60 protein-coding genes (2 of these 60 running past the window's edge) are annotated in these 55,095 nt (G+C 63.0%); 45 read left to right on the plus strand and 15 right to left on the minus strand.

The window, feature by feature from the left end; translation table 11 throughout:
• Nucleotides 1-303, minus strand: partial view of an SOS response-associated peptidase gene (locus J3P77_RS10815; RefSeq protein WP_434681657.1) — the start only. It extends 420 nt beyond the left edge of the window; the window shows 303 of its 723 coding nt (coding positions 1-303); it begins with the start codon at nt 301-303; its stop codon lies off the left edge, out of view.
• Nucleotides 304-416: 113 nt separating this feature from the next.
• Between J3P77_RS10815 and J3P77_RS10820 the strand changes: the two genes are divergently transcribed.
• Nucleotides 417-848 carry a LexA family protein gene (locus J3P77_RS10820; protein WP_434681658.1) on the plus strand — a complete coding sequence of 144 codons (432 nt, stop codon included), beginning with the start codon at nt 417-419 and terminating at the stop codon, nt 846-848.
• Nucleotides 849-962: 114 nt separating this feature from the next.
• On the opposite strand, the gene J3P77_RS10825 is transcribed toward J3P77_RS10820, so the two are convergent.
• Complete coding sequence (locus J3P77_RS10825; protein ID WP_434681659.1) at nt 963-1,526, minus strand: TetR/AcrR family transcriptional regulator; 564 nt, start codon at nt 1,524-1,526, stop codon at nt 963-965.
• A 144-nt stretch (nt 1,527-1,670) separates the two neighbouring features.
• Between J3P77_RS10825 and J3P77_RS10830 the strand changes: the two genes are divergently transcribed.
• On the plus strand, nt 1,671-2,372 hold the full coding sequence (locus J3P77_RS10830) for a glutathione S-transferase (RefSeq protein ID WP_434681660.1): 702 nt from the start codon (nt 1,671-1,673) through the stop codon (nt 2,370-2,372).
• Nucleotides 2,373-2,513: 141 nt separating this feature from the next.
• A complete protein-coding gene (locus J3P77_RS10835; RefSeq protein WP_434681661.1) occupies nt 2,514-4,157 on the plus strand; it encodes an acetolactate synthase large subunit in 1,644 nt (547 codons plus the stop codon).
• Between the two features lie 173 nt (nt 4,158-4,330).
• Here J3P77_RS10835 and J3P77_RS10840 read toward each other — a convergent pair whose 3' ends face one another.
• The 3 genes from J3P77_RS10840 to J3P77_RS10850 form a co-directional block, all read right to left on the minus strand.
• Nucleotides 4,331-4,540, minus strand: a complete 210-nt coding sequence (locus tag J3P77_RS10840; RefSeq protein ID WP_434681662.1) for a DUF2945 domain-containing protein — start codon at nt 4,538-4,540, stop codon at nt 4,331-4,333.
• Nucleotides 4,541-4,628: 88 nt separating this feature from the next.
• A complete protein-coding gene (locus J3P77_RS10845) occupies nt 4,629-5,120 on the minus strand; it encodes a GNAT family N-acetyltransferase (protein ID WP_434681663.1) in 492 nt (163 codons plus the stop codon).
• A 56-nt stretch (nt 5,121-5,176) separates the two neighbouring features.
• A complete protein-coding gene (locus J3P77_RS10850; protein ID WP_434681664.1) occupies nt 5,177-5,611 on the minus strand; it encodes a potassium channel family protein in 435 nt (144 codons plus the stop codon).
• A gap of 238 nt (nt 5,612-5,849) precedes the next feature.
• Here J3P77_RS10850 and J3P77_RS10855 point away from each other — a divergent pair, with 238 nt between their 5' ends.
• Nucleotides 5,850-7,205, plus strand: a complete 1,356-nt coding sequence (locus J3P77_RS10855; RefSeq protein WP_434681665.1) for an MATE family efflux transporter — start codon at nt 5,850-5,852, stop codon at nt 7,203-7,205.
• A gap of 28 nt (nt 7,206-7,233) precedes the next feature.
• A complete protein-coding gene (locus J3P77_RS10860) occupies nt 7,234-7,887 on the plus strand; it encodes a TetR/AcrR family transcriptional regulator (protein ID WP_434681666.1) in 654 nt (217 codons plus the stop codon).
• A gap of 19 nt (nt 7,888-7,906) precedes the next feature.
• Here J3P77_RS10860 and J3P77_RS10865 read toward each other — a convergent pair whose 3' ends face one another.
• The gene (locus J3P77_RS10865; RefSeq protein ID WP_434681668.1) at nt 7,907-10,597 is read right to left on the minus strand and encodes a glycoside hydrolase family 3 protein; all 2,691 of its coding nucleotides are present in this window, start codon (nt 10,595-10,597) and stop codon (nt 7,907-7,909) included.
• Nucleotides 10,594-10,854 (minus strand): hypothetical protein, encoded by a 261-nt coding sequence (locus J3P77_RS10870; RefSeq protein WP_434681670.1) that lies wholly within the window; start codon nt 10,852-10,854, stop codon nt 10,594-10,596. Before J3P77_RS10870 ends, J3P77_RS10865 begins: the two co-directional genes overlap by 4 nt.
• A gap of 530 nt (nt 10,855-11,384) precedes the next feature.
• On the opposite strand from J3P77_RS10870, the gene J3P77_RS10875 reads away from it, so the two are divergent.
• Genes J3P77_RS10875 through gspD form a run of 11 tightly spaced genes read left to right on the plus strand, consistent with a single transcriptional unit; the run spans nt 11,385 to nt 21,394 of the window.
• A complete protein-coding gene (locus tag J3P77_RS10875; protein WP_434681672.1) occupies nt 11,385-13,088 on the plus strand; it encodes a GspE/PulE family protein in 1,704 nt (567 codons plus the stop codon).
• A gap of 1 nt (nt 13,089) precedes the next feature.
• Complete coding sequence (gspF, locus tag J3P77_RS10880) at nt 13,090-14,289, plus strand: type II secretion system inner membrane protein GspF (RefSeq protein WP_434681673.1); 1,200 nt, start codon at nt 13,090-13,092, stop codon at nt 14,287-14,289.
• Nucleotides 14,290-14,300: 11 nt separating this feature from the next.
• Nucleotides 14,301-14,723: a type II secretion system major pseudopilin GspG gene (gene gspG / locus J3P77_RS10885; protein ID WP_434681674.1), complete on the plus strand. Its 423-nt coding sequence runs from the start codon at nt 14,301-14,303 to the stop codon at nt 14,721-14,723.
• Nucleotides 14,689-15,168 (plus strand): pilus assembly FimT family protein, encoded by a 480-nt coding sequence (locus J3P77_RS10890; protein WP_434681956.1) that lies wholly within the window; start codon nt 14,689-14,691, stop codon nt 15,166-15,168. The genes gspG and J3P77_RS10890 overlap by 35 nt, the downstream gene beginning before the upstream one ends.
• The gene (locus J3P77_RS10895) at nt 15,165-15,542 is read left to right on the plus strand and encodes a type IV pilus modification PilV family protein (protein WP_434681675.1); all 378 of its coding nucleotides are present in this window, start codon (nt 15,165-15,167) and stop codon (nt 15,540-15,542) included. Before J3P77_RS10890 ends, J3P77_RS10895 begins: the two co-directional genes overlap by 4 nt.
• Entirely contained in the window at nt 15,539-16,135 is a 597-nt protein-coding gene (locus tag J3P77_RS10900; protein ID WP_434681677.1) for a prepilin-type N-terminal cleavage/methylation domain-containing protein, read from the plus strand. The genes J3P77_RS10895 and J3P77_RS10900 overlap by 4 nt, the downstream gene beginning before the upstream one ends.
• 8 nt (nt 16,136-16,143) lie before the next feature.
• Nucleotides 16,144-16,863, plus strand: a complete 720-nt coding sequence (locus J3P77_RS10905; protein WP_434681679.1) for a type II secretion system minor pseudopilin GspK — start codon at nt 16,144-16,146, stop codon at nt 16,861-16,863.
• Nucleotides 16,860-17,933: a type II secretion system protein GspL gene (locus J3P77_RS10910; RefSeq protein WP_434681680.1), complete on the plus strand. Its 1,074-nt coding sequence runs from the start codon at nt 16,860-16,862 to the stop codon at nt 17,931-17,933. The genes J3P77_RS10905 and J3P77_RS10910 overlap by 4 nt, the downstream gene beginning before the upstream one ends.
• Nucleotides 17,908-18,534 (plus strand): type II secretion system protein GspM, encoded by a 627-nt coding sequence (gene gspM, locus J3P77_RS10915; protein ID WP_434681681.1) that lies wholly within the window; start codon nt 17,908-17,910, stop codon nt 18,532-18,534. Before J3P77_RS10910 ends, gspM begins: the two co-directional genes overlap by 26 nt.
• Nucleotides 18,531-19,094: a hypothetical protein gene (locus tag J3P77_RS10920; protein ID WP_434681682.1), complete on the plus strand. Its 564-nt coding sequence runs from the start codon at nt 18,531-18,533 to the stop codon at nt 19,092-19,094. Before gspM ends, J3P77_RS10920 begins: the two co-directional genes overlap by 4 nt.
• Nucleotides 19,091-21,394: a type II secretion system secretin GspD gene (gspD, locus tag J3P77_RS10925; protein ID WP_434681683.1), complete on the plus strand. Its 2,304-nt coding sequence runs from the start codon at nt 19,091-19,093 to the stop codon at nt 21,392-21,394. The genes J3P77_RS10920 and gspD overlap by 4 nt, the downstream gene beginning before the upstream one ends.
• Nucleotides 21,395-21,937: 543 nt before the next feature.
• Here the strand turns inward: gspD and J3P77_RS10930 are convergent.
• Nucleotides 21,938-22,936, minus strand: a complete 999-nt coding sequence (locus J3P77_RS10930) for an NAD(P)H-quinone oxidoreductase (RefSeq protein WP_434681684.1) — start codon at nt 22,934-22,936, stop codon at nt 21,938-21,940.
• A 57-nt stretch (nt 22,937-22,993) separates the two neighbouring features.
• Nucleotides 22,994-24,211: a YbfB/YjiJ family MFS transporter gene (locus J3P77_RS10935; protein WP_434681686.1), complete on the minus strand. Its 1,218-nt coding sequence runs from the start codon at nt 24,209-24,211 to the stop codon at nt 22,994-22,996.
• A gap of 128 nt (nt 24,212-24,339) precedes the next feature.
• Here J3P77_RS10935 and J3P77_RS10940 point away from each other — a divergent pair, with 128 nt between their 5' ends.
• Nucleotides 24,340-25,215 carry a LysR family transcriptional regulator gene (locus tag J3P77_RS10940; protein ID WP_434681688.1) on the plus strand — a complete coding sequence of 292 codons (876 nt, stop codon included), beginning with the start codon at nt 24,340-24,342 and terminating at the stop codon, nt 25,213-25,215.
• A gap of 6 nt (nt 25,216-25,221) precedes the next feature.
• Here the strand turns inward: J3P77_RS10940 and J3P77_RS10945 are convergent, their stop codons facing one another.
• Both J3P77_RS10945 and ligD read right to left on the minus strand, forming a co-directional pair.
• Complete coding sequence (locus tag J3P77_RS10945) at nt 25,222-25,446, minus strand: DUF2188 domain-containing protein (RefSeq protein WP_434681690.1); 225 nt, start codon at nt 25,444-25,446, stop codon at nt 25,222-25,224.
• A 22-nt stretch (nt 25,447-25,468) separates the two neighbouring features.
• Nucleotides 25,469-28,060, minus strand: coding sequence for a DNA ligase D (ligD, locus tag J3P77_RS10950; protein ID WP_434681692.1), 2,592 nt, complete (start codon nt 28,058-28,060; stop codon nt 25,469-25,471).
• Nucleotides 28,061-28,251: 191 nt separating this feature from the next.
• On the opposite strand from ligD, the gene J3P77_RS10955 reads away from it, so the two are divergent.
• The 11 genes from J3P77_RS10955 (at nt 28,252) to J3P77_RS11005 (ending at nt 38,426) form a co-directional block, all read left to right on the plus strand.
• Nucleotides 28,252-28,821 (plus strand): hypothetical protein, encoded by a 570-nt coding sequence (locus tag J3P77_RS10955; RefSeq protein ID WP_434681695.1) that lies wholly within the window; start codon nt 28,252-28,254, stop codon nt 28,819-28,821.
• A 62-nt stretch (nt 28,822-28,883) separates the two neighbouring features.
• On the plus strand, nt 28,884-29,126 hold the full coding sequence (locus J3P77_RS10960) for a hypothetical protein (protein ID WP_434681957.1): 243 nt from the start codon (nt 28,884-28,886) through the stop codon (nt 29,124-29,126).
• A gap of 73 nt (nt 29,127-29,199) precedes the next feature.
• Entirely contained in the window at nt 29,200-30,786 is a 1,587-nt protein-coding gene (locus tag J3P77_RS10965; protein WP_434681697.1) for a sensor domain-containing diguanylate cyclase, read from the plus strand.
• A gap of 31 nt (nt 30,787-30,817) precedes the next feature.
• Nucleotides 30,818-31,177, plus strand: a complete 360-nt coding sequence (locus J3P77_RS10970) for a DUF6482 family protein (RefSeq protein WP_434681959.1) — start codon at nt 30,818-30,820, stop codon at nt 31,175-31,177.
• Between the two features lie 1,400 nt (nt 31,178-32,577).
• Nucleotides 32,578-32,739, plus strand: coding sequence for a hypothetical protein (locus J3P77_RS10975; protein ID WP_434681699.1), 162 nt, complete (start codon nt 32,578-32,580; stop codon nt 32,737-32,739).
• A gap of 121 nt (nt 32,740-32,860) precedes the next feature.
• Nucleotides 32,861-33,808 (plus strand): SctD/MshK family protein, encoded by a 948-nt coding sequence (locus J3P77_RS10980; protein WP_434681702.1) that lies wholly within the window; start codon nt 32,861-32,863, stop codon nt 33,806-33,808.
• Complete coding sequence (locus J3P77_RS10985; RefSeq protein WP_434681704.1) at nt 33,805-34,164, plus strand: hypothetical protein; 360 nt, start codon at nt 33,805-33,807, stop codon at nt 34,162-34,164. The genes J3P77_RS10980 and J3P77_RS10985 overlap by 4 nt, the downstream gene beginning before the upstream one ends.
• Nucleotides 34,161-34,499 (plus strand): tetratricopeptide repeat protein, encoded by a 339-nt coding sequence (locus J3P77_RS10990; protein WP_434681707.1) that lies wholly within the window; start codon nt 34,161-34,163, stop codon nt 34,497-34,499. The genes J3P77_RS10985 and J3P77_RS10990 overlap by 4 nt, the downstream gene beginning before the upstream one ends.
• Nucleotides 34,496-36,637 (plus strand): type III secretion system export apparatus subunit SctV, encoded by a 2,142-nt coding sequence (sctV, locus tag J3P77_RS10995; RefSeq protein WP_434681709.1) that lies wholly within the window; start codon nt 34,496-34,498, stop codon nt 36,635-36,637. Before J3P77_RS10990 ends, sctV begins: the two co-directional genes overlap by 4 nt.
• The gene (locus J3P77_RS11000; RefSeq protein WP_434681711.1) at nt 36,634-37,953 is read left to right on the plus strand and encodes a type II and III secretion system protein family protein; all 1,320 of its coding nucleotides are present in this window, start codon (nt 36,634-36,636) and stop codon (nt 37,951-37,953) included. Before sctV ends, J3P77_RS11000 begins: the two co-directional genes overlap by 4 nt.
• 44 nt (nt 37,954-37,997) lie before the next feature.
• Nucleotides 37,998-38,426: a hypothetical protein gene (locus J3P77_RS11005; protein ID WP_434681713.1), complete on the plus strand. Its 429-nt coding sequence runs from the start codon at nt 37,998-38,000 to the stop codon at nt 38,424-38,426.
• 2 nt (nt 38,427-38,428) lie between these two features.
• Here J3P77_RS11005 and J3P77_RS11010 read toward each other — a convergent pair whose 3' ends face one another.
• A complete protein-coding gene (locus J3P77_RS11010; protein ID WP_434681715.1) occupies nt 38,429-39,250 on the minus strand; it encodes a tetratricopeptide repeat protein in 822 nt (273 codons plus the stop codon).
• Nucleotides 39,251-39,413: 163 nt separating this feature from the next.
• Between J3P77_RS11010 and J3P77_RS11015 the strand changes: the two genes are divergently transcribed.
• The 13 genes from J3P77_RS11015 to J3P77_RS11075 all read left to right on the plus strand — a co-directional run bounded on the left by J3P77_RS11015 (nt 39,414) and on the right by J3P77_RS11075 (nt 48,465).
• A complete protein-coding gene (locus J3P77_RS11015) occupies nt 39,414-40,043 on the plus strand; it encodes a type III secretion protein (RefSeq protein WP_434681717.1) in 630 nt (209 codons plus the stop codon).
• A gap of 40 nt (nt 40,044-40,083) precedes the next feature.
• On the plus strand, nt 40,084-40,302 hold the full coding sequence (locus tag J3P77_RS11020; RefSeq protein ID WP_434681719.1) for a hypothetical protein: 219 nt from the start codon (nt 40,084-40,086) through the stop codon (nt 40,300-40,302).
• Nucleotides 40,303-40,309: 7 nt separating this feature from the next.
• Nucleotides 40,310-40,741, plus strand: coding sequence for a hypothetical protein (locus J3P77_RS11025; RefSeq protein WP_434681721.1), 432 nt, complete (start codon nt 40,310-40,312; stop codon nt 40,739-40,741).
• A 3-nt stretch (nt 40,742-40,744) separates the two neighbouring features.
• A complete protein-coding gene (gene sctJ, locus J3P77_RS11030) occupies nt 40,745-41,524 on the plus strand; it encodes a type III secretion system inner membrane ring lipoprotein SctJ (protein WP_434681723.1) in 780 nt (259 codons plus the stop codon).
• A gap of 11 nt (nt 41,525-41,535) precedes the next feature.
• Nucleotides 41,536-42,177: a type III secretion protein gene (locus J3P77_RS11035; protein WP_434681961.1), complete on the plus strand. Its 642-nt coding sequence runs from the start codon at nt 41,536-41,538 to the stop codon at nt 42,175-42,177.
• Nucleotides 42,170-42,763 carry a FliH/SctL family protein gene (locus J3P77_RS11040; protein WP_434681725.1) on the plus strand — a complete coding sequence of 198 codons (594 nt, stop codon included), beginning with the start codon at nt 42,170-42,172 and terminating at the stop codon, nt 42,761-42,763. The genes J3P77_RS11035 and J3P77_RS11040 overlap by 8 nt, the downstream gene beginning before the upstream one ends.
• Nucleotides 42,764-42,828: 65 nt before the next feature.
• Nucleotides 42,829-44,085: a FliI/YscN family ATPase gene (locus J3P77_RS11045; protein WP_434681963.1), complete on the plus strand. Its 1,257-nt coding sequence runs from the start codon at nt 42,829-42,831 to the stop codon at nt 44,083-44,085.
• A gap of 36 nt (nt 44,086-44,121) precedes the next feature.
• A complete protein-coding gene (locus J3P77_RS11050) occupies nt 44,122-44,595 on the plus strand; it encodes a hypothetical protein (protein ID WP_434681727.1) in 474 nt (157 codons plus the stop codon).
• Nucleotides 44,592-45,677, plus strand: coding sequence for a type III secretion system cytoplasmic ring protein SctQ (gene sctQ / locus J3P77_RS11055; RefSeq protein WP_434681729.1), 1,086 nt, complete (start codon nt 44,592-44,594; stop codon nt 45,675-45,677). Before J3P77_RS11050 ends, sctQ begins: the two co-directional genes overlap by 4 nt.
• Nucleotides 45,674-46,330 carry a type III secretion system export apparatus subunit SctR gene (sctR, locus tag J3P77_RS11060; protein ID WP_333405214.1) on the plus strand — a complete coding sequence of 219 codons (657 nt, stop codon included), beginning with the start codon at nt 45,674-45,676 and terminating at the stop codon, nt 46,328-46,330. Before sctQ ends, sctR begins: the two co-directional genes overlap by 4 nt.
• A gap of 3 nt (nt 46,331-46,333) precedes the next feature.
• Nucleotides 46,334-46,603: an EscS/YscS/HrcS family type III secretion system export apparatus protein gene (locus tag J3P77_RS11065; RefSeq protein WP_434681732.1), complete on the plus strand. Its 270-nt coding sequence runs from the start codon at nt 46,334-46,336 to the stop codon at nt 46,601-46,603.
• A 6-nt stretch (nt 46,604-46,609) separates the two neighbouring features.
• On the plus strand, nt 46,610-47,422 hold the full coding sequence (sctT, locus tag J3P77_RS11070) for a type III secretion system export apparatus subunit SctT (protein WP_434681734.1): 813 nt from the start codon (nt 46,610-46,612) through the stop codon (nt 47,420-47,422).
• Nucleotides 47,419-48,465 (plus strand): EscU/YscU/HrcU family type III secretion system export apparatus switch protein, encoded by a 1,047-nt coding sequence (locus J3P77_RS11075; RefSeq protein WP_434681736.1) that lies wholly within the window; start codon nt 47,419-47,421, stop codon nt 48,463-48,465. The genes sctT and J3P77_RS11075 overlap by 4 nt, the downstream gene beginning before the upstream one ends.
• 13 nt (nt 48,466-48,478) lie before the next feature.
• Here the strand turns inward: J3P77_RS11075 and J3P77_RS11080 are convergent, their stop codons facing one another.
• A complete protein-coding gene (locus J3P77_RS11080) occupies nt 48,479-51,295 on the minus strand; it encodes an ATP-binding protein (RefSeq protein WP_434681738.1) in 2,817 nt (938 codons plus the stop codon).
• A 570-nt stretch (nt 51,296-51,865) separates the two neighbouring features.
• Between J3P77_RS11080 and J3P77_RS11085 the strand changes: the two genes are divergently transcribed.
• Genes J3P77_RS11085 through J3P77_RS11095 form a run of 3 tightly spaced genes read left to right on the plus strand, consistent with a single transcriptional unit; the run spans nt 51,866 to nt 53,208 of the window.
• Nucleotides 51,866-52,015 (plus strand): hypothetical protein, encoded by a 150-nt coding sequence (locus J3P77_RS11085; RefSeq protein WP_434681740.1) that lies wholly within the window; start codon nt 51,866-51,868, stop codon nt 52,013-52,015.
• Nucleotides 52,016-52,057: 42 nt separating this feature from the next.
• A complete protein-coding gene (locus J3P77_RS11090) occupies nt 52,058-52,489 on the plus strand; it encodes a DNA methylase (RefSeq protein WP_434681742.1) in 432 nt (143 codons plus the stop codon).
• A complete protein-coding gene (locus J3P77_RS11095; protein WP_434681744.1) occupies nt 52,486-53,208 on the plus strand; it encodes a DUF72 domain-containing protein in 723 nt (240 codons plus the stop codon). The genes J3P77_RS11090 and J3P77_RS11095 overlap by 4 nt, the downstream gene beginning before the upstream one ends.
• Nucleotides 53,209-53,428: 220 nt before the next feature.
• On the opposite strand, the gene J3P77_RS11100 is transcribed toward J3P77_RS11095, so the two are convergent.
• Both J3P77_RS11100 and J3P77_RS11105 read right to left on the minus strand, forming a co-directional pair.
• Nucleotides 53,429-53,662 (minus strand): hypothetical protein, encoded by a 234-nt coding sequence (locus tag J3P77_RS11100; RefSeq protein ID WP_434681746.1) that lies wholly within the window; start codon nt 53,660-53,662, stop codon nt 53,429-53,431.
• A gap of 76 nt (nt 53,663-53,738) precedes the next feature.
• Nucleotides 53,739-54,617, minus strand: a complete 879-nt coding sequence (locus tag J3P77_RS11105) for a LysR family transcriptional regulator (RefSeq protein ID WP_434681748.1) — start codon at nt 54,615-54,617, stop codon at nt 53,739-53,741.
• A gap of 140 nt (nt 54,618-54,757) precedes the next feature.
• On the opposite strand from J3P77_RS11105, the gene J3P77_RS11110 reads away from it, so the two are divergent.
• On the plus strand, nt 54,758-55,095 hold the 5' portion of the coding sequence (locus tag J3P77_RS11110) for a VOC family protein (RefSeq protein WP_434681749.1). 88 nt of this gene lie beyond the right edge of the window; only the first 338 of its 426 coding nucleotides appear in the window; its start codon is at nt 54,758-54,760; its stop codon lies beyond the right edge, outside the window.

The following is a 55,095-nucleotide window of genomic DNA, read 5'->3' on the forward strand; positions in this document are numbered from 1 at the left end:
CGGAGCCAGTGCGCGGCCATCGGGCCAAAGCTCCTTGAAAAATTTGCCGGTCATAACCGTCTCGACGCGCGCATTGATGGGCGCTGGACGCTTGCCCTTGGCCCAGAACGGCGCCCAGCCCCAGCGCACCTTGTCAACGCTCAGGCCTTCGCCGGCAGGCCGGATGATTTCGACGCGGGTGGTTGGGGCGACGTTGTAGCGCTCGATCGGCCATTGGTCGTAACCATTGATGATCAACTGCTCTGGCGCCAGCGTTCTGAGGTAATGATCCATGGGTTCGTAAACCGAATAGCGTCCGCACATGAGGGTCACCCGTGATGTGGTTGGTGGAAATTTCCTGCATGTGGCATTGACCTCAATCCAGCCACAGAGTTAACTGTATATACATACAGCTAACTCTAACAAGGTCTGCACCCATGAGCGTTACTCTTCTCGGCCCACTGTCAGCGGGCGGCACCCGGCTCCCGCTTCTGTCCTCACTGGTTTCGGCAGGCTTCCCGTCCCCTGCGGCCGATCATATCGAAAAGCACGTCTCGCTCGACGAGCTGTTCGATATTCGTGCACCGCACGTCTATCTGGTTAAGGTCGAGGGCGACAGCATGGAGGGCGCGGGAATCCACCACGGCGATCTGGTGCTGGTTGACCGCAGCCTGTACGCCGAGCACGGCGATATCGTGGTCGCGGCACTCTACTCGGAGCCGGTCTGCAAGCGCTTGTACATGCGTGGCGAAGCCGTGGTGCTGCAGTCCGAGAACCGCAGATACCCACCGCGGCAAGTCACGGAAACGGACGATCTGGTCATCATGGGCGTGGTGAAATACAGCTTGCGCAACCACGCAACTGCCTGAGAGTCATGCGGTTCGACCAGGGCTGGTGGGCCAAGCCATTGATCTCGGCATTCCTTGCGCGAGGCACAGACTTACAGGCCTTCATTGCAATGGGATGCCGTTGCCAGCCGCCTGTTACGCCGGAATAAGCCCTGCCTCCTGATAGCTGAGAATCAGGTCGTCGAATTCGCCGATATCAAGCCGGGTCCGGGCGATCAGTTGTGCGCCGGCGACCGCGGTGTAAATGGCGCGAGCGCGTCGTTTGCAGACTTCAGGGCTGCCGACACCGGCATCGGACAGCACCTCGGTCAGCCACGCCACGTTAGCGTCGGCAAACGCTTTGACCTCGTGCTTCACCGCATCCGGCAGGTCTTCGTACTCCGCTGCCATGAAGCTCGACAGGCACAGCCTGTTGCCGTCTTCAAGCGAGGTTCTGAAGATCGACGGATAGCGTTGCAGGCAACGACTGGGGTCTTCGCTGGAGGCACGCATCGCCTCCAGAACTTCCACCGTATCCTGCCAATAGCGTTGCGCAACGGCCGCGCCAAGCTCGGCCTTGCTCGGGAAATGGTAGTAGATACTGGCGTTCTTGATTCCGACCGCGTCGGCGATGCTTCGGAAATTGATGCCGCTGTAGCCATGCGTCTGCGCGGCCTTTCTGGCCGCGGTCAGTATGGCTTCCCGTGCGTTCTCGGTCATCTTCTGCTCCCTCATGTTTCAGCTCATCGGCGATGACGGATTCTACCTGCGGACAATGTTGCCTGCCAACTGACAGGTAGGGATTGACATCAGCAAAGCCGCTAGGACAATCTTTACCTACCAACTGACAGGCAGGTGAAAATCATGACCGCTTCGATCTATCAACGTGACGCAGGAAATGTATCCATGATGAAAATCCACGACTGGTTTGACGGCCCGTACCCGGCCCGTGTTCGTATAGCGCTGGCTGAGCTGGGACTGCTTTCCAGAGTCGAATTCGTATCGGTAAACCTCTGGACCGGTGAACACAAGCAATCCGAATTTCTGGCGATCAACTACTCGGGAACACTGCCAGTGCTGGAACTGGAAGACGGCACGCTCATCGCCGAGTGCACGGCTATCACTCAATATCTGGACGCACTGGGAGGTGAATTCGCCCTGACAGGACGAACGCCGCTTGAAAAAGGGCTCATTCACATGATGACCAAACGGGCCGAGATCGAGTTTCTCGACGCGGTCAGTGTGTATTTCCACCACGCCACCCCAGGCCTGGGACCGAAGGTCGAGCTTTATCAGAACGCCGAATGGGGCAACCGGATGCGCGACAAGGCAGCCCGTGGCATGCACTACTTCAACAGCGTTCTAGAGCGGCAGCCCTTTGTGGCGGGCGACCGTTTTTCCATGGCCGACATCGCCGTGCTTGGCGGCATGATTTTCGCCTCGCTGGTAAAACTCCCTGTGCCCCAGGAGTGCCGCGCGTTGCGTGAATGGCATTCCAGAATGCAGGCGCGGCCCAGCGTTCAACAATGGCGAGCGATGGTCGAGCAGGGCGCGCCGACGCAATAGAGGCCCCGGAACGTGCCTTCCCGTGGGAAAGTGTCGTCCGCATCTTTAAGCGAAGGATCAAGACAGCGCATGCATGCCGGGTTATCGTCCCGCTGCGTTGCGCTGTTTCCGAACACACCAAGCCCGATAGGAGAACCACAGATGGCCAAGGCCGCCGATGTCGTAGTGCAGTGTCTGGAGAACGAAGGGGTGGAATACGTTTTCGGTATTCCCGGCGAGGAAAACCTCGACCTGCTCGAATCCCTGCGCAAGTCTCAGATCAAACTGATACTGACTCGTCACGAACAGTCCGCCGGTTTCATGGCTGCTACCTATGGTCGCCTGACTGGTAAAACCGGGGTCAGCCTGTCGACTCTTGGCCCGGGCGCCACCAACCTGGTGACCGCAGGCGCCTACGCATACCTGGGCGGCATGCCGATGCTGATGATCACCGGGCAGAAGCCGATCAAGAAGTCCAAGCAGGGCCGTTTCCAAATTCTCGACGTGGTCGGCATGATGCAGCCGCTGACCAAATACACCCACCAGCTGGCATCGGCCGACAACATTCCATCTCGCGTACGTGAAGCGTTCCGTCTGGCCGAAGAGGAAAAACCGGGCGCGGTGCATCTGGAACTGCCGGAGGATATCGCCGCCGAACAGACCGAAAGCCTGCCGATCACACCGAGCCTGAGCCGCCGTCCGCTGGCCGAGCACAAGGCGATTCAGGCGGCGGTTGAAAAGCTGCAGAATGCGCGCAGCCCGATCCTGGTGATCGGTGCCGGTGCCAACCGCAAGATGACCGCCAAGGTACTCAAGCAGTTGATCGACAAGACCGGCATCCCTTTCGTCACCACGCAAATGGGTAAGGGCGTGGTCGACGAGCGTCATCCGCGCTTCCTGGGCAACGCCGCGCTGTCAGCCGGTGACTTTGTGCATCGCGCGGTCGAGGCCGCGGACCTGATCGTCAACATCGGCCACGACGTGATCGAAAAGCCGCCGTTCTTCATGGTTCGCGGCGGTACCGAGGTGATCCACATCAACTTCCGTTCCGCTGAAGTCGATCCGGTGTACTTCCCGCAGGTTGAAGTGATCGGCGACATCGCCAACGCCGTCTGGCAGATCGGCGAGGCGCTGACCGACAACACGCGGTGGGACTTCACACGCCTGCTGGCGATTCGCGAAGCCAACGAAGCGCAGATCATCGAAGGCGCCGACGACAATCGTTTCCCGGTCTACCCGCAGCGGCTGGTTGCCGACATCCGCCGCGCCTTGCCGTCCGAAGGCATCGTGGCGCTGGATAACGGCATCTACAAGATCTGGTTCGCCCGCAACTACAAGGCGCACAAGCCCAATACCGTGCTGCTGGACAACGCGCTGGCGACCATGGGTGCCGGTCTGCCGTCGGCTATGGCCGCGCATCTGGTGTATCCGGACCGTCCGGTCGTAGCCGTTTGCGGTGACGGCGGTTTCATGATGAACAGCCAGGAGCTGGAAACCGCGGTCCGCCTGAAGATGAACCTGACCGTGGTGATCCTGCGCGACGACGGCTACGGCATGATCCGCTGGAAGCAGGCGAACATGGGCTTCACCGACTATGGCCTGGATTACGGCAACCCGGACTTCGTCAAATACGCCCAAGCGTATGGCGCCCATGGCCATCGAGTCGAAAGCGCGGAAGAGTTCCTGCCATTGCTGGAGCGTTGCGTGAGCAGCCAGGGCGTGCACGTCATCGACTGCCCGGTCGACTACTCCGAGAATGACTTCATTCTCAATACCGACCTCAAGCGCAGAAGCTCGCAGGCCTGACCGGCGAGCAGACCGTATCGCGGCTGTCGCGGCTGTCGGGGTCGAGCGCGTTCCTGCCGGCTCGCCAGGAGCGCGCTCGCCCGCGCCCCTCACGACCCGCAATGCCAGACTGTTTGCATAACGACCGTCGCGGGTAAACGCGGCCCTACGGGACGGGGGGCGGGCGAACGGTATTACCCCTTATGCAGGGCGCTTTCCTTGTGCATCGCCAGGTGCCCGGTCTTGTCGCTCTTGACCTCGTACTGCGGTTCTTCCCTGGAAGCAGGGCGGTGCTTGCCCATGAATTCAACGTCCTTGGTATGCACCTTGGTGACCTTGCCGTGGATCTCGCCGGCTTCGGAGTTCCAGCGCACGGCATCGCCTGTCTTGAATCTGGTGGTCATGAAATCTCCCGGTGCGCAATGCGCTGTCTGATGATCAGGACATGCATTAATGAGCGTCGTGCACCGGGAAAATTCCGCGAATGCGCCCTTACAGATCCATCACCATCTCGTGCCAGGTCATTCCGCCATGGTCCGACGCCGAGGGCTGGACGTATCGATAACCCATCTTCCGGTAGAGCTCGACGTGCCGCTCCTTGCACATCAGGTGAATGGTCCGCTTGCCCATGCTCGCCATCCGCTTGACGAACGCGCGCATCAGCAGCGTGGAATAGCCTTTGCCCTGGTGAGCCGGATCGATCACGACCGACATGATCACCACATTCGGCGCGTCAGGGTCGTGGCCAATGAGCTCCTTGAAGGCTTCGTCGGACATCACGACCTCGTGAGCGCAGCCACTGTTGATGAAACCGATGGGCTGGCCGTCCAGCTCCATGACCAGGAAGCCTTGCGGGTATTGCCCGATGCGGGTGGCGATTTTCTGCTCGGTCGCGGCTTCGTCGCCTTCATAAGCACTGGTTTCGATCTGGTAGCAGCGAGAAGTGTCTGCCGGAACGGCGCTGCGCAGGGTGGGTTCGGTCATCTGTATTCCATGGTCGGTATTGAACAAAAACTGCCAGGCTGGCGGAGCCCTTGGTGTCAGTGCGGCGAACTCAGGTTCCAGTATTTTTGCATCTCGATAAAGAGGAAGGACGCGGTCCAGGTGATCAGCACCAGCCCGGTCAGCGCCTCCAGGCCGGTAAGGAACTTGAGGGGACCGACCGGGGAGATATCGCCGAAGCCGATGGTGGTATAGGTGGTGAACGAGAAGTAGACCGAGTCCATGAAACCGCCATCGTGGTTTCCGGTGAGAGAACCCAGGCCAGCGGTATTGTTCATGAAGTAATAGCCCAGCGCAAAAACCCACACCTCGACTGCGTGTGCCACCAGTGCGCCCAGCACGCCGAAGACTACGCGGAAACGGTGCCACAGGACCAGTCGGGGCAGCAGCCGATAGAGGCGCTGCAGGCATTCGTAGTGAATGACGACGACGGTGATGATAATCAGCGTATTGATGACCGTTACAAGGATCATGAGTCCACTTCCTCAGCAGGGCAGCAGCCAGCGGGTTTGATGCACGACCGTAGCGTGGCGGTCGGGCCTGACATGTCTCGACGCAAAAGACTCTGAGTAGAGCAGCCCGCTGGCCTTCGTCAAGCGGACCTGCGACGCAAAACGATGGCAGGCCGGCACCGGCGCGGGTAGACTCGCGCGCTTTCCTGACCGGGCAACAGCCCCGTCCGAGTCGGTTCTGAACTTGAGGTAATGGAAGTTGGCCGCAGCCTGCGCGAGGTTCACCGACGGGTCCGTGGCGCGTCACGTTCTGGTGATGATTGGCACCAGTGCCATCAGCCTGTTCGCCGTGTTTCTGGTCGACATCCTGACGCTGGTCTATGTGTCGATGCTCCACGAGCCGCTGCTCATTGCAGCCGTGGGCATTGCCAAAGTGCTGATCTTCGCCAACACCGCCCTGGTGTCCGGGTTGATCGTTGCGGCGACCTCGGTGTTGTCGAAACGGATTGGTCAGCGCGGCACCCAGGGCCTCGGCGGACAGGCGTTCAGCCTGGTGATGATGGTGGTCGCAACGTCCTGCGCCACGACCATCCTGCAGTTGGCGTTCGCAGAACCCCTAATGTATCTGGTCGGCGCCGACACCACCCTGTATCTGGCCGCTCGCGATTTCATCTGGCTGGCCTTGCCGGCGACAATCCTGCAGGCCGCGATGCAAATGTGCGCGCAGATCCTTCGCGCCGCCGGCCACAGCGCGCGTGCTCTGGGGGTTGTGCTATCGGGCGCGGTGACGCTGGCCATTGCCGACCCGCTGCTGATCTTTGTGCTGGACCTCAAGCTCTGGGGCGCGGGCATTGCGTATGCGACATCGGCGCTGGTGTCCACGGCGCTCGGGCTGTACTGGGTGCGACGCCTGATCGGCCTGGCCTGGCACCGGAACCTCAAGCTGTTTCGAAGGCATTGCGCGCAAACCCTGCGGGTCGGGCTGCCTGCCGTGGTAGGTAACGTGGCGACGCCAGTGGCGATTGCCTATCTGATCGCCAGCGTGACGTCTTTCGGTATCGAGGCGCTCGCCGGGATGACCGTGGCCGACCGCGTCACCCAGTTCGCCTATTGCGTGTTCTTCGCCATTCCCGGCGCGCTGGCCCCGATTCTTGGGCAGAATGTCGGCGCCGGCCTGCCGCAACGCGCGCTTGCAGCGGTCGCCTTCGCCCGGCGGCTGGTGACGGGTTACGGCCTGCTGGTGTGGGCGCTGCTGGCATTTTCCGGCGGGGCCATCGCCGACTTTTACCAGTTGTCGGGCCAGGGGCGTGCCTTGTTCCTCGCGTTCTGCCGGTACGGCGGGCTGCTCTGGGCCATCATGAGCCTGGACTTCATCGCCCAGTCGGTATTCCTGACCATGGGTCGGCCCTGGCTGGTCGCGGTATTCGCCTGGTTGCGGGTAACGCTCGGGACCTTGCCCTTCGTCTGGGCCGGTTCGCACTGGTTTGGCGCCGCCGGAGCATTGCCCGGCATGTTGACTGGCAATGCGCTGATTGCGATCTGCTCGACCATTGCCGCATCCTTGGCGGCGCGGCGCTTGTTTGCGCGCGGGGTCGGCCCGGCGAGGCTCGGCTAACTTGAACCAAAGCGTTTTCGGATGATTTATGTCAGTTGATGGACCAGTGAGTGACAAAGCCACACCGCCGTCGAAGCGGCGCAAGGCGCCCAAAGGCGAAATGCGCAGAGCGGCACTGCTGGATGCGGCGACGCAGGTGTTCGCGCGCGATGGCTACTCCAGTGCGTCGATGCGTGACGTGGCGGAGATTGCAGGTATCACGACCGTGGGCCTGCTGCACCATTTTCCCAACAAGGTCGCGCTGTTGACGGCGTTGCTGGAGCGCCGGGATCAGAGAGTGGTGTCGCGGTTTCGGACGCTTGAAATGGAGCCGACCCTCGACGGGTTTCTGCGCTTTGCAAGGCTGAGCATGGGTTTCAGTATCGAAGACGCTGCCGAGTGTCAGGCGTCGATGGTGATGAATACCGAAAGCCTGTCCGACGCACATCCAGCATTCGAATGGTACAAGGAGCGATTCGACCTGACGCACCAGCATGCGCACGCGCATCTGACAACGTTGGTCGAGCAGGGGCAGATCCGCGCCGATGTCGACGTGAAGGCGTTGGCGCAGGAGTTGTTTTCGGTGATGGACGGATTGCAGATCCAGTGGCTCAGAAGTCCGAAGACGGTCGATGTGATGCGCGTTTTCGACAACTACCTCGAACGTCTGGCCAGAGACCTGCGGGTCGAGCAGGCTCGCTGACGAGCCCGCTCGCGCAGATTTAGAACGCCTGCGAAGCGCTTACCTGAACGGCTTTGCGCACCGCCTCCGGCAGCGGGTTGCTGTCACGGGTGGTGAGCTTTTCCGGGTACAGGGTAACCAGCGTGCGGTCCAGCGGCAGTGTCTCGGAATCCGGGCCTACCAGAATCCGGAACTTGCCGGCATCCACATCCCAGCTCGCCGTGCTGTCGGTGTAGTAGGCCAGCGAGCGCGAGTCGACCGGAATGGTGACCGTCTTGCTTTCGCCCGGCTGCAGATAGACCTTGGTGAAGCCCTTGAGCTCTTTCTCCGGGCGGTCGACCGCAGGGGTGATCGGACGCACATACAGCTGCGCCACCTCGTAGCCTGCCTTGTCGCCAGTGTTGGTGACCTTGAACGAGGCCTTGACGGTAGTGCCCGGCGTCATGACATTGGTCGACAGCTTCAGATCGCTATAGGCGAACGTGGTGTACGACAGACCGTAGCCGAATGGATACAGCGGCTTGGCGTGCTTCTTGTCGTAACCGCGATAGCCCAGGTAGATACCTTCGCTGTAGGTCATTTCGGTCGCTGCGTTGTCGCCGATGTACTTGGCTGGGTCAGAGTACGACGCGTACGTCGGGTTCTGTTCGATCGTCTTGTCGAGGGTGATCGGCAGCTTGCCCGATGGGTTGACCTTGCCGAACAGGATCTCGGCGATTGCCTGACCACCTTGCTGGCCCGGGAACCAGGCGTGCAGGCTGGCGCCTACCTTGTTGGCCCACGGTTGCATATTCAGGCCGCCACCGCTGTGCATCACCACGATGGTGTTGGGGTTGGCCTTGGTCGCCCAGGTAACCTGTTCGGACTGGTATTCCGGCAGGTCGTTGCTGCGATCGCTCGCTTCGCCTTCATACTCGGCCGTCATGCCCGTGGCCATGACCACCGCGTCGTACTTGGACAGATCCTTTGGCGCCCGCAGCGAAGCCCAGCTCATCTGCACGCCGGTCAGGCCGCCCAGGGTCGGAATGAAGCTGCCTTCCAGACGACGATACTCCAGCTTGACGCTGTATTCCTTGCCCGCTTGCAGTCGAGCGGTCTTGGCGGAGTGGGCGACCGCCTTGACCAGGTCGGTGGAGGGCGACTTGCCGTCGCTCTCGAGCACCAGCTCGTCGTTGACCCACAGCTTGTAAGCGCCGTCCGCGCGAATCTTGAAGATCTGCTCGCCGCTGATGGTCGGCTTGATGGTAGAGGTGAAGCGCGCCGAGAAGGCACCAGCCGTGGGGCTGAAGCCCGAAACGGTGGTGGTGCCGCCATCGGTGATGTTGTTGTTGGTGCTCCAGCTGAGGTTCACGCCGGGCTCGACCCGGGTCAGGGTCGGAGAGCCGGCCAGTTCGGTGTTGGAGAAATATTCGGCCTTCACACCGCTGTTGCGAATGCCGTTCTGGCCGCTGGATGGCTGGTACCAGACCGAGGTCTTGGGGTTGAGCGACATCTCTTTGATGAACTCGACATTGCTGCTCGAAGACGCCAGTTGCTGCAGGCCGCTCAGCTCGGTGACATAGGTGGTAGGTTCCGAGCTTGCAGTGCCGAACGGCGACGCCGGCACGTCATAGGCCAGGTTGCCGATAACGGCGATTTTCGCGTCTCGCGCCAGAGGCAGCAGAGGCTTGCCGCTGGTGGTGTTTTCGTTACGCAGCAGCACGATGGATTCGCGTGCCATGTTCAGCGAGGCGCGTTGACCATACTCAGGGTGTTCCAGCGTCTGAGCCTTGTTGATGCTCTTGTCGAAACCGTAGCTGACCAGGCCGCGCAGGTTGCGCTTGACCTTGTCGTCAATCACGTTCTGGGTCAGCTGGCCGCTCCAGAGGTACGGCAGCAATTTGGCCTCGGTGAATTGCAGCCCCGACGGCATGTCGATGTCGGTGCCGGCCCAGGCGCCTTTAAAGGCGTCGGTGACCGAGTTGAAGTCGCTGATCACGAAGCCCTGGAAGCCCCATTCACCCTTGAGGATGTCAGTCAGGAGGTGGTGATTCTCACAGGCGTAATCGCCATTGATCTTGTTGTAGCCGCACATGATCGAGGCAATGTTGGCGTTCTTGACCAACGATTCGAAGCCCGGCAGGTACAGCTCGCGCAGGGCACGCTGATCCACGATGACATTCAGATAATGACGATTGGCTTCCTGTTCGTTGCCAGCGTAATGCTTGCTGCCGGCCTGAATGCCTTGTGCCTGAATACCGTTGACAATGGCCGGGCCAAGCACCGCGCCAAGAAACGGGTCTTCGCCGCTGACGTGCTCGGCGCTGCGGCCGTTGAGCGGCGTGCGGTACATATTCATGCCCGGAGACAGCATCTGCTGGCCACCGGAAATGCGCGTTTCATAACCGATGGCGAGACCGAATTCCTTGGCGCGGTTGATGCTCCAGGTGGCCGCCAGCGCCGATTGCGCCGGGTACTGGGCGCCGAAGGTCGTATTGTTGACGTGCACGCCCATCGACGAGTCGTATGCGACGGTGCCCTCCATGCCCCATTTGGCCAGGCGCGGAATCATGCGGCCATCGTCGACGCGGGTGAAGTTGATCTTCTCGGAGATGTTCATGTTGTCGAGCACCGCGCTGACGCGTGCCTCGACTTCATTACCGCTTACCGGACCTGCGGCCAGAACCAGGCTGGCCTGGGAAACGCTCAGGGCCAGCAGGCTCAGACCCAATGTGTGCTTGAGAGCGCTCATGGTTGCTGCTCCTGACTCTGGGCCTGGTCGGGCGCGTCGTCGGTTGCCACCGGAGCGTCGAGCAGGGCAGAGGACGTCTTCGCCGCTGGCAGTTCGACCTTGTCGGCGCCGGTGATCTGCTCGCGCTTCGCGTCGGTCTGGATGCGTACTTGCTGGCTGGTGGAAGCCTGTGCAGCAGTTGAATCCGCGGCCATCACTGTAAAAGTGCTGGCGCAAAGAACTATCGCGCTGAAAACGGACAGCATGGGTCTAGTCATCGATCAATTCTCGATAATGGGGATTGTTTGAAAAAGTGGCATGTGACGCGTGTCGACGTATCCCGCCGGTCCCTAAGTGTGACCAAGGCAATTAAAAGTTCAAAGCTATAAAAAATAATTTTTCGCACAGCGCGAATTTATATAGAGATTTGCCAAAAAATCGGGTGCGGATCGGGAGCCTCGAACGGGTGGATCGCCGCATATCGCCAAACCAGGAAATAAGACACCAAAAAAGTGCTTTTAGAAACAATAATCCACCTCAATATCGGGCAAAAAAGCAATGTCGTAGCTCCGTGTAAACCTAGTTGCAATTAGGTTTTAGGTTCTGTTAAGCTTGCCACCTGCCCGATTCCGCCCTGCGTAAGTTGCAGGTTAGTTGGGCATTTCTTTCCGTAAAGTTGCATTTGCAAGCATGGGCAGTGCTCTCGATATTTGATATCGAGGGCTTTTTGTTGTCGGGTGCGCTACGGCGTTATGCAGCTGTTTTTTCATCGGGCCTTCCGGCAATAACTTCACTGAAGTCACTATGTATGTCGTTATATGCGGGCGTGGATATACCGTCGAACACTTCGCTGTGTGAGCGACTGGTGGAAGTTGCGGGGCTGAAATCGTCGGATATCAGCCGTGCCCGCAAGCTGTGCCTGGCTGAAAGCGCCAACGATGACGACCTGGTGAGCATGTTGCTGCGTCTGGGCGCGGTCCGGGATGAAGAGGTCGCCGATGCATGGTGTTCGCTACTCGATGTGCCACGGCTGGATCCCGAACAGGTCAATGAGCCGGTCCCGGTCGGCAGCGAACGCTTTGTCCGTCACTACGGTGTGATTGGCGTGGCCTCGGACGATACGTCGATCACCATCGCGGTCAGCTCGCCGGTCACTCGCGCGGCACTCGATGCAGTGGCGTACTTCTGCCAGAAACCGCTGACGCTGGTGGTTGCGACCTCGGGCGAAGTCAATGCGTTGATCGAACGACGGTACGGTCAGGGCCGCAGCGAGATGGGCGCTCTGATCGAGTCGCTCGATGACGATGGCGGTTCGGAGGACGACATCGAGCACCTCAAGGACCTGGCCTCCGAAGCACCGGTCATACGCCTGGTCAACCTGATCCTGCAAAAGGCCGTGGAATATCGGGCCTCGGATATCCACGTCGAGCCTTTCGAAAACCAGCTCAATGTTCGCTATCGAATCGACGGCGTGCTCGAACACGGCGAAGCGCCGCCAGCCGGTTACGCTGCCGCAGTCATCTCGCGACTCAAGATCATGGCCCGGCTGGATATCGCCGAACGTCGACTGCCTCAGGACGGCCGGATCATGCTGCGCATTCAGGGACGGGAACTGGACTTGCGTGTCTCGACCGTGCCGACCAGTTTCGGTGAGTCGGTGGTGATGCGCCTGTTGGATCGCCAGACCGTCAGCTTCGATTTTCCGGCTTTGGGTATCGACGGCGCCCGGCTGCAGACCTTTCTCGACCTGCTGGAAACGCCTCACGGCATCCTGCTGGTGACCGGACCGACAGGCTCGGGCAAGACCACCACGCTGTACACGGCCCTGTCGCGGCTCAACACCGAGGCGCGCAAGATCATCACCGTCGAAGACCCGGTTGAATATCAACTGCAAGGCATCAACCAGATCCAGGTCAAACCCGCGATCGGTCTGGACTTTCCGACCGCGCTGCGCTCGATCGTGCGTCAGGACCCGGACGTGATCATGATCGGTGAAATGCGCGACCTGGAAACCTGCCGCATCGCCATTCAGTCGTCGCTCACCGGCCACTTGGTGCTGTCGACACTGCACACCAACAGCGCGGCGGCGAGCATCACCCGCTTGCTGGACATGGGTGTGGAAAGCTACCTGATCGCCTCGACGGTGAAGGGCATTCTGGCGCAACGCCTGGTGCGCCGGCTGGACCCCGCGACGCGCATCGCATTCGACGCGCCGGACGAACTGATACGGCTGCACGCCCTGGACCGCTTCACCGACCAACGCCCGATTCGCCTGTACCGCGCTGACCAGAGCAGCGACGGCGGCGGCTACCACGGCCGCAGTGCGATCACCGAACTGCTGGTGATGAACGAGGAACTGCGCAGCCTGCTGATGCGCCAGGCCGATGCTGCGACGCTTGAGCAGGCGGCTCGCCGCTGTGGCCTGGTGACCTTGTACGAAGACGGCCTGCGTCAGGCGCTGGCCGGCATTACTTCGCTCGAAGAGGTGCTGCGCGTGACGCGCGGCGACTGACATGGCCGAGTTCAGATACCGCGCCGTGGACGCCCAGGGCAGCTCCCATCAAGGTCAGGTCGAGGCCGCCCACGAACAGGCCGCAGCCCTCCAGTTGCAACGTCGCGGCCTGGTGGTGCTGCGCTTGAGCGCCAGCACACAAAGCGGCCTTCGAGGTCGGGGCAAGGCGTTGCTCGGCGGCGCGGATCTGGTCAGTTTTACCCAGCAATTGGCAACCCTGCTGGGCGCCGGCCAGCCGCTGGAACGGGCGCTCGGCATCCTGCTCAGGCAGTCGGGCGACAAGCCACGCCATGCGCTGATCGAACGCATCCGCGATCAGGTCAAGGCCGGCAAGCCGCTTTCGCAGGTGCTGGAAGAGCAGGGCGGGCAGTTCTCCACGCTGTACGTCAGCCTGGTGCGGGCCGGTGAAGCCGGTGGCGCGCTGGACGAAACCCTGCGCCAGCTTTCCGAATACCTGGAGCGCAGCCAGAAGTTGCGCGGCGAAGTCATCAACGCGCTGATCTACCCGGCATTTCTGATCGCAGGCGTGCTCGGTTCGCTGGGTCTGTTGCTGGCCTACGTGGTGCCGCAGTTCGTGCCGATATTTCGCGATCTCGGCGTGCCGGTGCCGTGGATCACCGAGGTCATCCTGGCGCTTGGCGAGTTCATGAGCGCCTACGGTCTGGCCCTGTTGGCCGGATTGATCGGCTTTGCCTGGTTGATCGCCATCGCCCGCCGCGACCCGCAACGGCGTCAGCGCCATGATCGGCGCTTGCTGGGCATGCGCGTCATCGGGCCATTGCTGCAGCGTCTGGAAGCCGCGCGTCTGGCGCGAACCCTAGGCACGCTGCTTGGCAACGGCGTTGCGCTGCTGCAGGCATTGCTGATCGTGCGGCATGTCAGCGGCAATCATGCGATTCGCCTGCAAGTCGAGCAGGCCACCGAACGCGTCAAGGGCGGCGGCACGCTGGCCGAGGCCTTTGGCGACGACCCACTGTTGCCGGACCTCGCGCTGCAGATGATCGAGGTCGGCGAACAGTCCGGTCAGCTCGGCCTGATGCTGCTCAAGGTCGCGGATGTATTCGACGTCGAGGTCAAGCGCGGCATCGACCGCATGCTTGCCGCGCTGGTCCCGATTCTCACCGTCGTGATGGCCGCCATGGTCGCGGTCATCATGCTCGCCATCATGCTTCCGCTGATGAGCCTAACCAGCAACATTTAAGGATGTCACCCATGCCTCGATTCAACACCGCGCGCCGCGCGCAGCACGGCTTCACGCTTCTGGAAATGCTCGCGGTGATCGTACTGCTGGGCATCGTGGCTACCATCGTGGTGCGTCAGGTCGGCGGCAACGTCGACAAGGGCAAATACGGCGCCGGCAAGGCACAATTGGCGAGTCTGGGCATGAAGATCGAAAGCTACGCGCTGGACGTGGGGTCGCCACCCAAAAGCCTGCAACAGCTGGCCGAAAAACCCGGCAACGTGTCCGGCTGGACCGGCCCCTACGCCAAACCCTCGGACCTGAAAGACCCGTTCGGCCATGCGTTCGGTTATCGCTTTCCTGGCCAGCACGGCACCTTCGATCTGATTTTCTATGGTCAGGATGGCCAGCCGGGCGGTGATGGTTACAGCGCCGACCTGGGCAACTGGGAGTAAGCGCGTGCGTCGCCGTTCAGCCCGCGATCGCGGCTTCACCCTGTTCGAATTGCTGGTGGTCATCGTCCTGATCGGCGTGGCTGCGGGCATTGTCGGGGTCGCCGTGAACCGTGGCATACAGGCGGCTGCGGAACGGCGCGCTCTGGGCCAGATCGTCGATTCACTGCGCGCGGCGCGAGTGCAGGCCATCGTCAGTGGCCAGCCGGCCAGAACGGTCTTTGACCTCGACCGGCGCAGCGTCCGGGCACCGGGAAAAAAGCCCGTGAACTGGCCGGCCAACCTGCGCCTTGAACTGCATACGGCCGAACGGCTGGGCGCTGCCTTTGAGTTCTACCCCGATGGCGGGGCGAGCGGCGGGCACATTCTGCTCGGTCGCGGGCAATCGCGCTGGCGCATCGACGTCGCCTGGCTGACCGGCGTCGTCCAGATGCATGCTCTGAAATGACGTCCGCCACCCTCGGCCGCCAGAGCGGTTTCAGCCTGCTGGAAATGCTTGCCGCGCTGACCGTGCTTGCGCTGTGCGTCACCGTGCTGCTCGGCGCGTTCGGGCAGAGCGCTCGCGCGTTGCAGCAGGCCCGGCACAGCGACCGGCTGAATCTCGCGGCCCGTTCATTGATGGAGGAACTGGGCGACGGCGCCTTGCAGCCTGGTTCGACGATCGGCAGCTGGGACGGGCTGCCTTGGACGCTCGATGTGCAGGATCAGCCGGTGCCGCCTGGCGCGGTCAGGCTGTTGCGCCTGACTCTCACGGTCCGTGAAGGCCCGCGTACAGTGCGGTTCAGCACCCTGCGCGCCCGTGGGCGTGGGGTGTCGCCATGAAGCGCCAGGCCGGTTTTACCCTGCTGGAAATCCTCATGGTGCTGACCCTGCTGGGCGTGCTGCTGAGTCTGGTCGCGGGCGCAATTCTCGGCGCGAACCGGGCCGTTGCCAAAGCCCAGCGCTTCAGCACCGGGCTGGATGAAGTCCGCGCTTCACAGAACTTTCTGCGCGCGGCGATCAGTCAGGCATTGCCGTTGCCGGGTCAGCACGATCAGTCGACGGTGTTCATCGGCCGCCCGGGCAGCATGATCTTTTTCGGCCCGCTGCCTGTATCGCTGGGCGGGGGCCTGCATCAACAGCGAATTGCGCTGGTCGACCATCACTTGCAAGTGGATTTCGCCCGCTTAAGTACCGAGGGCGAGCAGTCGTTCGGCGATCCCCAGGTGCTGCTGCACCAGGTCAAATCATTGCAGCTCGGTTATCGCGGCACTGACGCGCACGGCAAACCGACCGGCTGGCTGCCTGAATGGCCGTGGCCGTCGCGCTTGCCCCATGCAGTGCGCCTCAATGCGTCGCTCGACGGCGAAGCCGAGTGGGTCCTGCAACAGGTCGATATCCGCCTGGACCTGTCCAGCGATGCGGCGGCACCATGAGTCGTGTCATGAGTCGGCAAGACGGCGCGGCGCTGCTGGTGGTGCTTTGGGTCCTGGCGCTTTTGGGCACCTTGCTCGCTGGAGTCGCCAGCCTGGTGACTTTGCAGAATCGGCAGGCCTTGTGGCAGAGCCAGCAGACGCGCGGGCTGATGGTGGCCGAGGCGGGCGTTGCGCTGGCGGTCGAGGCCTTGAGCCGCCGGGATCCTCGCGCCCGCTGGCAGGCCGATGGGCGGGTGCAGCTTCAGCGTTTCGACGACGCCGAACTGCGCATCCGGGTGCGCAGCGAGCGCGGCAAACTCGATCTCAACAGTGCGCTGTCCGACGACTTTGTCCGGCTGTTGCAGGCTTGTGGGGCCGCGCCCGATCCGGCGCGCAGTCTGGCCCGCGAGCTGGACCGTCGCCGGGCCCGGACCACGCCGGTACGCATGCTCGAAGAACTGGGTGAGCTGCCCGGCATGAGCCAGCAGCTTTACCAGTGCGCGATGCCCCACATGACCGTCTGGTCCGGCGAAACCCGACCGATCCCCGAACTGGCCACGCCGCTGCTGACCCGCGCGTTGAACCTGCCCAGGGCGCGCGGCCTGGCCACGCAAGGCGACCAGACATTCTCCATAACCAGCCGCGCCCTATTGCCGAGCGGGCACCGCAGCACCGTACGCGTGACCCTGATGTTGAACCCACCCAAGGAGGGCGCCAGGCCGTATCGCGTCCTGCGCTGGCAAGAATGAACGACTATTTATCCGCGCATCTCGCATCGGTACGCGCGCTTGAGCTGCGGTTGTTGCGCCGCTGGCAAGGCAGTGTCATGCAGCGCTGGTGTCAGGCCTGGCTTGCCGAACTTCAAGAGATGCTGCCGCCCGGCATTCGCGCGCGGCTGGCCGCTCGGCAAGTGGCACCTCTGAGCTGGCCATTGCCGGAGGCGCTGCCCCAGCCGACTGACCTGCAGCTGCCACGGATACTGGTGCTCGATGCTCGCGAGGTTCTGGCCCAGCGCCTGAATCTGCCGCAGGCAGCAACCCGCGATCTGCGCGGCATGCTCGGCTATGAAATCGACCGATACACGCCGTTCGCGCGCGACGAGGTTTACTTTGCCGCGCGCATTGAACAGGTACTCGCCGGACGCGCGAAGGTGCTGCTGGTCAGCATCACCAGGACGCGCCTCGACGCGATACTCCAGACCTGCGCCGACCGCGGGCTGGCACTGGCCGGCGTCGACGCGCTCGACAATGACGGGCAACCGCTGGGTGTGAATCTGCTGCCCGAGGCGCTGCGTCCCGGCCGTGGGCGCAACTCGCGGCTCGACCGTTGCCTGATCTGGGCCTGCATGGCGCTGTTGGTGGCCACCATGCTGTCGTTCCTCCATGCGCGTGAGACTGCGGTGCAAGCCATGCGCAGCGAAGTCGCCGCGCAACGCGAGCAGCTGCAGCAGTTGCACGCGCTGCGCCACGAACTCACCAATACCCAGGGCGCTGCGGGTTATCTGACCCGACTCAAGGCTGCGCGCCCCACCATCAGCTTGCTGCTCACCGAACTGAGCACCTGTGTGGGTCAAGACAGCTGGATCGAGCAACTGGAAGTCGGTAGCAGCCAGGGCTCGGCGGGCGGCGACCTGTCGTTCTCGGGTCAGAGCAAGCAGGCCAGCGCGCTGATCGGCCAGATGAAGGGCTGCCTGTCGCTGGACAGCCCGCAGTTTCAAGGTGTCATTCAACCCGATGCGCAAACCGGCAAAGACCGTTTCTCGCTACGTGCCCGACTCAAGGAGACTGCCGACCATGCGCCGACCACTGACCCGTCGTGAGCGACGCCTGTCCGCGCTGATCGTGCTGGCGCTGTTGCTCTGGGCGATCTGGTATGTGTTGATCGACAGCTGGTTTGTCGGCCCGCTGCTGGCGCTGAACGACGAAGCTCAGAGCCTGCGCGAGCAGCAGCAACATTATGCCGGCCTGCTGGCGCAGATCCCCGGCCTGCAAGCCGAGCTGCAACGCGCTCGACAGGACCCGGTCAGTCGCAGCAGCCTGTTCAAGGGCGACGACCCCAGCGCGGTGGCCGCCGACCTGATGCAACATGCGGTCGAGGTGGTCAAGGCCCAGTCACGCAGCGGCGCCGGCTGCGAGGTGACGCAGCGCATGCCGATCGTTCCCGAGCCGGTACCCGGCGAATCGTGGCGCCAAGTCAAGGTCAGCCTGACGCTGGAATGCGGCACCGAACCGCTCGCACGGGTGCTGCACGCTTTCGAATACGGCCAGCCTTATCTGTTTGTCGACAACATCAGCGTGCGCCGCGCCACCAATGCGCCCTTACACGGCCCAGCCGGGCGTCTTCAGGTCAGCCTGCTGCTGCGCGGCTATCTACAAGGCAGCACAACCCAGACAAGCACAACCCGGGAACCGCGCACATGAGCAATCGTCGTCTTTCGCTCAGGCCCTTGACCGTCGCGCTGCTGGCATTGGCCATGGTGCTCGTCGCCTGCCTCGCGTGGCTCGCGTCGGGCGGTGGCCAATCCCTGACCTGGCTTGCGGAGCCTGAAACCGGGCGTGATGCCGGGCACAGCGCTACGCATTCGACCGGCCCGGCAGCGCCCAGACCACCGTCGCTGACCGAGGCCCGATTGCAGGTCGCGTGGCAGCGCCCCTTGTTCAGCCCTGATCGAGCCCCGGATGCTGCGGCGCCCGGACCCGCTGCGACGCGGCTCGAAGGGCTGACGCTCAGCGGCGTGGTGCTCGATGGCACTGGCGCCGATGCGTCCCGATGGGCGCTGCTGCACCGACAAGACAAACGCGCCCTGAAACTCAGACTCGGCGACACCCTGGACAACGGCTGGACCTTGAGCCAGCTGACCCCGCGCGTCGCCACCTTTATCCGTCAGGGGCAATCTCAGACATTGAGCCTGCCAGTGCTGCGCTTGCCGCCGCCGTCCCCGTCGCCTTCTCCCACACTTCCATCTCTTTCGGCACCATGAAAAATCACCTTCGCATTACCCGGGTTTCTTCGCTGCGCCTGCCGCTGTTCGGATTGGCCGCGGCCATGGCGGTCAGCGGTTGCACCTTGCCCAGCCAGCACCTGGACAACGATCCCGCACTGCTCAACGAGGCACTCGACGGCACTGGCGCGCAACGCCGCCCGCTGCAATCGCCCGAGCCCGCCGTCGAGAATCTGCCTCCTGCAACGTCGGCTTCAGCATCGGTGCCAGCCTTGCCTGCCCAGCGTCAGATCATCACCGGCAGCCAGCGCTTCGTGCAGCCCCAGCGCGCGACGCCTATTCGGGCGGACGCCGAGGAGGGCGATATCGTTTTCAACTTTACCGACCAGCCCATTGAGGCGGTGATTAACAGTGTGATGGGCGACCTGCTCAAGGAGAACTACAGCATCGCCCAGGGCGTGAAAGGCAGCGTCAGCTTCTCGACCTCCAGACCGGTCAACAAGCAGCAGGCGTTATCGATTCTCGAAACCCTGTTGTCCTGGACCGACAACGCGATGATCCGTCAGGGCAATCGCTACGTCATCCTGCCGGCCAACCAGGCGGTGGCCGGCAAACTGGTCCCGGAAATGCCGGTGTCCCAGCCATCCAGCGGTCTGTCCGCGCGCCTGTACCCGCTGCGCTACATCTCGGCGACCGAGATGCAGAAACTGCTCAAGCCGTTCGTGCGCGAGAACGCTTTTCTGCTGGTCGACCCGGCGCGCAACGTGCTGAGCCTCGCCGGTACGCCGGACGAGCTGGCGAACTATCAGGACACCATCGACACCTTCGATGTGGACTGGCTCAAAGGCATGTCGATTGGTGTGTTCGGCCTGCAGCGCGCCTCGGTGGCGGAACTGATGCCGCAGTTGCAGAAACTTTTCGGTCCGGACAGCGGCCTGCCGCTTGCGGGCATCGTCAGGTTCATGCCCAACGAGCGAACCAATTCCGTCGTCGCGATCTCCGCCCAGCCCGAGTACCTGCGCGAGGTGGGCGACTGGATTCGCACCATCGATGAGGGCGGCGGCAATGAGCCGCAAATGTACGTCTACGACGTGCGCAACATGAAGGCAACCGATCTGGCGCGGTATCTGCGGCAGATCTACGGCAACGGCCAGGTCAAGGAAGAAGCCGCCGCCAAGGTAGCACCGGGGTTGCGCACCACCACGCTGTCGTCCGCCGGCAACGGCTCGACCGGTCTGGGTGGTAGTTCCAGCCAGGGGCTGGGCAGCGTTGGTTCACTGTCTGGCGGCAGCGGCGCCGGGAATGCCCAGGCTTCGCTCAGCGAGGACGAAGACAGCGAGCAGGAGAGTGATGCATCGGGCATGAGCGAGGAGAGCGCCGACGGCACTCAATCCTCTGCCAGCGGCCTGGACCAGAGCGTGCGCATCACTGCGCAGAAAAGCAGCAACCAATTGCTGGTGCGTACGCGCCCGGCGCAGTGGAAGGAAATCGAATCGGCGATCCGTCGTCTCGACAACCTGCCCCTGCAAGTGCAGATCGAAACCCGCATTCTGGAAGTCAAACTTACCGGCGAGCTGGACCTTGGCGTGCAGTGGTATCTCGGGCGTCTGGCCGGTAACTCGTCGAGCACCACGGTGGCCAACGCGGCCGGCAGCCAGGGTGCGTTGGGCGGTGGCGGAGCGGGGCTCGGCGCAACCGATTCGCTGTTCTACTCGTTTGTCAGCAGCAATCTGCAAGTTGCGCTGCACGCGCTGGAAACCAACGGCCGCACGCAGGTGCTGTCGGCTCCGTCGCTGGTGGTGATGAACAATCAGCAGGCGCAGATCCAGGTCGGCGACAACATCCCGATCAGCCAGACCACCGTCAACACCAGTCTTTCGGATACCACGCTGAGCAGTGTCGAGTATGTGCAGACCGGCGTGATCCTCGACGTCGTGCCGCGCATCAATCCGGGCGGCCTGGTGTACATGGACATCCAGCAGCAGGTCAGCGACGCCGACACCAGCGCCACCACCGACACCAACGGCAACCCGCGCATTTCCACGCGCTCGGTGTCGACACAGGTCGCGGTGCAGAGCGGCCAGACCGTGCTGCTCGGTGGCCTGATCAAGCAGGACAATAGCGAGTCGGTCAGCGCCGTTCCGTATCTGGGCCGGGTCCCGGGTTTGAAATGGCTATTCGGTAATACCAGCAAGTCGAAGAACCGTACCGAACTCATCGTGCTCATCACCCCACGGGTAGTGACCAGCGCCAGCCAGGCACGCCAGGTGACGGACGACTATCGCCAGCAAATGCAGCTGCTCAAACCGGAAGTCTCTCGGGTCGACCTTTGGAAATGAGGCGTTGCTGGCGACGAGACAGGTGCACCCAGGGCAGATGTATCGCCTCGGATGACGTCGTCGCGAGCAAGCTCCCTCCCACAGGGATCGGCGACGCGGATTGGTAGCATCCATTCATTGTTTTGAGACCTGTGTGGGAGCCAGCTTGTTGGCGAAGAGGGCGGTACTGCCCCGGTGCATTTGTTGTCCAGGCTATTCTCGCGACCAAGGTCGCTCCCACAAAAGCGTGAGTTGCGCCTGCCGAGTGGATAGCGCCAGAGGGCGTGGGAGCCAGCTTGCTGGCGAGGGCGGCGGAACGGGCGAACTACATGCGGCGTGCTTGCCGACGTCCTCGCGAGCAAGCTCGCTCCCACAAAAGCGTGAGTTGTGCCTGCCGAGCGGATAGCGCCAGAGGGCGTGGGAGGCAGCTTGCTGGCGAAGAGGGCGGTACTGCCCCGGCGCATTTGGTGCCCAGACCATTCTCGCGACCAAGGTCGCTCCCACAAAAGCGTGACTTGCTCCGCTTATGCATGTTCGGTGGTCTGCGGGAGTAGTCCAGCAGGTTTACACCACGCTCAACACGATCTTGCCGATATGATCGCCAGCCTGCATGCGGGCGTGGGCGTCGGCGGCTTGTTCCAGCGGGTAGACCTTGTCGATCAGTGGCAGGCAGCGTCCGGCATCCAGGGCAGGCCAGACGTGCTCACGCAGCTGGGCAGCAATGGCGGCCTTTTCCTCGACGGTGCGCGAGCGCATCAATGAACCGGTGATGCTGGCGCGCTTTGACATGATGGCAAGCAGGTTGACGTCCTTGGCATGATCGCCGCCCAGGAAGCCGAGCATTACCAGGCGCCCGTCCATCGCCAGGGCACTGATGTTATCGCTCAGGTACGAACCGCCCATGATGTCGAGAATCACATTGACGCCCTGATCCTGCGTCTTTTCCTTCACCGCGCTGACGAAATTCTGCGCCTTGTAATTGATCGCTTCGCCGCCCAGCTCGCGGATCGCTTTGCACTTGTCGTCGCTGCCGGCGGTGGCGAACGCCTGGACGCCGAACTCCTTGCAGAGCATCAGCGCGGTGGTGCCGATACCGCTGGTGCCGCCATGGATCAGCGCTCGCTCACCTTTGCGGGCGGCGCCGATGCCGAACAGGTTGGCCCAGACGGTGAAAAAGGTTTCCGGAATCGCTGCGGCACGCGTCCAGTCCAGATCCTTGGGGATCGGCAGCGTCTGCCCGGCCGGTGCCACGCAGTACTGCGCATAGCCGCCGCCATTGGTCAGCGCGCAGACCTTGTCACCGACGGCGAACTCCGTCACGCCGTCGCCGAGGGCAACGACTTCTCCGGCGACTTCAAGGCCAGGTATCGGGCTCATGCCCGGTTTCATCGGATATTTGCCGCTGCGCTGGATGACGTCCGGGCGATTGACGCCCGCGGCATGAACCTTGATCAGCACCTCACCGGCGCCTGCGGTCGGCATCGGCACCTGGCGCGGCTGCAGGACTTCCGGCCCGCCAGGTTCAGTGATTTCGATCAGCGTCATTTCGTGTGGCAAGGTCATGCGCAACTCCTGTGATGGTAATTCGATAAGGGTGTGACGCCGAGCGCCGCCCATGATTCAGTTCGATTCAGCACGCGGCAGCTCGCGTCTGCGCAGCAGGCGCATGGCCTGATCCAGCAGCAGGGCGAGGATGATCGAGGCGCAGGCGATCCCGAACAATACGCCATGATGCCCGCCGGTGGCATTGAACAGCGCGGAGTAGGCGAAGCCGGCGATGGCCTGAAAGCTGGCGAAGGAAACCGTGGCGCGGCTCCAGGTCAGCTGTTGCCGGTGATGCCCGTCGACCAGGTCGTGCACCCGCGCCAGTGCCAGCGGCACGATGCCTGGCGGAAACGAACCGAAGATCACCGCCAGCAGCATCAGCCCGGCTACCGAGTGCCAGACGGTGATCAGCCCCAGCGCCACGGCCTGAATCACCAGCACTACGCGTATGCCGGTGCGCGCGCCCAGCCTGTCGGCAAGAAAGCCGTAGGTGACCGGACCGCCAATCGCCCCCAGACCATACATGATCCAGACCACCGCACCCATGTGCGCACCGGCGCCCAAGCCACGCGCAACGTAGTCGACCAGAAACACCATCACCGGTACCAGCCCGGCCGCCATCAGCGCGTACTGCGCGAACAATAGATAAACGCCCGGATCAGTGCGCGTCGGCGCCTGCAGGTGTCCGGCAGCTGCCATATGCGGCAGATCGGCCGGCCAGCCGAACCAGCTTGCCGCGGTCAGCACCAGTGCCAGCGCGCCGAGTCCCAACCAGGTGTCCTGCAGGCCGAAGCTCAACAGCGGCGGAACCAGCGTGCCGGATGCCGCGATGCCCAGGCCGACACCGACGAAGATCGCGCCACTGGCCAGCCCTTTGCGCGCCGCCGGCACATGCGGCAGAACGGTCGCCGCTACCAGAACCATGATCGCGCCACCGGCCACTCCCGACAGCAGACGCCAGGCGAAGAACCAGGTCAGTGATACCGGGTAGGCACAGGCGAAAAACGATAGCGTCACCAGGGCCATCATCAAGCGCAGCGTCTGCTGGTTGCTCATTCGCTGGGCCAGCGGCCGGCCGATCAGCGCACCAACCAGATAACCGACCAGATTGGCGGCGCTCAGGTAAACGACATCACCGGCGCTGAACCAGTGTGCCTGGATCAGTGCCGGAATCAGCGGTGTATAGGCAAAACGTGCCAGGCCGATGCTGACCAGGCTGGCGCACAGGCCGGCGAAGATGGGCAGCCAGATGGCATTGCGCGGCGGTGCAAAAGCGGGATTGTTGGAGATCATGGGGCGGATGCTCTGTATGAATGCGAATGACCAGAGCATACCGGCTGCCCGCGATGCAATAATGCTGCGATTTCACGGCACACTGATGCGAATTTGCATCAGTCATCTATATGGGCGAGGCGAGCGGTATGAACTGGGATGATGCACGCGTGTTTCTGGCGGTCTGTCGCGAGTCGACCTTGCGCGGCGCCGCGCGGGTACTGGGTGTCGATCAGGCTACGGTCGGGCGGCGCATTGTCGCGCTGGAAAAATCCCTGAATGCGACCTTGTTCCTGCGCGCGTCCGAGGGCTATGCCTTGACGGCGCTGGGCGAAGCGGCACTCAAGGCCGTGGAAAAGATGGAGCACTCGGCGCTTGAACTGGAGCGCCAGATCCAGGGCCTGGATGATCGTCTCACCGGCGAGGTGCGGATCAGCACCACGGATTCACTCGCGGTCGACTTCCTGATTCCGGCCGTGGCCCGCGTGCATAGCAGGCATCCCGATGTGCGGGTCCACCTGGACGCCTCGACGCAGATGGCCAGCCTGTCCAAACGCGAAGCGGACATCGCGGTGCGCAATATCCGGCCGGACAATCCTGATCTGATCGCCAGACGCATCGCTCGCTGGCAGGTCGGGTTGTTCGCTTCTCAGGGATACATCGACACCCATGGCCTGCCGGAGCCGGGGACGGCCTTTGAGGGGCATGATCTGGTGATCTTTCAGGCGTATCTGCAACGCAAGGACGCCATGCTGGTGTCCGAGCCGTTGAGCCGCGGTCGGATTGTCTCGACACTTGGCTCGGGCCTGCTGGTGCGGCGCTCGATTGCCGCCGGCATCGGGCTGGGCGAGCTGCCGGTGTACCTGGGTGAGAAGGACGGTCTGGTCCGGGTCTGGCCGCAACGCACTCGGACTACTCCTTACGACGTGTGGCTGGTGACCCATGCAGACCTGCGACACACCGCCCGGGTCCGGGCGGTGATCGATGCAATCGTGGAAGTCTTCGCCGAGCAGGAAGTGCCTTGAGAAAGCTCAGCCCTTGGATTTGCTCGGATCGGCACTGCGCGGATAGGTGCGCTCTTCCTGAATGGTGCCGTCCTCCTTGTGGATTTTCAGGGAAGCCGTCTTGCCATCGAGGAATTCGGCTGCCGCTTTGGTGATTTCCGCTTTGGTAGTGGCGGTTTTGGATGCGCGGGCGGCGCCTTCCTTCTTCAGTTCCCAGCCGTTGTCGCTTTTGGTGATGTGGTAGTTGTCCATGAGTGTCTCCTGATGGTGGGTTTTATTTCATGTCGATCCGGCGACGCATGTCGGCCGTGATGGTCTGGCGAGTGGTCGGCAGATCTGCCCAGGGGTCTTCACCCAACTGGTCCAGCCGTTGACGCAGGTTGTGGATGTTCCATGCGTCGGCGCCTTTGATTTCGCGAATCTCCTCCTTGAAGATCGGTACCGACACCGGGAGCCCTGGCCGCGAACGCGCGGCGTAGGCATTGATGGTCGTCGCGCCGCGTCCGTTTCGTAGGTAGTCGATGAAAATCCGCCCGATCCGGTTTTTCGGCCCTGATACCGCGGAAAAGCGGTCCGGGATCAGGCGTGCCATGTAGTTGACGATGGCGTGGCTGAAGCCTTTGACCGTGTCCCAGTCATCCTTGGGCGTGAGCGGCACCACCACATGAATGCCTTTGCCGCCGCTGGTCTTGATGAAGGATTTCAGACCCAGCTCGTCCAGCACGGTCAAAGTCAGTTGGGTGGCCTCGATCATGCTTTTCCAGGGCAGAGCGGGATCTGGGTCCAGGTCGAGCACGAACCGGTCCGGCCGCTCCAGATCCGGCGCCTGTGCATTCCACGCGTGGAACTCGATCGTGCTCATCTGCACCGCGCCTACCAGCGCCTCGGCATTGTTGATCAGCATGACCGAGCCGTTCTCCAGTGTTTCGATGCCGGGGATCGCCAGGCGCTCGACGTTCTTCTGGAAAAACAACTCGCCGGCTACGCCCTCCGGCGCGCGCACCAGTGCCACGGGCCGATCCTGTAACGACGGCAGAATCCAGTCGGCGACGCTGACATAGAACTCCGCCAGCTGCATCTTGGTCGCGCCGCTGGCGGGGTCGATCACCCGGTCTGCGTGGGTGATGCGCACCTTGCCGCTACCGGCTTTTTCTGCGGCCTTCGGCGCTGCCGGCGCAGTTTTGCGGGCGGTTTTGGTCGGGGCGGCGGATGGCTGAAGGTCTTCAGCCGCCTTGGGTGTTTCCTGCGTGATGTGATCAGCCGGTTTGTCGGTGCGCAGGCCGTGAAATACCGCGTGCCGCACCGAACCTTCGTTGGTGATCTGCGCGAAAGCGATCTCAGCCAGCAGCTGCGGCTTGAGCCAGTGGACACCCTTGGCCTCGAAGCCGGTGGGCGGATTGCTCACCGCCGGCGCATCGGTTTCCAGCGGCTTGAGCTGGGCGTGGATGGTGCGCAAGGTCTCGCTGTTGAAGCCGGTGCCGACTTTACCCGCGTAGCGCAACTCACCGCTGTCGGCGTCGTGCAGACCCAGCAACAATGCGCCAAACGAGGTGCGCGCGCCCTTGGGCTCGGTATAGCCGACGATCACGAACTCCTGGCGCTGTTTGCATTTGAGCTTGATCCAGTCATCGCTGCGCCGCGACACGTAGAGGCTGCCCTGACGCTTGCCGATGAGGCCTTCCATCCTGATCTGGCAAGCGCTGGTCAGCAGGTCGCCGGCGTCCTCGCCGAAATCTTCCGAGAAGCGCAGGATCTCGTCTTCGCTGCGTTCCAGTACCTTGGCCAGCGCGGCACGGCGTTCTTCGATCACCACGTTGCGCAGGTCCATGCCGTTCAGATACGGCATATCGAACAGATAGAAGATGATGGAGCCGCTCTTGCCGGACTCGAATGCGTTCTGCAGCAGCTGGAAACTCGGTGCGCCGTCCTGGTCGGTTACGATCATCTCGCCATCCAGCCACGCCGACTCCAGCGCCAGACTCGCCAGGGCTTCGGCCTGACGTGGCAGCTTGGCCGTCCAGTCATGGCCGTTGCGGGTAAACAGTCGGACTTCGCCGTTGTCGATTCGGGCCATCATGCGGTAGCCGTCGAACTTCAGTTCGTAGCGCCAGTCGCCGGGCGGCGCGGTTTCCACCAGCGTCGCGAGTTCCGGCTTGAGCATCTCCGGCAGCGGTGCCGGTTCAGCGTTGCTGATCGTGCCTGAAGCCTTTCTCTTGCGAGGCGCCGCAACGTCGGCCGCGGGTTGTGGATCGGCTGCTTTGGCCCTGCGCTTTTTAGCCGGCAGGGTGCGGTCACTGAGCACACTGTCCGGCAGCTCGCGGGTTACCTCGTATTCTGCTTCGGGACGTGCGGTGGAATCCTGATGCTTGATGAGAAACCAGGGCTTTTGCTTGCCTTCCTGATGAGTTCTGACCAGATTCCACGTGCCGGACAGCTTTTCGCCCTCCAGCTCGAACTTGATCCGGCCCTTCTTGTAGGACTCCAGTGGGTCGCCGATCGGCCGCCAGATGCCTCGGTCCCAGACAATCACGTCGCCGGCGCCGTAATGGCCTTCGGGGATGTGGCCTTCGAACGAGGCGTAGTCCAGTGGATGGTCTTCGACGTGCATCGCCAGACGTTTGACCTTGGGGTCCAGACTCGGGCCCTTGGGTACCGCCCAGCTTTTCAGAGTGCCTTCGATTTCCAGGCGGAAATCGTAATGCAGGCGCGTGGCGTCGTGTTTCTGAATGCAGAACTGCAGTGCGTGCTCTGTACCCGAGCGCTTGCGCGCGCCTTTGCCACTCGTACTTTTTCCAACCACGCCGGACGGCTCGGGCGTGGCCTTGAAATCCCGCTTTTTGTTGTACTCGTCAAGTAGATCGGACATCACCTGAACCTCGTCTGCCTGAGGTTCAGAGCCGCGTGCAAGCGGCGAGTTCCTTGTTTTTGGGGAGGTTTGTGGGGAGTAGATTGCGGGACATCCCGCAGGCTTGGGCAGACATCGAAAAAAAATCGAGCGCATGATGGCGCTGTGTTGTCTCAAGCCTGACATTTCAACGGAGCTTGGGGGGTAGGGACGTGAATATTGCATGCCTGGGTTGGGGCTCGTTGATCTGGAAGCCGGACACATTGCCGTTGGCGGGCGAGTGGTATTCGGACGGGCCCGAGGTACCGATCGAGTTTTCAAGGGTGGGCGACGGCGGCGAGCTGGCGACCGCGATCTGCCTGAATGCGCCGAGCGTTCAGGTGTATTGGGCCTTGATGGCAGTCGACACGCTGGATCACGCCTGCGCCGCGCTTCACGAGCGGGAGCAGATTCCGTTTGAGCGTCAGGACGGCGTCGGCAGGCTGCTGACCGCCAGCGCTTCGCCCACGCCGCAGGGCGTTCTCACCCGCTGGGCACAGGCGCGCAAGATAGACGCGGTGATCTGGACGGCGCTGCCGCCGCGCTACATGGATATAGAAGGGCGCATACCCACAGAGCAGGACGCCTTGGCCTATCTGACCAGTCTGAGCGGCGAGACGCTGCAACACGCTCGTGCCTACATCGAGCGGGTCCCCGCGCAGATCGATACGCCTTATCGGCGCGCGATCGAACGTCAGATGGGTTGGGATTTGCGCGGCAAGGTGGCTGCCCGCGCTGTCTGATACCGGCATGCCGCCAACTGAATGGCAAGATTTGCGGAGGTGGCGAGATGAATCGTGGCGACATCAATCACAGCAGCAAGGAACAGTTCGATACGGTATGGGCTACGCTGGAAAAATTGCGCGGCGCAATCCACCAGCTGGAACGCAGCGAACTCGAACGGCTGGACCGCCTGCGTGGTCATCAGACCGTGGACGACCGGGAATCCATCGAGCAGTCGTTCGTCAAACTCGATCACGCCGTGCTTGAGATAGAGGAAACATTGGCAACCATCGGTGAGGCGACAGGGGAAATCGGTAAACTCTGAGCCCGACCCATCCGAGGCGACATCGCTATCGCCTGCCGTATGGAATGTATTTGGTCCTGAAACCGGGTTTCCTATGCTACGACGCAAGAAACAGGACACGGCGACCGAATCGCCGGATGACAGCTTCGGTCTGGGCGGGCAGCGGCCTCGCGCGCTGTTTCGCCTGACCGTCGCGTTCATGGTGCTGGTCGTCACCGCCTTCGTGCTGGTCGAAGGCTGGCGGATCTGGCGCGACTATCGCCATGCATTCGAAACCGCTCACGATTCGGTGGTCAACCTTGCGCGTGCGACTGCGCAACATGCCGAAGACGCCATCCGCCAGGTGGATGCGCTCACGGCCATGCTGGCCGAGCGTCTTGAAGGCGACGGCATGCAGAACATCAACGTGCCGCGGATCCACGCGCTGCTGCAACAGCAGGCCGCCATCCTGCCGCAGCTTCACGGCCTGTTCGTCTACGATGCCAACGGCAACTGGATCGTGACCGACAAGGACGTTACACCGGCCAATGCCAACAACCGCGACCGGGACTACTTCATCTATCACCGTACCCATCTGGACACCAACGTGCGCATCGGCGCGGTGGTCAAAAGCCGCTCCACCGACGACTACATCATTCCTGTCTCACGACGGCTCAATCGCCCTGACGGTTCGTTCGCCGGTGTAATGCTGGGCACGGTGAAGGTCAGCTATTTCGTGGATTACTACGGGGACTTCAAGATCGACCATATGGGCGCGCTGGTCCTCGCCCTGAGAGACGGCACCATCCTGACCCGCAGACCTTTCGACGCCACCGTTATCGGGCAGAGCCTGTCGGACAGTGTGATTTTCACCAAGTACCTGCCGACGGGCAGCGCCGGCGTCGCGGAGGTTCAGGCGGTTGTGGACGGTACTCGCCGGCTGTATGGCTATCGGGAGCTGGACACTTATCCGCTGGTGGTCGAGGCGGGGTTGTCGAGGGAATTCATCGTTCAGGCGTGGCGCAACGATGTGATCAAGACCGGCGTGATTCTGTTGATGATGCTGGCAGGGCTGGGCGGGCTGGGCGTCGTGGTGTTGCGTCAGTTGGGCGAACGCATGCTGATGGAGCAGGAAATTCGCCGCGCGCATCAGGCGGTGCGCGACATGGCGCTGACCGACAGCCTGACCGGCCTGGGTAATCGCCGACGTCTGGACATGGTGCTCAGCGTCGAAATCGCCCGTGCCAGACGCCAGGGCAGCCCGCTGGCGCTGGCCATGCTCGACATTGATTACTTCAAACGCTTCAACGACCGTTACGGACATCCGGCCGGCGACGACTGCCTGTGCCGGGTCGGCCGGGTCATCGCCCAGACCGTCAGGCGTCCCGCTGACCTCGCGGTGCGTTACGGCGGCGAGGAATTCACCATCCTGCTGCCCGACACCGACGCTGCTGCTGCCGGCCGGATCATCCAGTCAGTGCTGGATGCAATTCGCGAACTGGACATCGAGCATCTGGATCACCCTGGTGGAAAGGTGACCGCCAGCGCGGGCCTGATGGTGAGCATGCCCGCGCAGGAAGTAGTGACGCCTGCGTCGATGATCAAGACGGCGGATGCATTGCTTTACGTGGCCAAGCACAAGGGCCGGGACAGGTGGTATTCGGCCGAGACACTGGTTGCCGAGACTGAGCCCAGCCACTGAGGTGATGAGCGCGGAACGTTCGCCGCGCGTCATGATCCACTTCTACAAGGCCCAGAATTCCCACAATGCCTTTGGAGGTAAGACTTTGAATATCGATACTCTGGCCCGTCATGTCAAAGCGGGCGAAATTCATGAACTGAACCTGGTTTCTCTGGAAGGCGGCTCGTACGTGCTGCACGCGCTGCTGGATCAGAAGTCGTTGCCTGTCGAGGATTCCCACGGCCAACCGCTGCACCTGGCATCGGTGGAAGAGGCGCGTAAGGTGCTGTCAGGCGTACCCGATGCCCGACTGTTCCTGGTCCAGGCTGTCGCTCATGACGAGATGGTCGGGCAGGACAGCGTCCAGCCAGAAGCTTCGCGGCACGAAGTGCCGTTGCGGTCCAGTCTGTAAGAGACGGCCCGGTCCATACACCGAAACCAAAGTGACGCGCCGTAAAGGCGCAAAGCGATCTCAAGCCGGCCGCGAAAGCCAGTAATTACGCGGTTGAGGCCCGTGGGCAGATCCGGATGCTGCATCACGGCCGCCACCGGTTTCGCCTTTACGGCGACCCCCTTTTGTTTTGGCAAAAGGGGGGAAAACCATTTGCTCCTGGTTCCGGCCCCTTCGGGGTTCCCTCCCTCCGGCGTCGCTCCGGGGGCCGCGCCGATGGGCCGTCCCTGGCCCTACGGCGCTAACTCGCCATCCATGGCTCGTTTCCCCCTGCGCAACGCCTGCGCTCGGCCTGCACAAGTCGCGTTCCGCGCCGCCTGTGAGATCTGGGCGGTCTTGTGGGATCGGACCGGGGGCGATCCGTCGGGTGGCTCTCCGCCTGTCCGCAAAGGGCCAGTGCGGAGGCAGCAGATGTACCGCTCATGAGGATGCCTTCGCGGACAAGTCCGCTCCCACAAAGTCAGCCTTCACATCTGCAGGCCAGACACCGCCGATCGCGACGTTGGTGCAGGCCGAGTGGAGGTGTCGCGGAGCCGGGGAGCGAGGCAGGACGCCGAGCCAGCGCCGCCGGGCCAGGGACGGCCCATCGGCGCGGCCCGGTGGAGCGGCGCCGGAAGGAGGGAACCCCGCAGGGGCCCAACCCGGAGCAGTGGCTTTGGTTACTTTGGCCGAAACCAAAGTGACGCGCCGTAAAGACGCAAAGCAATTTCAAGCCGGGCGCGCGAATCAGTAATGACGCGCCTCAATCAGCATGCATATCCTGATGCTAAGTTGCTGCCACTACCGGTTTCGCCTTTACGGCGACCCCGGCGATCCGTCGAGCTGCGCTCGCACAATGGGTCCGGCCTGCAAGTTTTGCGTTCTGCCCGGTTCGTGAAACAGGATCCGGAAAATAACCTAACTTTGAACTGTGTCTGGAGCCGTACTGTATATACAGTCTCTGGTTCGCCAGACACTAACATCCATATATGTAAATTGAATTACCGCAGACGGCGTTTCACAACAATTCACACACCCAGCCGTTACTTGCAAATAGCGCAGTCAGCCTGGCGTAGGCGAAAGCCGCGCCGTTACTACAATGAAGGAAAAGTTCAACTACGCACCGGGTTTATTTTTCGATAATAAACATCAAAACGCCATCATCTATGCGAAGTTAGTTACCGCTCGCCACGTTTATGCCTTTTCACAACTTTTCACAGCATCAAACAATTCCCGCTGCGTACTATCTGTTCGGCAACGCGGCAAGCCTGTCGTTATCGGAATCTCAATAGTCCTCTAGCGAAGTTGACTGGCTGTATTGCAACTGGTTCCGACTTGCCACTGGCAGGCGCACTTTCCCCCTCGAAGCAAGGAGAAACAACATGAGCACCACTCCACCCGTAAGCTCCGGCAACGCTGACGCAGCAATCGATAAAATGTCGGCCACCTTCGATATGGCCATCGAGAAATCGGCCAAGATCACCGAGATCTCCACTGCCAAGAAAGCAGAGCTCGACGCGACCAAACAACGTCCGCAGAACTGACGTTGTCATGCGGGCAGCCGTCAGGCTGCTCGCATGCGCACTGCGCCCAAGTCACCCGAACGACATTTTTGCCCGGCCATGAGCAAACGCTCCCGGTGGATCAAAGGGTGGTGAATTGCTCATGACAGCGCTTATCTCTCTCAAGCCCGCGTCCCACGCCGCCACTGGCGAGTTGAACTGTGCGGCGCTGGAAATTCTTGACGGCCTGCATAAGGGTATTGCACTTGCCCTGGACAAGGCGGTCTATCGCGTCGGCACAGCGTCCGACACGGATCTGATTCTTGGTGACGCCGGCGTCGCCGCGCGGCATCTGGTGTTGCGCCTAGCCGGCGCGCAGCTGGCCATCGAAGCCACGGGTGGCGATGTCGGCATCATGGATGCGAATGGCAACGCCACGCTGCTTCAACAAGGACATGGCCAACGTGTACGGATGCCGGTTGAGCTGCGCATCGGCGAGGCGCGTCTGCGTCTGCGCGGCAGTCAGCCGCTGGCCGATCACGCGGCTGCCAGCAAGTCTTCGTTGACGCCTTCAGCACCTGGGCGCCGCGCGATCGTTCTCGCATCACTGCTGGTGCTGTTGATGCTGTCCGGCGCGCTGGCGTTCGGCATGCGCACCGAGCCGCAGGCACCGACGCAGCTCCATTCGGCATTGCACACATCGCCAATGCATACCCCGACTGTTGAACAGGCCCGTGCGTGGCTGGACCAGTCGCTGAAAGACGCCGAACTCTCGCAGGTGCAGACTCGCGCCTACGGCGGCCAACTGACGGTCGAAGGCAGTTATCCAGCGCAGCTCAAGGACCGCTGGCTGGAGATCCAACAGACTTTCGATGCCCGTTTCGGCCAGCATGTGGTGCTGACCCCGCGCGTCCAGGCCCTCGCTGCGGTGGCCAAGCCTCGCGTGCGTTTTCAGGCCGTCTGGTTCGGGCGCAATCCCTATGTGATCGACGAGCACGGCAAGCGCCTCTATCCCGGCGCTTCGCTGCAGGATAACTGGGTGCTCGAAGGCATCGAGGGCGGCCAGGTGCGCCTGGTCCGCGGCCATGAAAGGTTTGCCTTCACCCTATGAAAGTCGATCTGCGGCCGGCACTGCCCGGCACTCCTGACCAGCTCCCCGCCGTCGAGCGCATCGCGCCGGCCAGCCCGCGCCAGAGCGCTCAATTCGAGGCGCTGATCAACCAGCGCGAGCGGCGCATCAGGCGTTCGCTGCGTGGGGATATCGAGCAGACCGAGCAGTCGGCATCATTGAGCGCCGAGCTGTTCGGCACCACGCGTTCACTGCAGGTGCTGGGGTATCTGCTGGAAACAGTGCTGCCTGGTCTGGATGCCGAGCCCGAAATCCGCGAGCTCGCCGAAGATTTCATTCGCGAAGAAATCGACATCCGCCTGCAGCTTCAGCAGCAGCGAGCGGAGGCGGGGGAATGAGTGCGCATCAGGACCGCGAATGCGTCGAGCTGCTCAACGGGCTGGGCGATCTGTACCGCCGGACCGGCCAGCCGCAGCGCGGGCTGGTCATGCTGTTGATCGCCGTGCAACTGGCGCCCCGTGACCCCAACCTGCTGCACAGTCTGGTGCTGGCGTTCACCGACAGCGGAGACGCCGACCGCGCATTGGCGGCGCTGGAACGTCTGGTCGACCAGCAGGGCGAAAGCGCCGGTCTGTTGCTGCTGCGCAGCCGCGCGCTATGGAAGGGCGCGCGCAATGACGAGGCTCGCGAGTGCTTCAAACGCTATCTGACTGCCCGGAGGGCCGCGCAATGACCCTCGTCAACCGCCTCAATCGCCTCGCGCAGATGGCCTCGCAGCGCACTGACGTGATCATCGTCGCGTTCATGCTGATGGCCATCGCGATGATGATCATTCCGTTGCCCACTTATCTGGTCGACGCGCTGATTGCCCTGAACATCGCCCTGAGTCTGCTGATTCTGATCGTGGCGTTCTACATCAACCATTCGGTCGAGTTCTCGGCGCTGCCGCCGCTGATTCTGTTGAGCACGCTGTTCCGGCTGTCACTGTCCATCACCACCACGCGTTTGATTCTGCTGGACGGCAACGCCGGGCACATCGTCAAGGCATTCGGCGACTTCGTGATCGCAGGCCAGGTGGTGGTCGGCCTGGTGGTGTTCCTGATTATCACTGTCGCCCAGTTCGTGGTGATCACCAAGGGCGCGGAGCGGGTCGCGGAAGTAGCGGCGCGCTTTACCCTTGACGCCATGCCCGGCAAGCAGATGAGCATCGACAACGACCTGCGAAACGGCGACATCGATCAGGCCGAGGCACGCCGTCGCCGCTCGCGTCTGGAGCGTGAGAGCCAGATGTTCGGGGCCATGGACGGTGCGATGAAATTCGTCAAGGGTGACGCCATCGCCGGTCTGGTGATCCTGTTCGTCAACCTGTTGGGCGGGATGATGATCGGCATGGTCGAGCGCGACATGCCGTTTGCCGAGGCGGCGCATACCTATTCGTTGCTGACGGTCGGCGACGGTCTGATCGCGCAGATTCCCGCGCTGCTGATTGCGGTTGCGGCCGGGACCGTGGTGACGCGGGTCAACAGCGACGGCGAGGAGCGCGACCTGGGCACCGAAATCGTCCGCCAGCTCGGCGCCAGTTACCGGGCCCTGGCGCTGACCGCACTGATTCTGGTCGGCGTAGGCTTGCTGCCGGGCTTTCCGCTGGCGGTGTTCATTGGCCTGTCGGCGGTGCTGGGCGGCTGCGCGTTCATGTTGTGGCGCCGGGACCGCCAGCCGGTTGTTGTCACCGAACCCGATGCCGAACAGCCTCAAGTGGTCGTCGAGCCGCAGACGCTGGATCCGGCCGAGTCGTTCGAGCGTCCGCTGGACTGCCGGGTGCTGCTCAGCATCGGCACCGGTCTGGCTGAAGCCGCGCCCCTGCAGCCGCTGCGCCAGCGCATCGAAACCCTCTGTCATGATATTCGCGCCGACCTGGGCATTGACGTTCCGGTGCCCGAGATTTTTCTCGACCGGGCGCTGGCGGCGGACCGCTTTGTCATCGAACTGGAAAGCGTGCCGGTGTGCGAAGGCGGGTTTGCTGCGGATCGCGTGCTGCTGCGCGATGACCCGGTGCACGCGCATCTGCTGGATGTCGAAGTGCTGGAGGCGCCTTCGCCACTGGGCAGCCGCGACGGCCAGTGGGTCGCCCGCGAGCACGCCGATGCGTTGCAGGAAGCGGGTATCGGCTTTCTGATGCCCGACGAAGTGCTGCGTGAAGTGCTCGACCGGACACTGCGCCGCTACGCCTCGGATTTCCTCGGCATTCAGGAAACCCGCTCGATCCTCGAACGGCTGGAAGACAAGTACGGCGAGCTGACCAAGGAAGTGCTGCGCATCATGCCGTTGCAGCGAATCGCCGAATCCCTGCGCCTGCTGGTGGATGAAGGAGTGTCGATCCGCAATCGTCGCGGGCTGCTCGAAGCGATGGTCGAATGGGCCGGGCGCGAGAGCGACGCGGGCCGGTTGACCGAGCACCTGCGCGCCGCGCTGTCTCGACAGATCAGCCACCAGTACGCCGACCGCAACCGGGTGATCAGTGCGTTCGTGCTGGCTCCGTCCCTTGAAGAACAGCTGCGTTCGGCCATTCGCCGCCAGGACAAGGGTCGCGATTTACTGCCCGAGGACATGAGCCGCCCGCTGCTCATGCAACTGCGCAAACTCTGCGAAATGCTCCCGGAAAGCGACGCCACGGTGTTGCTGGTGCATCCGGAATTGCGCCGCGGCATGCGTCGCCTGATCGTGCGCGCCGAATTGCAGCTGCCGGTGCTGTCGTTCCGCGAGCTGGCCACCGAATACAACCTCCAGGCGGTCGGCAATCTGAGCCTGACCGATATCACCGCACGTCCGGCCAAGGCCGGTGCTGTCACTCCATTGGCGACCGCCTCATGATTTGTCTGACCCGTATCCGTCACTTGTTGTGCCTGAGCCTTGGCGCACTGTTCATCTGCGGCGGCGCTACCGCTCAGGACATCGCGCGCGGCAGTACCGGCACGCTGGATCTGGCCACGGGCGAGGGCCGCGTGCTGCGCTTTTCCGCGCCAGTGGAGTCGGTGATGGTCGCCGAGCCTAATATCGCCGACCTGCAAATAGTGTCGGCCGGCGTGATCTACGTGTTCGGCAAGACGCCCGGGCAGACCAGCCTGATCGCGCTCGACGGCGAGGGCCGCGAAACCGCGTCGCTGAATCTGGCGGTCAACAGCGCCACGTCGGCCATAAGCCGGCCGCTCAAGGATCTGCATCCCGGTAGTCAGGCCCGGATCAGCGCTTCGGGCAATCGGGTGATCGCCAAAGGCAGCGTGCAGGATGTCGGCGAAGCCACCGACCTCAATGCGCTGCTGAGCAGCCAGGGCCAGGGCCAGGGTTTCGATTCGGCCGTCAACAGCGCCACCTATGCAGGCTCGGCGCAGGTGAACATTCGCGTGCGCTTCGCCGAAGTCTCGCGTTCGGAACTGCTGCGCTATGGCGTCAACTGGAACGCCTTGTTCAACAACGGCACCTTTTCCTTCGGCCTGCTGACCGGCGGCAGCCTGGCTGGCGATGCCGCCGCGGGGGCTTCCAACGTCATCAGCGCCGGGCTCAACTCGGGCAACGTCAACATCGACGCGATGCTCGAAGCACTGCAAAGCAACGGTGTGCTGGAAGTGCTGGCCGAGCCCAACATCACGGCCATGACCGGCCAGACCGCCAGCTTTCTCGCCGGTGGCGAAGTGGCGGTGCCGGTTCCGGTCAATCGTGAAGTGGTCGGCATCGAATACAAGCCCTACGGCGTGTCGCTGCTGTTCAGCCCGACCCTGCTGCCCAACGGGCGCATCGCCTTGCAGGTAAGGCCGGAGGTCAGCAGCCTGATGAGCACGACCACGCTGGACGTCAACGGCTACCAGGTTCCGTCGTTCCGGGTGCGCCGTGCCGATACCCGGGTCGAGGTTGGCAGCGGTCAGACGTTCGCCATTGCCGGTCTGTTCCAGCGCGAGAGCAGCCAGGACGTGGAGAAGGTGCCGATGCTGGGCGACATGCCGATTCTGGGCAATCTGTTTCGCTCCAAACGCTTCCAGCGCAACGAGACCGAACTGGTGATTCTCATCACCCCGTATCTGGTCGCGCCGGTGCGTGAACGGGTGGTGGCGACGCCGCTGGACGCCCAGCGCGCCGCTGCCGCGCCGGCCGGGCCGCGCAGCGGCGGGGCGTTCGGCTTTTACATGAATTGACTGATGCATGAACCGACTGATGCACGGATAAACGGGGCGTGGACATGAACGGCATCTCAATGTTGCAACGACCGACAGCCGTCTTCGCGTTGTGCCTGACACTGGGCGTCGCGGCAGGCTGCAAGACGCATCTTGAGCCGGTCAGTTACTCGCCGGACTTCAGCGCCATCAACCGCGGCGATGGGCGTGTCGAGCTGGTGCCAATCGCCTGCATGCAGCCGTCCGCGGCTGACGAGATCGGTGTCGGCGAGGATTACCGCCCGCTGCTGGCGCCCGGCTGCGCAAACAATCTGGTGCTGCTGCAAATGGTCGAGCAGCGCTCGGACGTAGTCAAAGGCCGCGTCACCGGACCGACCATGGCGGCGCCGGTCGGTCGCGCCGCGCAGATTTATATCGACGGCTACGACCGCGAAGAACTGCGCAGGCGCCAGGCCGAGCAGCAGGCCGAAGCCGATACGCGGGAGGCGCGATGAGCCTAGCGTTCGTCCACCAGACCCAGCTCGCGCGCCTGAGCGGCAGGCTCGCCCAGCGCCTTGATGCGCCGCGCTTCGGTCACAAGCTGCTGCCGCTCGCTGGTCGGGATACTGTCGAAACTCGCGGTGGCGAGGTCCTGTTCATGCCCGGCCAGAACCTTGATCAACAGCTCGTTGCGCTGATGGCGCGCCTGCGACAGCGGCGACTGGCTGACCGGGCCGATGGTCTGCAAGGCCTTCTGGTTGTCGCCGCCCAAGGCGTAGGCCAGCGCCAGATTGCAGCGGGTGTCCAGATCGTTCGGCGCCAGCCCCAGGCTGCGGCTGAACGCGGCCTGGGCCGGTTCCGTCTGGCCACGCAGGATCTGCGCGATCCCCAGACGGTTCCAGGCCTTGGGTTGTTGAGCGCCGTTGGCCGCCTGGGTCAGGGCAGTGACCGCGCGCTCCAGCTTGCCCTGGCGCAGTTGCGCGGTACCCAGTCCCAACAGGGCGTCGGTGTCGTCGGGCTTGAGTTCGAGTGCCCGCTGGAAGGCGCGCTCCGCGCCACGGGTGTCGTTGCCATCGAGCAGGGCCTGGCCCAGTTTCAACCACGTTTGCGGACCGGCTTCCGGCTGCTGGGTGGCGCGCTGATAGAACGCCGCGGCGGTGGCCGGATCGCCGCGTTTCTCCAGATCGGCAGCCAACTGCATGGAGCGCTCGTAACTGGCATCGGACTTGGGCGAGGTCGCGCACGCCGTAAGGGCGAGGCAGCCGACCAGCACAATACCGGTAGCGAAGCATTGCGTGGCAGCGAAGCGGTGACGCCTGAAAGCGAAGCGGTGGGGCATGGACTGGGCTCTTGTTCAGTGGGACGAGTCGAGGCCGCGAAGACACTCTGGGCGTCTGAAGGCGAGCGCTATCTTAAAGCCTCGACGCGCAATAGCGACCGTTATCTGAGCCTGGGCCGCAACGGATTGTTCCGCGCCGGCCGGCATCATCGGGGAGGCAGCCATGGCATGGTTTTCGGCTGACTCCTGGCGCCGCCGCGCGCTGCAGGTGCTGTGTCTGTGGGGCCTGTGCACGATTGCCGTCGCCGCTGAGCCCGCAGCTCAAACCGTGGCGCGCAACCAGCCGCAGTGGTTCGCCGAACCCTACGCCTATGTCGTTGTGGATCAGGATGTCCGTGGCGCACTGGCCGAGATGGGCCGCAACCTGGACCTTATCGTGGTGTTCTCCGACAAGGTACGTGGCGCATCGCGGGGCAGCATTCGTGGTGAAACCGCCGGCGAGTTTCTCGATCGCCTGTGCGACGCCAACCAACTGAGCTGGTATTTCGACGGCAACGTTCTGCACATCGCCAGCGCCGACGAAGTCGCCACCCGCGAGTTCGATGTTCGCGGCCGTCAGCTCGATGATCTGGAGAGCTGGTTGCAGCAGCTGGACGTCGCCGGAGCGCCCATGTCCAGCCGCGCCAGCCCCGACCGCGCCGGTCTGTTCGTGTCCGGTCCGCCCGCGTACCTGGCGCAGGTCCAGCAGCACCTAGATCGTCAGCCCGATGTCGAGCCCGCGCCTGTGGTGCGTGAGCGAGGCGTGCGGGTATTTCGTGGCGGTGTCGTTACCCAGGTGACCCCTGACGCTTGATCCTTTACCCCGACCCCTGAACCTGAAAGGAGCACTACCCATGTCCGTCACTTCCGTAGACAGCAACATCGACGTCAGCAGCAATACCCAGGAGGCGAAGTTCAACGCCGCTCTGGACAACGCCGAGCAATCCGCCGCCGACGACGCCGAGTTCAACGATGCACTGATTTCCCAGGCCGTCGTGCTGGGCGGGCAGTTCATCATCATGCCGCGCGCCCAGGAAATCCTGAAGGAAGCGCAATCCGACGACGAAGAATAGGCTGACCATGTCCATTGAACTCGCAGCAGCACCGGCGACTGCAGCCATGCAGTCGCCGGGAGGAGGCGGGGTGCCGCAAGCTTCCCAGAACCTCTTCGAGCATATGGCCGAAACGGCCAAAGGCATGCCGCAGGGCGCGTCGCCCCATCAGATCGGCACCAATCTGATGGAGCGGCTCGACGGCTTCATCGACCGCTCGCGGCAGTTTTCCGAACGCGCTGACGCCATGACCCACGGCACCGCGCCACAACCGGCCAGCGAGGCGGCCGGTGCGGTCAAGGCCGCTGGCGATACGCCGGGCAAGGTCGGCGGGCCGCAGGTCGACCAGATCGTGCAGTCTCTGGGCCGCATGTTCGATTACTCCATCGAAACGCAGATGGTGGTGCGCGGCGCAACGCAGATTTCCGGCTCGGCCAACACTCTTCTCAAGGGCCAATGACCCATGCTTACACGCTGCCGCGCCTTGCGCCTGACACTTGTGGTGATGTTCGCCGGCCTGCTGCAGGCCTGTGACGTCGATCTGTACACCAACCTGGGCGAGCGCGAGGCCAATGCCATGCTTGCGGTGCTGTTGCGCGACGGCATTCCGGCTTCGCGCCAGGTTCAGGACAACGGCCAGCTCAAGGTGGTGGTGGACGAGAAACGCTTCGCCCAGGCGATGGCGGTGCTCGACGATGCCGGCCTGCCAGGCCAGACGTTTTCCAATATGGGCGAGGTGTTCAAAGGCAACGGCCTGGTGTCCTCGCCCGTGCAGGAGCGGGCACAGATGGTCTTCGCCCTGAGCGAAGAGCTTTCGCACACGGTGTCGCAGATCGACGGCATTCTCTCGGCGCGGGTGCATGTGGTACTGCCGGACAACGACCTGCTCAAGCGCGTGATTTCCCCGTCGTCCGCGTCGGTACTGGTGCGCTACGACCCCAGGACCGACATCAACATTCTGATTCCGCAGATCAAGACCCTGGTCGCCAACGGCATTTCCGGACTGGGTTACGACGGCGTGTCTGTGACGGCGATAAAGGCAGTCATACCCGCCGGCGCGGACAGTCAGCCGCGCATGGGCAGCTTCCTCGGCCTGTGGATGCTCGAAGACGACGTGCCACGCGCGCGCTGGCTGTTCGGCGTACTGGCGCTGGTCGCGCTGGCCGCGGGCGGCGTAGTCGCCCGGCAACTCTGGCAGCGCAAGCGTCCCCCTGAACGCTACGTACTGAGCGATGCGCCATGAACGACCGTCCGTTGAGCCCATCGTTGAACGCATGGCAGACCCTGAGCGAAAACCCGCTGTCTTTCGTGCGCCGGCAGGCGCTGATCGACAGCCTTGAACGGCCGGTCGATGAGCTGCAGCTCGACGCGTTGCTCGAAGCACCGCGTTTTCACGGCCGCCTCGAAGCGCGTCTGCTCGCTCACTTTCGGTTGCAACCCTTGAGCAGCCTTCCAGCGCCGGGGGATGCCGAACTGAATCTGTTGCTGTTGTCCGAAGCGCAGTTGGCGGGCCTGCCGCGTCTGTGCGGCGCGGTCTGGCACGCCGCAACGCTCTGCCGGGAAATTCGCGCTGAGGTGGTCAACGACTATCGCAAGACGCTGGGCGCGCAGGCCATGAATCTGGCGCGCTCGCTGCGGCATCTGGCGGGCGCTGCGGACTTGCTGCGCACACCGGCCGGGCTGGTCCAGGCCATCGATCGAGATGGGGCGGCGTGCGTAGGAGCATGGCTGAGCGCCCAGCCCGAGCCACTGCGCCAGTGGCTCGGGCTGCGTTTCAAAACGGCGATAAATCCCGAGTCCTGCGACGAGCAACAGGCGCGGGTCGCGCGCATCGTGGCTCAGGAGCTGCTCGTCAGCGCAGACGATGGCATTGAGGGAGTCCGGATCGATGGATGATTTGCCGACACGTCCGGCCAGCCGCATTCTGCGTGCCGCCGATGCGGAACGCTGGATCGACGGTTATGCCTTTATCGAGGCCGCCCGCGAGCAGGCGCGGCGCGTGCGCGAGGAGAGTGCCGAGTGGCTGCAGCAGGCGCGCGACGAGGGCTTTGAGCGTGCCCGCCAGGAAGGTGCCGAACAGGTTGCGCTGCTGCTGGCGCAGACCAGTGCGCGGGTGGATGAGTATCTGGGCGGGCTTGAAGCCTCGCTGGCCGAGCTGGCGCTGGGCATTGCCCGGCAGGTCATGGGTGAGCTGGACGAACGGGAGCGTCTGCTGCGCTGCACGGCGCAGGCGCTGTCGGCGTTTCGTCAAGACCAGGCGCTGAGCCTGTTTGTACCTCACGCCGAGGTCGAAGGTCTGCGTCGAAGGATTGCCGATGGGCCGCTGGCTTTGCGCAGCCTGAATGTCGAAGGCGATGAGCAGCTGGAGCGCGGCCAGGCGCGGCTGGTCAGCCCGGCCGGTTCCGTGGAGCTTGGCCTAGAGGCGCAGCTGGATAACCTGCGCCGCGCGTTGCTGCCACTGGCCGATGGTGAAAGCCAGTGAGCCTGATACTCCCAACCTTGATTCCCAACCTGGCCGAGCGCCTGCGCCGCGCGCAACCGCGACCGATGCGCGGCACCTTGCGCAGCATTCGCGGTGTACTACTGCGCGCCAGTGTGGCTGGCGTCCGAATTGGCGAACTGTGCGTTCTACGCGATCCGGGCAACGGTCGCGAACTATCGGCGGAGGTGATCGGCTTCGATGAGGACGACGCCATTCTGTCGCCGATCGGCTCGATGGAAGGTCTGTCGACGCGCACGCAGATCCTGGCCACGGGTCAGGCGCTGGGCGTTCAGGTCGGCGACGCGCTGCTGGGCCGGGTGCTGAGCCCGATGGGCGAGTTTCTCGACGGACCGGCGCCGCTGGCTGCCGGGCTGCGGGGTTACCCATTGCACGCCGAGCCGCCGGCACCGTTCACTCGCCAGTTGATCGCCCAGCCGATGTCGCTGGGCGTACGCGCCATCGACAGCCTGCTGACCCTGGGCCGCGGCCAGCGCATGGGGATCTTTGGCGAACCGGGCGTCGGCAAGTCGTCGTTGCTGGCCAGCGTCGTACGCAACAGCGATGCCGATGTGATCGTAATCGGCCTGATCGGCGAGCGCGGGCGCGAAGTGCGCGAGCTGTTGCAGGGCCAGCTGGACGCCGACGCCCGGGCCCGCACCGTCGCGGTGGTCGCCACCTCCGACCGCCCGGCCGCCGAACGGGTGCGCGCCGCCTACGTTGCCACGGCGCACGCCGAATATCATCGTGATCAGGGCCGCAACGTGCTGCTGCTGATGGACAGCCTGACGCGTTTTGCCCGTGCCCAGCGCGAAATCGGCCTGGCCGTGGGCGAGCCGCCGACCCGTCGCGGCTATCCACCGTCGTTCTTTTCCGCCTTGCCGCGTCTTCTGGAACGCGCGGGGCCCGGCGCCACCGGCAGCATCACTGCGCTGTATACCGTGCTGACGGAAGGCGAGGCGGCCATGGACCCGGTGGCCGAAGAGACACGCTCGATCCTCGACGGCCACATCGTGCTCAGCGCGGAACTGGCGCAGCGTGACCACTTTCCCGCCATCGACGTGCTACGCAGCCGCAGCCGTCTGATGGAGCAGGTTGCATCCGCCGAGCACAAGCGCATGGCAGCCCGCATGCGCGAGCTGATTGCCAGGCGGCAACAGATCGAATTGTTGATCCAGGTTGGCGAATACGCCGCCGGCAGCGATCCGCTGGCCGATGAAGCCATCGCCCGGCATGGCGCCATCGAGGGCTTTTTGCGCCAGCCGTCCCATGAGCACGACAGCCCCGAGCAGATGCTCGCGAGCATGCGCAAGGTGCTGGCATGACCCCGATCGAACAGGCCTCAAGGGCCGGAGAACACCATGAAGACCGCTGATCTGCAAAGCTTGCAAGCCTTGCGTGAATTGCGCGAACAGCGCGCATCGAGCCGTCTGGCCGCGCAGCAGGCACTCTGCCGGGAAACCCGCACTGAACTAGACCAGGCGCGCGAGGCGCTGCAGTTGCATCGTGAACGTCTGGCACGGGAAGCCGAGGATGTTTTCGGTCGCTTCAGCGAGGGCCTGTCGGTGAGCGCCTGGCGGGCGGCGCAGGACGAATTGCAGCGGCTGGAGGACGAAGGCCGGCAGTTGCAGGGCCGTACCGAGGACGCCGAGCACACGGTGCAAACCGAGGAACAGACGCGCCAGCAGCTGCGTCAGGAGCATCTGGCCCGCCAGCAGAAGACGGTCGCGTGGGGCAGCCTGCTGGAGCAGCGTGTGCGCCGCGATGCGCGAATCGGTGAACAGCGGGATGAAAGCGATGAGCTGCCCGGCTCGACACCCGAGGCTGCGCGATGAACTGCGAGTTGCGTGGCGCTCCGCTGATGCCGACGCAGTCCTTGCCCTGTGCTCCGTTGCGCGACTTGCCGCAATTCGCGGTTGCCGATGTGCCGCTGCACAACCGGCTGCACCGGCGAATGATGCCGTGGCGCGGACAGCTCGGCGGGCAGCCGTTCAGCATCAGCCTGGCGGCCGGCCTGAATGGCAGCCCGACAAAAAACGACGTCATCGGCCTGGCGCTGGGGGACATACCGCTGGAGCTGCATGCGCCCCGCGCATTGCTGGAACAGTCCGCTTGCGCCGGGCTCGTTGGTACCGGCAACCACGGATACAGACTGCGCACCGAGACCGACGCCATGCTGCTGGAACTGGCGTGGCTGAGCTGGATCGAGCCGCTTGAAGCCCTGCTCGGTGCCAGCCTGGCTGGTGAAGGCTTGCGCGTGGTGCCGGTAACGCCCTTGAGGACCGATGCACCGCCACGCATGGTCCCCCTCGCCATTGACATCAGGATTGGAGAAGCGGCACCGCTCGCCGCCAGCCTGCACATGAGTGAATCCGGCGCGGCGCGCATCGCAGCGCTTTTAGAACACCACGCCCGGTCGGCACCCGATCCGCTGGAGACATTGCGTCTGCCGCTCGCGGTGCAAGCCGCCGACGCGCCGCTCACGCTGGGTGAGCTGCGCAGCTTGCAGCCTGGCGACGTGGTAATGCTCGACTGCCTGCCCGAACACCAATTGCTGCTGCGCCTTGGTGACAGTCTCCAGACCCGCGCCCGCCGCGCGGGCGACAAGCTTGAATGCCTCACGCCTCTGATTGCCGTAAATCCTGACAGGAACGATGTGATGACCCAGACCGCTACTGCTTCCGACCTCGATGTATCGCTCGACGATCTGCCGATCAAGCTGGTCTGTCAGATCGGCAGCGTCGAGCTTTCACTGGCGCAGGTGCGGGAGATGGGCCCGGGCAGTCTGCTGCAGCTGGGCTCCACGGCTCACGACGGCGTGGACCTGATGGTCAACGGCCGCCGCGTGGGCCGCGGCGAACTGGTGACGATCGGCGACGGGCTGGGCGTGCGTCTGCTGGAGTTCTGCGCGCAATGAGCGGCTATCAGCCGAACCTGATCGAGATCATTCTGGTTGTCGCAACCATCGGCCTGATCCCGCTGGCCGTCGTGACCCTGACCGGCTTTCTGAAAATCTCGGTGGTACTGTTTCTGATCCGCAATGCGTTGGGCGTGCAGCAGACTCCGCCCAACCTGGTGTTGTACGGCATCGCCCTGATCCTGTCGGTGTATGTCACCACGCCGCTGATCGGTGATATGTACCGTCAGGTGCAGGGCCGGGAAATCAGTCTGCAGAATGTCGAGCAACTGGAGGAATTGGGCAGCGCGCTGCGTCCACCGCTGCAGGCCCATCTGGCGAAATTCGCCAACGAGAACGAACGCGGTTTTTTTGTCCAGGCCACGGAAACCATCTGGTCTCCCGAAGCACGGGCCGACCTGCGCGACGATGATCTGGTGGTACTGATTCCGGCGTTTGTCAGCTCCGAGCTGACCCGCGCGTTCGAAATCGGCTTTCTGCTGTACATCCCGTTTCTGGTGGTGGACCTGCTGGTGTCCAACGTGCTGATGGCGATGGGCATGTCGATGGTGTCGCCGACGCTGATCTCCATACCCCTGAAAATCTTTCTGTTCGTGGCACTGAGCGGTTGGTCGCGCCTGATGCACGGGCTGATTCTGAGCTATGGAGGCTGACATATGGGGCAGGACGTATTTCTCTCGCTGATGAACCAGGCATTGATGACGGTGCTGCTGCTCTCGGCACCGGCGCTGGGGGCGGCAATCATCGTCGGCCTGAGTGTCGGCTTGTTGCAGGCGCTGACCCAGATCCAGGACCAGACGCTGCCGCAGGTCGTCAAACTGGTCGCGGTGCTGCTGGTCATCGTCTTCGTCGGGCCGTTGCTGGCCGGGCAGGTCGCCGAGCTGGGCAGTCAGGTGCTGGACAACTTTCCGCTGTGGACGCGATGACGCCCCATGCAGGCTGAACTGACCAACGCCTTCATCGAAGTGGCGTATCCGGTGATCAGTTCCACGTCGCTGGCGGCGTCCCGGGCCATGGGCCTGGTGATCATCACGCCGGCATTCAACCGCCTTGGCCTGACGGGCATGGTGCGCGGCTGCGTGGCGGTGGCGATTTCGGTGCCGATGGTTCTGCCAGTGTTCAGCGCCTTCACTTCAATGCCCGAACACAATGGTTTCTTTCTGGCCGGCCTGATGATCAAGGAGTTTCTGATCGGACTGCTGATCGGGCTTCTGTTCGGCATCCCGTTCTGGGCGGCGGAGGTGGCGGGCGAACTGGTCGACCTGCAGCGCGGATCGACCATGGAGCAACTGCTGGACCCGTTGGGGCAGGGGGAAGCCAGCGTCATGGCGACATTGCTGACGGTGATGTTGATCACGCTGTTCTTCATGTCCGGCGGTTTTATCCTGATGGTCGACGGCTATTACCACAGCTACCAGCTGTGGCCGGTGACGGAGTTCACACCGCTGTTCAGCAGCGCCGCGCTGAGCTCGATCCTCGCCATTCTCGATCAGGTCATGCGTATCGGGGTGCTGATGATTGCGCCGCTGATCGTGTCGATGCTGATCACCGACCTGATGCTGGCGTATCTGTCGCGCATGGCGCCGAGTCTGCACATCTTCGACCTGTCGCTGCCGGTCAAGAACCTGTTCTTTTCGGTGCTGATGGTCATCTACATCAGCTTCCTGATCCCGGTCATGATCGATCAGCTCGCTGACTTTCGCGGCACGGTTGAAGTGCTCAAGAGCCTGGCGAGCGGCACATGAGCGGCAGCAGCGAGGAAAAAAGCCAGCCGGCCACGGACAAGAAGCTGCGCGATGCGCGCAAGAAAGGCCAGGTCGCCAAAAGCCAGGACCTGGTATCGGGCATGGTCATCCTGTTATGCACGCTGTGCATCGCCGTGCTCCTGCCGCGGGCCCAGGCGCAGATTACCGCGCTGATCGATCTTGCCGCGCTGATCTACATCGAACCGTTCGCCAGCGTCTGGCCGCGCCTGCTCGATCATGCCGAGCAGATCGTCATCACCATTACCCTGCCGGTTGTGGCGGTGACCGTGGCGGCGGTGGTGCTGACCAATATCGTGACCATGCGTGGCGTAGTGTTCTCGGTCGAGCCGATCAAGCCGGACATCAAGCGCATCAACCCCGGCGAAGGCTTCAAGCGAATATTCGCCATGCGCAATCTGGTGGAATTTCTCAAGGGGCTCGCCAAGGTGTTGATGCTGGGGCTGGCGTTTTACGTGGTGGGCCGCAATGCGTTGCAGGCCTTGATGGAATCGTCGCGCTGCGGCGCGGGCTGTATCGAGTCGACGTTTTATCTGGTGCTCAAGCCGCTGGTATTCACTGTGCTGGCCGCGTTTCTGCTGGTCGGCGCGGTCGACGTGCTGATGCAGCGCTGGCTGTTCGGGCGCGATATGAAGATGACCCGCAGCGAACAGAAGCGCGAGCGCAAGGACGCCGACGGCGACCCGATGATCAAGCGCGAGCGTCAGCGCCAGCGGCGTGAGATGCAGGCGCTGGCGACGCGGCTGGGCGTGGGTCGCGCTTCGCTGATGATCGGTAATGCCGGCGGCTGGGTAGTGGGTGTGCGTTATGTACGCGGCGAGACGCCCGTGCCGGTTGTGGTGTGTCGAGCCGCGCCCGAGGAGTCCACTGCCTTGCTCGCTGAAGCGGCGCCACTGGGCATTGCGCTGTGGCCAGTCGCCGAGCTGGCCACGCAAATCACCAAGCGTGCCGTGCCGGGCGATCCGGTGCCGGAAAATACCTTTCAAGCGGTGGCCGATGCGCTGGTGGCGCACCGGTTGATCTGACCGGCAAGCCCTGTCAGTGCATCGCCGACCGGTCGCGAGCCGGCTGAACGCCGGGCGCGGTCTTGAGATGATTCAGGTCGGTGTTGATCCGCCATGCCCAGAAATGCGTACCGTCTTCGCGAGCCGTGTCCAGCGCCAGCGTCAGCACCTTGCGTACGTCTTCCAGAGTATGGGCATGAGCCTGGCCGAGCATGAGCTGCGCCTTGACGCGTAGCAACTCCGGCAGGTACCAGCGATCGTGACGACTCACCGCGGTTTCCTGGAGTTCGTCGAGCGTTTCCAGCGCCAGCGGCTCCAGGCCCAGCGTTGCCAGACCTTGGGCGTATTCGACGTGCAGCAGGCAGTGCAGCGGCGTCGGTGCGCAATTGCGCAGCCGGTTGAGCGCTTCACCCAGCAGCGGAACGCCGGACGCCGCGTCGCCTTCGCGGATGGCCAGGACGCTTTCGTAGCACGAGGTCAGTTCGCGCCAGATCGGCAGCGGCTGGCGCGCGGCGCTTTGCTTGAGCTGATCCAGGAACCGCCTGGTCTTGTGCAGCGTGCCGGCCATGATGGTCGCCGGAATGGCGCTGATCGCCAGGGTGTACCAGAGCGTGGCGGGGTGACTCAGGGCCACGGCCTGCTGAAGATTGTTGTCCAGCGTCACCATTGCCTGACCGATGTTGCCTTCCAGCAACTGAATCTGAGCCTTCAGCGACTGCGCCGCGATACGCTGGTCGAAGTGCATGTCGACGATGTGCGACGCCAGTGACAGCGGCGCGCCCAATGCTTCGTTGATCGCTTGCCCGGCACCCTTGATGTCGCCCATGTAGAACGCGGAGGTGGCGCGCATGCGCTTGCCCAGCAGCAGACAGTCGGCCAGCCGCGGGTCCTTGCCCAGCGCCAGGAAACGCTCGGCGAGCTGCCGCGCTTCCACATGGCGGTTGCGGCAGCACAGGTCGTTCCACAAACCCCACAGCGAGCGCAGGCGGTGCTCGGAATCGTCGAGCGCCTCGGCATCTTCGCCGACCTGTTGCCAGACCTCGCGCATTTTCTGCCCGGCGCCATAGGTGAGCATCAGAATGCTCCCCGATACGGTCAGCAGACGCATACGCTGTCGGCGGTCCATCTGCTCGACCTCGACGTGCCTCGGCAAGCCACGGTTTACCCAGTCGTGGTACTCGCCCACCAATGACAGCCGCAGCCATAACGGCGAGCTGAGCAGGGTCAGCTCGATGCCCAATTGGCGATTGCCCTGCGCCGAGTAGGCCCATGCCAGCGCCGCGCGCACGGTGTCGATCTCCACACCGTAGCGCCGGGTCCAGGCGTCATGGCTGAGCAGTTCCAGATCCTTTCGCGCGTTGTCCAGCAAGCGCAGCGCCCAGTTGGCATGGGCACGCGCCAGCCGCGGCACGTCATCCTGGAGCTTGAGCTTTTCGCGCGCATAGAGGCGGGTGGTTTCCAGCAGCCGGAAGCGCTTGCCTTCGGCATGTTCGACGGTGCCCAGCAGGCATTTGTCGAGCAGGCTTTCGAGCATCGGCAGCGTCATCCGCACGTCCGGCAACCCGATGTCGACGATGGCCATGACGCCATCGAGGGCGAATGAACCATTGAAGATCGACAGCTGGCGCAGCAGCGCCTGTTCATCATCCGAGAGCATGCCGTACGTCCAGTCCAGCGCGGCGCTCAGGGAGCGCTGGCGCGGCAGCGCGGTGCGTCGGCCGGTCATCTGCAGACGGAAGCTGCCGTCGAGCAGGCCGACCAGCTCGCGGATGCCGAAGGTACGAACCCTGGCGGCCGCCAGCTCGATCGCCAGGGGGTTGCCATCGAGTTTGCGGCAGATCGCCGCGACGGCTTCGGTATCGTCGTCGCTGAGCACGAAGTCCGGGTCCTGCTCCTTGACCCTGGCGACGAACAGCGCGACGCCGGCGAACGTCATGGCCTGATCGACGTCGAGGCTGAGATGGTCGTGGGGGACCCGCAGCGGCGCCAGTTCATGGACCCATTCGCCTTCGGCACGCAGCGGCTCGCGGCTGGTCACCAGGATGGAACACAGCGGCGCGTTCAGCAGCAGCGTTTCAACCGCGGCGGCGGTTTCATCCAGTACGTGCTCACAGTTGTCCAGCACCAGCAGGTGAGGGCGGTTGACCAGGCTTGGCGGAAGATTGTGCAACGGTTGCTCGGTTTCGGCGCCCAGACCCAGCGCGCAGGCGATCATGCCTTGTACGGGCTGCGCGGAAGATACCGGCGTCAGGTCGACGAAACCGTAATTTTGCGGGTAGCGCGGCGCCAGATGTTCCGCCACTGCCAGCGCCACCGTGGTCTTGCCGACGCCACCGGGGCCGGTAAGGGTCAGCAGGCGCCGCGACAGGGTCAGCTCGGCCAGTTGCTGGACCAGCTTGTCGCGGCCCAGAATCTGACGCTTGTTCGCGACGTTCACCGGCGTGGCCACAGCCGTTTCAGACGGCGAAGTCACGGCGCGGGCGGCTTCCTGCAATCTGACCGGCGCGGTAAAGCGATAGCCTCGCCCCGGAACCGTCACCACGTAGTCGTCACCCAGCGCGCGGCGCAACGCAACGATCTGCGCTCGCAGGTTGCATTCCTCGACCACTGCCCTGGGCCAGGCCAGCGCGAGCAGCTCGGATTTTTCCAGCAGTTCGCCCGGACGTGTGGCCAGCGCTACCAACAGTGACATTGCCCGGCTACCGAGGGGAACGGGTTCTGTGTGCCTGAACAGCAAATGCTCACGCGCAAGCAGCACGAATGGACCGAAGCAGATGGCGTCTTCGCGCTGCACATGCTCCGGTTCTCTGAAATTGATCTGTAGGTGCGGACCGTTTGCTTCGTAATCCATGGTTAGCCCTGTATCAGACGTATCTGCAGTGCTTCTACGAGGTAGAAGCCTGACGGCCTTCAAGCCGACCCGTATCGATGGAGTGCTTGTTTGTATGCAACGTGGGAGACGACGCAGCTAAAGCGTAAAGCAATTAAGAGGCCAGATTTCGAGACATCGGAACATGCTCTTTCAAAGTGTGAAACGATCTGCAAAAAATTTCCTACCCTGAATAACGTGGCGTCGCCATCCACGCGCGAGTTGCCGGTGACCCACCTGCGCCGGAGCGTCCGGCAGCCTGGCGGCGGGCCAGCCCAGCAAGCGGGCATTATCGGTGCGCTACATGGCAATAATGCGTACGCCCGACAACTAGTCCCTGATCGGGCGGAAACCAGGCATGGACAGCGATATTAAATAGCACGGCGATATCACTCAGAGTGCCGTTTGTCGCGTATGTTGCAAATTGAGACAAACTCTTGGGTCTGCCGCAGTCTATTGGTCAGTAGCAGGCGCTCGGAGCCTGCCGTCTGAATGCCGGAAGCGTGCGATAAGGCCGCGTTCTGGTGCAATGCTGTAATGAGGAGAACATTCATGAACAAGCCCGGGATCTGTCTGGTATTCATTTCTTTGCTGGCTTTGCACGGCTGCTTTGATAATTCGGGCAATGAGACCAAGAACAATACCGACAACAGCAAATCCTCGGTGCAGATGCACGAGGGCGACACCAAGGAAAACAAGTAAGGCACTCGGCCATCAGTCATACGCCGGGGAGATGAGGCTGCGATGAACAAGACGATCAGTGCTTCCGATCTCGACATCGATGTCCGTGGAGGCGGTGAAAGCGCGCTGTTCAAGTGGTTCATCGCAAGCTTCCTGATGGGCAAGCGTATTCAGGCCGATATCGCCTGCAACGCCTACCGCGTCATCGTCGAAAAGCACCAACGCGACACACCCCGCAAGCTTGCCAACTGCACCCACCGGGAACTGGTGGCGATGCTGGGTGAAGCCCATTACGTGCGCTATGACGAGTCCACCGCCGAGCGTCTTTCGGCACTGAGCCACAAACTCAATGCAGACTATGGCGGCAAACTGGGCAACATCGTTCAGGCCAGCGAGGGCCGCGAGGATTTCGAAAAGCGCTTGCAGGCATTCGACGGCGTTGGGCCGAAAACTGTAGAGATCTTCATGCGCGAAGCGGCAGGCGTGCTTTATTGAACACGCCAGCTGACCTGCGCATCGGTTGCGCGGGATGGAGTCTGGCTCGGGAGCACTGGCCGGCCTTTGGCGAAGAGGGTAGCCATCTGCAGCGCTACGCGTCACGATTCAACGCGGTGGAAATCAACAGTTCGTTCTACCGTCCACACCGGCCGCAGACCTATGCGCGCTGGGCGCAGTCTGTGCCTGAGGGCTTCAGTTTCTGTGTCAAGGTTCCCAGGCTTATTACTCACGAACAGCGTCTGGACGGCTGCGAAGCCCTGCTCGACGAGTTTCTTGCGCAATGCACCGAACTCGGGGAAAAGCTGGGCTGCCTGCTGATCCAGTTGCCACCGTCACTGCAGTTCGATCCAGCTATTGCCGAACGGTTTTTCGCGATGGTGCGGATGCGGTTCGGCGGTGGGCTGGCGTTCGAGCCTCGTCACCAATCCTGGGATGCCGCCGAGTCACTGCTGGTCGAGCAGCGGATAGCGCGGGTGGCGGCTGATCCCTCGCCGATCAGCGGCGGAGATGTTCCGGCAGGGTGGCCAGGCCTGCGTTATTGGCGGCTGCATGGTTCGCCGCGGATTTATCACAGCGCCTATGGGCAGGAATGGCTGTCGGCGCTGGCGGCGCGAATCGCCGGCGATCCAGAGCCCGCATGGTGCATCTTTGACAACACTGCAAGCGGCGCGGCGGTTGGCGACGCATTGACACTGGGTTCACTGCTGCGCCGGTAACGTCGCCGTCAATCTACAGGAGCGGCGTTGCGCAAAGGCCGCCATTCTGAGGCTGTTTTTCTTGCGGTGCAGGATCGCGCTTGCCCGCGAACAGCCTTACGCGGTTTGCCTGACACAGCGCGTCGTATGTGTCGCGGGCAAGCGCGCTCCTGGTCAAAACCGATCTGCCGCTGCGCCTCATAATTGGTGTTCAGCGCTATAAAAGCTGAACAATGCATCATCAATCCTGGTCGGCGAGTTTGCGCTCGGTTTCGGCAGTCTTTTCGCGGATGGTCTGCGCATCCTGTTCCTTTTCCTTGATGGAAATGGGGGTGATGACTTTGTCTACGCCTTCGGTAGGCGAATGCTCGTGCTGCATGTCCTTGTGCACGACATTGACCGGCTTGCCGGACTGATCGACCGCGTCGGCCTTGGGCGAAATTTCGGCGTTGGGATTCGAGCGTTCATCGTTCATGGCAGGTCCTCGCGAGTGGTTGATACTGGTTTGAGACGCGGCGTGAACGCGGAGTTCGATTTTTCTGCGTGCCTGCTCAGGCGCGGGCCTGGCTGGCGGTGCCCTCTATCAGCTGGATCAGCAGGTGGGCCGGCTCATTCAGTGTGCCTGGCGCACGATGGACCAGGCCCACGTCCCGGTGGAATCCGTGTTCCCCCAGCTCCAGCACGCGGACCGAATCCGGCCATTGCCGGGGATCGCCGATTTCCGGCACCAGTGCGACGCCGACACCGTTGCCTACCAGCCTGACTATGGCCTCCAGCTCGTCGAGTTCGCAGGCTTCACGAATGGCAAAGTGCATGTGTCGCAGGAAGCGATCGACCTGACGTCCGCCGAACGAGGATCGGTCGTAGCGCACCAGCGGTTGAGTGGCCAACAGCTCCATCCAGTCATTGCCTTGCAGGTCTGCGGGCACCACCAGCCGATACGGCTCCCGCGCCAGGGTGGTCCAGCGCAGGTCGCTTTGTATGGTGAACGGCGGCCGAATAATGCAGGCCAGGTCGATGTCGCCGGCGTCGACCTGATTGATCAGCTCCATTGAAACGCCGGGGATCACTCGCGTGCGGCACTGCGGGCGCTGGCGGTGAAACTCGGCGAGTGCGTCAGGCAGCCAGGAGCGCTGCACGGACGCAATCGCCCCCAGGCTCAGTCGCACGCTGGCGCTCTGGCCGGAAACGGTCGAACCGAGCGTGTCGTAAAGTCGGATCAGCTCCTGAGCCTGCAGCAGAGTCTGGCGACCCTGCCCGGTGAGCTGCGCGGTACGGCCTTTGCGTTCGAACAGCGCCAGGCCCAGTTCGGCTTCCAGACGTTGCATCTGCGCGCTGACCGCCGCCTGGGTCAGGCCGATACGCTGTCCGGCGGCGGCAAATGTACCTTCCCGCGCGACCGCGACCAGGGTCTTGAGCTCTCGGATCATTGATAGAATTCCTTTGTGTTTCCGAGAAATATATATTGATTTTATTAGTCAGTCGCCACTTCTATGATGGCTCGGCCAATCGCCGGCAATCGCGCACGCAGTCGACCGGCTTACAACAAACAGAGACGATGGAGCAGCTGATGTGCCTTTCACCTTTCCACCTTGCGATCCCGGTTCATGACCTTGCCGCGGCGCGAACCTTCTACGGTCAGGTATTCGGTCTGGAGGAGGGGCGTTCCAGCGAGCAGTGGGTCGACTTCAACTTCTATGGCCACCAACTGGTGATCCACGAGCATCCCAAGACCTCGTCGCAGGAAAGCGTCCACAGCAACGCGGTGGACGGGCATGACGTGCCGGTCCCGCATTTCGGAATCATTCTGCAGTGGGAACAATGGGAAGCGCTGGCCGAGCGGCTGCGCTCGTTCGACACCCAATTCGTGATCGAACCCTACGTGCGCTTCCAGGGGCAGGTAGGCGA

This window comes from Pseudomonas sp. R1-18 (assembly GCF_051132095.1).
Taxonomy (GTDB): domain Bacteria; phylum Pseudomonadota; class Gammaproteobacteria; order Pseudomonadales; family Pseudomonadaceae; genus Aquipseudomonas.

Bases quoted from the DNA above. Each gene is read 5' to 3' on its own strand.
- J3P77_RS10820 (WP_434681658.1), top strand. From the start codon at position 417: ATGAGCGTTACTCTTCTCGGCCCACTGTCAGCGGGCGGCACCCGGCTC.
- J3P77_RS10825 (WP_434681659.1), bottom strand. From the start codon at position 1,526: ATGACCGAGAACGCACGGGAAGCCATACTGACCGCGGCCAGAAAGGCC.
- J3P77_RS10830 (WP_434681660.1), top strand. From the start codon at position 1,671: ATGACCGCTTCGATCTATCAACGTGACGCAGGAAATGTATCCATGATG.
- J3P77_RS10835 (WP_434681661.1), top strand. From the start codon at position 2,514: ATGGCCAAGGCCGCCGATGTCGTAGTGCAGTGTCTGGAGAACGAAGGG.
- J3P77_RS10840 (WP_434681662.1), bottom strand. From the start codon at position 4,540: ATGACCACCAGATTCAAGACAGGCGATGCCGTGCGCTGGAACTCCGAA.
- J3P77_RS10845 (WP_434681663.1), bottom strand. From the start codon at position 5,120: ATGACCGAACCCACCCTGCGCAGCGCCGTTCCGGCAGACACTTCTCGC.
- J3P77_RS10850 (WP_434681664.1), bottom strand. From the start codon at position 5,611: ATGATCCTTGTAACGGTCATCAATACGCTGATTATCATCACCGTCGTC.
- J3P77_RS10860 (WP_434681666.1), top strand. From the start codon at position 7,234: ATGTCAGTTGATGGACCAGTGAGTGACAAAGCCACACCGCCGTCGAAG.
- J3P77_RS10865 (WP_434681668.1), bottom strand. From the start codon at position 10,597: ATGAGCGCTCTCAAGCACACATTGGGTCTGAGCCTGCTGGCCCTGAGC.
- J3P77_RS10870 (WP_434681670.1), bottom strand. From the start codon at position 10,854: ATGACTAGACCCATGCTGTCCGTTTTCAGCGCGATAGTTCTTTGCGCC.
- J3P77_RS10875 (WP_434681672.1), top strand. From the start codon at position 11,385: ATGTCGTTATATGCGGGCGTGGATATACCGTCGAACACTTCGCTGTGT.
- gspF (WP_434681673.1), top strand. From the start codon at position 13,090: ATGGCCGAGTTCAGATACCGCGCCGTGGACGCCCAGGGCAGCTCCCAT.
- gspG (WP_434681674.1), top strand. From the start codon at position 14,301: ATGCCTCGATTCAACACCGCGCGCCGCGCGCAGCACGGCTTCACGCTT.
- J3P77_RS10890 (WP_434681956.1), top strand. From the start codon at position 14,689: ATGGTTACAGCGCCGACCTGGGCAACTGGGAGTAAGCGCGTGCGTCGC.
- J3P77_RS10895 (WP_434681675.1), top strand. From the start codon at position 15,165: ATGACGTCCGCCACCCTCGGCCGCCAGAGCGGTTTCAGCCTGCTGGAA.
- J3P77_RS10900 (WP_434681677.1), top strand. From the start codon at position 15,539: ATGAAGCGCCAGGCCGGTTTTACCCTGCTGGAAATCCTCATGGTGCTG.
- J3P77_RS10905 (WP_434681679.1), top strand. From the start codon at position 16,144: ATGAGTCGGCAAGACGGCGCGGCGCTGCTGGTGGTGCTTTGGGTCCTG.
- J3P77_RS10910 (WP_434681680.1), top strand. From the start codon at position 16,860: ATGAACGACTATTTATCCGCGCATCTCGCATCGGTACGCGCGCTTGAG.
- gspM (WP_434681681.1), top strand. From the start codon at position 17,908: ATGCGCCGACCACTGACCCGTCGTGAGCGACGCCTGTCCGCGCTGATC.
- J3P77_RS10920 (WP_434681682.1), top strand. From the start codon at position 18,531: ATGAGCAATCGTCGTCTTTCGCTCAGGCCCTTGACCGTCGCGCTGCTG.
- gspD (WP_434681683.1), top strand. From the start codon at position 19,091: ATGAAAAATCACCTTCGCATTACCCGGGTTTCTTCGCTGCGCCTGCCG.
- J3P77_RS10930 (WP_434681684.1), bottom strand. From the start codon at position 22,936: ATGACCTTGCCACACGAAATGACGCTGATCGAAATCACTGAACCTGGC.
- J3P77_RS10935 (WP_434681686.1), bottom strand. From the start codon at position 24,211: ATGATCTCCAACAATCCCGCTTTTGCACCGCCGCGCAATGCCATCTGG.
- J3P77_RS10940 (WP_434681688.1), top strand. From the start codon at position 24,340: ATGAACTGGGATGATGCACGCGTGTTTCTGGCGGTCTGTCGCGAGTCG.
- J3P77_RS10945 (WP_434681690.1), bottom strand. From the start codon at position 25,446: ATGGACAACTACCACATCACCAAAAGCGACAACGGCTGGGAACTGAAG.
- ligD (WP_434681692.1), bottom strand. From the start codon at position 28,060: ATGTCCGATCTACTTGACGAGTACAACAAAAAGCGGGATTTCAAGGCC.
- J3P77_RS10965 (WP_434681697.1), top strand. From the start codon at position 29,200: ATGCTACGACGCAAGAAACAGGACACGGCGACCGAATCGCCGGATGAC.
- J3P77_RS10970 (WP_434681959.1), top strand. From the start codon at position 30,818: ATGATCCACTTCTACAAGGCCCAGAATTCCCACAATGCCTTTGGAGGT.
- J3P77_RS10975 (WP_434681699.1), top strand. From the start codon at position 32,578: ATGAGCACCACTCCACCCGTAAGCTCCGGCAACGCTGACGCAGCAATC.
- J3P77_RS10980 (WP_434681702.1), top strand. From the start codon at position 32,861: ATGACAGCGCTTATCTCTCTCAAGCCCGCGTCCCACGCCGCCACTGGC.
- J3P77_RS10985 (WP_434681704.1), top strand. From the start codon at position 33,805: ATGAAAGTCGATCTGCGGCCGGCACTGCCCGGCACTCCTGACCAGCTC.
- J3P77_RS10990 (WP_434681707.1), top strand. From the start codon at position 34,161: ATGAGTGCGCATCAGGACCGCGAATGCGTCGAGCTGCTCAACGGGCTG.
- sctV (WP_434681709.1), top strand. From the start codon at position 34,496: ATGACCCTCGTCAACCGCCTCAATCGCCTCGCGCAGATGGCCTCGCAG.
- J3P77_RS11000 (WP_434681711.1), top strand. From the start codon at position 36,634: ATGATTTGTCTGACCCGTATCCGTCACTTGTTGTGCCTGAGCCTTGGC.
- J3P77_RS11005 (WP_434681713.1), top strand. From the start codon at position 37,998: ATGAACGGCATCTCAATGTTGCAACGACCGACAGCCGTCTTCGCGTTG.
- J3P77_RS11010 (WP_434681715.1), bottom strand. From the start codon at position 39,250: ATGCCCCACCGCTTCGCTTTCAGGCGTCACCGCTTCGCTGCCACGCAA.
- J3P77_RS11015 (WP_434681717.1), top strand. From the start codon at position 39,414: ATGGCATGGTTTTCGGCTGACTCCTGGCGCCGCCGCGCGCTGCAGGTG.
- J3P77_RS11020 (WP_434681719.1), top strand. From the start codon at position 40,084: ATGTCCGTCACTTCCGTAGACAGCAACATCGACGTCAGCAGCAATACC.
- J3P77_RS11025 (WP_434681721.1), top strand. From the start codon at position 40,310: ATGTCCATTGAACTCGCAGCAGCACCGGCGACTGCAGCCATGCAGTCG.
- sctJ (WP_434681723.1), top strand. From the start codon at position 40,745: ATGCTTACACGCTGCCGCGCCTTGCGCCTGACACTTGTGGTGATGTTC.
- J3P77_RS11040 (WP_434681725.1), top strand. From the start codon at position 42,170: ATGGATGATTTGCCGACACGTCCGGCCAGCCGCATTCTGCGTGCCGCC.
- J3P77_RS11045 (WP_434681963.1), top strand. From the start codon at position 42,829: ATGCGCGGCACCTTGCGCAGCATTCGCGGTGTACTACTGCGCGCCAGT.
- J3P77_RS11050 (WP_434681727.1), top strand. From the start codon at position 44,122: ATGAAGACCGCTGATCTGCAAAGCTTGCAAGCCTTGCGTGAATTGCGC.
- sctQ (WP_434681729.1), top strand. From the start codon at position 44,592: ATGAACTGCGAGTTGCGTGGCGCTCCGCTGATGCCGACGCAGTCCTTG.
- sctR (WP_333405214.1), top strand. From the start codon at position 45,674: ATGAGCGGCTATCAGCCGAACCTGATCGAGATCATTCTGGTTGTCGCA.
- J3P77_RS11065 (WP_434681732.1), top strand. From the start codon at position 46,334: ATGGGGCAGGACGTATTTCTCTCGCTGATGAACCAGGCATTGATGACG.
- sctT (WP_434681734.1), top strand. From the start codon at position 46,610: ATGCAGGCTGAACTGACCAACGCCTTCATCGAAGTGGCGTATCCGGTG.
- J3P77_RS11075 (WP_434681736.1), top strand. From the start codon at position 47,419: ATGAGCGGCAGCAGCGAGGAAAAAAGCCAGCCGGCCACGGACAAGAAG.
- J3P77_RS11080 (WP_434681738.1), bottom strand. From the start codon at position 51,295: ATGGATTACGAAGCAAACGGTCCGCACCTACAGATCAATTTCAGAGAA.
- J3P77_RS11085 (WP_434681740.1), top strand. From the start codon at position 51,866: ATGAACAAGCCCGGGATCTGTCTGGTATTCATTTCTTTGCTGGCTTTG.
- J3P77_RS11090 (WP_434681742.1), top strand. From the start codon at position 52,058: ATGAACAAGACGATCAGTGCTTCCGATCTCGACATCGATGTCCGTGGA.
- J3P77_RS11100 (WP_434681746.1), bottom strand. From the start codon at position 53,662: ATGAACGATGAACGCTCGAATCCCAACGCCGAAATTTCGCCCAAGGCC.
- J3P77_RS11105 (WP_434681748.1), bottom strand. From the start codon at position 54,617: ATGATCCGAGAGCTCAAGACCCTGGTCGCGGTCGCGCGGGAAGGTACA.